Here is a 55,700-nt window from a genome sequence, read left to right on the forward strand (position 1 = left end):
GGCTTTGGCCTCACGCTTGGCTATCGAAGGGTTCTTCCCCTCTTCGAGCTGCCGGTGAGCCTCTAGGGCCTTTTCTCGGGCCTCGGCGAGCGACACGACCGGATAGGCACCTAGCGTGAACTTCACCTGCTTGCCTTCGAAGCGACACCGAAAGAGCCAGCGTTTACCACCGGCAATCGTCACTTCGAGGAATAAGGCCCCACCATCGGAAAGCTGGTAGGGCTTGTCTTTGGGCTTAGCCTGGCGAACCGCCAGATCGGATAACGGCATGCTTGTGTACCAAGGTGTGTACCAAATTTTGGACCCATTCTAATTTGGTACACATTTTGGTACACAGAAACCGTGGATTTGGGCGCACATACCGGGACGTGCCAGGACAAGAAAAAACCCGCAAAGCTAGTAGCTATGCGGGTTTTTGGATGTCTTAGGATGCTCTAAGACTAATATGTGGTGCCCGGGGTCGGAATCGAACCGACACGCCTTGCGGCGGGGGATTTTGAGTCCCCTGCGTCTACCAGTTTCACCACCCGGGCTGAGTGAGGCGCGGATTATGCCGAGCCGAGCTCGGGTGGTCAATCACCTTGTTTGAGCTGTAAGGCACGTTCATACAGCGCATTGCGGTTGCCGCCGGTGATTTCGGCCGCCAGCTTGACGGCCTGCTTGACCGGCAGCTCGCGCACCAGCGGGGCCAGCACCGCATCGTGGCTGCTCGCTTCGTCCTGGGTCTGGGTCGGGGCGGCTTCCACCAGCACCACCAGCTCGCCGCGCTGCTGATTGCTGTCGGCCGCCACCCATTCGGCCAGCTCGCCCAGAGGGCCACGGCGTATGGTTTCGAAGGTCTTGGTCAGCTCGCGGCATACCACGGCAATGCGTTCGGGGCCAAATACGCTGGCCATATCGGCGATGCTGTCGGCGATGCGGTGCGGCGCTTCGAAAAAGGCAATCGTATGCGGCAGCTGCTTGAGTGCCTCCAGCTCCTTGCAGCGCGCGGTGGACTTGGGCTCCAGGAAGCCGTGGAACTGAAAGCGCGGCGAATTCATACCGGCTGCGGCCAGCGCAGCCAGCACGGCCGAGGCGCCCGGCACCGGCACGACGCGAAAGCCAGCCGCATGCACAGCCTGCACAAGACGCGCGCCGGGGTCGCTGACGGCCGGGGTGCCGGCGTCCGATACCTGGGCCACGGCCTCGCCAGCGCGCAGGCGTTCGATCAGCTTCTCGGCCGCTTCACGCTCGTTATGCTCGCGCAGCGACAGCATGCGGGTGTCGATGCCGAAGTGTTTAAGCAGCTGGCCGGTCACCCGCGTGTCCTCGGCGGCAATCACATCGGCCTGGGCCAGGACGGCGCGCGCGCGCGGGGTCAGGTCGGCCAAATTCCCGATGGGCGTGGCCACCACATATAATGCGGGTCGATCTATCAACCACGGCTCGCCATGCACGGTTTTATTCCTTCTCGTTGGACTGCTGTTTTTACGGCGGCGCTACTCTACCTTGGCCTGCCAGGTGCGGCCAGCGCCGAAGAGGCCGTCGAAGCTCTGCCCGAGGCGCATATCGCCTTGATCCTGCCCAGCAAGGCCAAGGCGATTGCCGGCCCGTCCGAGGCCGTGTGGCACGGTGCGCAAGCAGCCGAGCTGCGCCTGGGCGATGAGCTTACGCCCAAACTGCGCCTCTACCCCACGACCGAGCGCGATGAAGATGCGCTGCTGGCCTACCAGCAGGCGCTGAAGAATGGCGCGGTCGGCGTGATCGGCCCGCTGACCCGTGGGGGCATTGCCAAGCTGGTGGAATTCGGGTCGCCCGAGGTGCCGGTGCTGGCGCTGAACAGCCTGGATGGTCTCGGTCAGCGCAATAATCTGTACGGCCTGGGGCTGTCGATCGAGGCCGAGGTACGCCAGGTGGTGCGGCTGATGCGCACCGAGGGCGTGCGCAAACCGCTGGTGATCGAGAGCGATGGCGCGCTGACCAAGCGCATGCGCGAAGCCTTTAACGCCGAGTGGACGCGCAATGGCGATGCGCTGCCCATGGAGCTGAAGTTTGCCGATGCCAAGGATGGCCTGGCCAAGCTGAAGACCAGCGTGGACGCGCTGGCGCCCGATGCGATCTTCTTGGCGGCCGACCAGAAGAAGGCGCGCCTGATCCGCCCCTATCTGGGTGCGGACCGGCCCGTGTATGCCACCTCACAGGTATGGAGCGGCAAGTTCGGCCGGGTATCGGTGCTGAACAACGATCTGGCCGGCGTGCGCTTTGTCGATATGCCCTGGCTGCTTGATCCCTATCAGCACGATATCGCCAGCTTCAAGCGCAATGACAAACCCCTATCGCCCGACCTCGAGCGCCTGTATGCACTGGGGCTCGATGCCTACCGACTAAGCCTGATGCTGCTGGTGGCCGCACCCGGCGCCAGCATCGAGCTCGAGGGCGTCAGCGGCACCTTGCGTCTGGGTGAGGACGGCCAGTTCCAGCGCGATCTGCTGCGCGGCGATATCGGCGGCCAGCCGCGCACGCCCAAGCCGGAACCCGAACCGCTGCCGGCAGCCGATCCGGCCGGGCTGACGGTGACCACCCAGCCCGTTTCCTGAGCATGTCCCAGCACAAGGGTGCGGCGGCCGAACAGCAGGCGGCAGACTTCCTGGTTCAGCAAGGCGTCAGGATTCTTGCGCGAAACTGGCACTGCCGGCGCGGTGAAATCGACCTGATCGTCGATGACGCCGGCACTCTGGTGTTCGTGGAAGTCCGCAGCCGCGCCGCATCGCGTTTTGGCGATGCCGCCGCCAGCATTACCGCCAGCAAGCAGGCCAAGCTGGTGGCTGCTGCCCAGCACTACCTCGCCACATTGTCGCGCACCCCGCCCTGCCGCTTCGACGCGGTCTTGCTGGACGGGGCGGCGCCACCACGTTGGCTGAAGAACATCATCGAGAGTTGAGAACCGTTTCATGGATTTGATTGCCCGTATCAACCAGCACTTTCTGGACAGCATGCAGGCCCAGGAAGCTGCACGCGAACTGCTGGCCGCCCCGACTGCTGTGGCGGCCGAGCGGGTGGTGGCCGCCCTGATGGGCGACCACAAGATGCTGGCCTGCGGCAATGGCGCATCCGCTGCCGACGCCCAGCATTTCGCTGCCCGCATGGTCAGCCGTTTTGAGAAGGAGCGCCCCGGCCTGCCGGCCATTGCCCTGACTACCGATACCTCGGTGCTGAGCGCGATTGCCGACGACTACGATTTCGACCTGGTGTTTTCCAAGCAGGTGCGCGCGATTGGCCAGCCCGGCGATGTGCTGCTCGCCTTCTCGCCACTGGGCAATTCGGCCAATGTGATCGAGGCGATTTACGCCGCGCATGAAAGGCAGATGACGGTGATTGCGCTGACCGGCGCCGATGGCGGCAAGATCACTGAACTGCTGAGCGGCGACGATATCCAGCTGAATGTGCCGGCCACCCGCGCCGCGCGGATTCAGGAAGTCCACCTGCTGTTGATCCACAGCCTTTGCGATGCAATTGACTGCATCTTGTTAGACGGAGAGTGAGCCCATGTTCAAACGCCTGACCCATCTTAGCCTTGCCCTGATCGCCGCCAGCCAGCTGAGCGCCTGTTTCCCGCTGGTTGTGGCCGGCGTTGGCACCGGCGTGGCGGTAACCCAGGACAGGCGCAATTCGGCTGTGGTCTGGAATGACCAGCAGATCGAAACCGCCATCGCCAAGGAGGTGGACAATAAGTTCGGCGCGCACACCCATGTGAACATCACCGGCTACAACAAGGCGGTACTGCTAACCGGCGAGGTGCCGGATGCGGCCACCAAGGCCGCGGTCGAGGAACTGGCCCGCGCCGCCAAGGATGTGCGCCAGGTGCATAACGAACTGGCCATCATGCTGCCTTCCAGCACCGGCGCACGGGTCAGCGATAGCGGCCTGACCGCACGCGTGAAGGCGCGCATGGTGGAGGCGAACAAGTTCTCGCCCCTGCATGTGAAGGTGGTGTCGGAACGCAAGCAGGTCTATCTGCTGGGCCTGGTTACCCGCCAGGAAGGCAAGGATGCGGCCGAGATCGCCAGTCAGACCCAGGGTGCCGAAAAGGTGGTCGTGCTGTTCGAATACCTGGACTAAGTCGCGCCCTGCCCTGCTGGCCCCGCCCCACAACCCGCCCGCCAGGCGGGTTGTGCTTTTCTGAAGCAGGTAAACGCCAACCCTTCAGGCCGCGCGCAGCTTGCGCTGGGCCAGCATACCCACTTCCACCGCCACGATGGCCTTGGCCTGGTTCATATCATCGACATAGCCGATGCCGTACAGGCAGCAGGCCAGCTGGTTGACCAGCGGGGTGGGCAGCGGGATATCGCCGGCCAGCACCGCCTCGATCCAGCGCGCGGTGGCACTGGCATCCAGGCCGGCCGGCAGAGTGGGCGAAGGCGAGAAGGAACTGTTCTCGGCGCGGAACAGCATCTGCTGCTCACCATCGCAGACCAGGTCGATTTCCGGCCGGTGGCGCGGATCGGCAAACGGTTCGCCCTCCGTGCCCATCAGCAGCATGGCGCGGCGGCGGCGTTGCAGGCAGATCTGGCGGAAATGCTCGAGCCGGTCTGCATGGGTGGCACCGATCACGGTCAGCGTGCGCGCGTCGTCAAAAGGCTGCAGCAACTTGGCCACTTGGTGACCGAGATGGCGCACACCCAGCCGCGCACGCAGGGCCAACAGGCCGGCTAGACCGGGCGAGAAGGCACCCACGGGCAGAAAGGCCAGGCCATCGCGCGCCAGGGCCGCCTCGGCGCGTGCCAGGCTGGCGGTGGGCATGATGCCGAGTTCGCGCAGAATCATCGCGCTGGCCACCCGGCCATGGCCGTCCAGCTCGCCGTGGATCAGCACCGGAATATTGAAGCGGCGCAGCAGCAGCGCTAACAAGGGAGTCAGATTGGGGAAGTGGCGTGCGCCGCCGTAGGAAGGCAGCACCACAGCCGGCTGCGCGCCGCCCGCCAGCCGCAGGGTGCGGCTGGCCAGTGCCTCGGTCGCACCGTCCAGCTCGGCACTGCATTCGCCCTTCACGCGCAGGGCCAGCAGCAAGGCCCCCAGCTCCAGATCAGGAATACCGCCGTCCAGCATGGCGGCGAACAGCTCGCGCGCCTCGTCCTGGCTCAGATGGCGCGGATCGCTCGTGGCGATGGCCTTCAGCAGCCTTGTGTAACTCATGCCCAATCTCCTTGGTGTGGGTGGCGCGCAGATTGAGCAACGGCCGTGCCACAGCCAGCAAAGCCCGGCCGGCCGCCCTGTCCGATCCCGAAGCGGCTACGCCAGCAACGTGGCGCACCAGTTCGGCACAGCCGACCGCACAAGCTCAGGGCAGATAATCGACCAGCAGGCCGCTCGCGCGGCGCAGGCGTTGCGACAGGAGGCGGGCAATACGGCGCAGCAGCTTGAGGCCGATGACCGGCCTCTCGCGGCACAGGCGCTCGAAGGCATCGCGCGACAGCACGGCAATACTGCAGTCCTCGGCCGCGCTGAGCGTGGCCGAGCGCGGCTCGCCATCCAGCATGGCCATTTCGCCAAATACCTTGCCAGCCGCCATGCGGTATAGCGGCTTGCCGGCCGCATCCTCATTGCGCTTGGACACGATCAGCCGCCCTTCCAGCAGCATGCCCATATAGGCAGCCGGCTCGCCCTCGCGGAACAGCACATCGCCGCGGCCGAGCCGGTAGCCCCGCAGCAGCTCAAGCAGATAGGCGATCTCGTCGCCGTCTAGCTCGCTCAGCGCCTCGCTGGCCTCCAGCTGGCGGCGCAGCGCAGGCAGCCGGGCCAGCTCGAGCTGGGCGTATTTAAGTGACTGCAAGCTGGCATCGGGCAAAGGCATGGCGAACCTCGGGCTGTCGATGCTCTAATTGTAGGCAGCCAAAACTGGAGCCGGCCTTGTTCATTGATACCCACTGCCACCTGGATGCCCCCGAGTTCGACGCCGACCGCGCCGAGGTGGTCGCGCGTGCGCAGGCCCAGGGCGTGGCGCAGATCGTGGTACCCGGTATCAGCCTGCCCACCCTGGCCGGTACGCTAGCCATGCGCAGCCAATATGGCTGCCCGGTCGCACTGGGCCTGCACCCGATCTACGAGCGCACCCATCGCGACGAGCACCTGCTGGCGCTGCGAGAGGCGATTGCGCGCGAGCAGCCGGTGGCGGTGGGCGAAATCGGCCTCGACTTCTTCGTGCCTGGCCTTGATGCCCAGCGCCAGACCGAGCTGTTCGCCGCCCAGCTCAAGCTCGCGCGCGACTTTGATCTGCCCGTGCTGCTGCATGTGCGTAAATCGCAGGATCAGGTGCTCAAGCAGCTGCGTCGCTTTGGCGTGCGGCGCGGCATCGCGCATGCCTTCAATGGCAGCCCGCAACAGGCGGATGCCTATATCGCGCTTGGCTTCAAGCTGGGTTTTGGCGGCAATCTGACCTTCGAACGCGCGCTGAATATCCGCCGCCTGGCCGTCGATCTGCCGCTGGACAGCATCGTGCTGGAAACCGATGCGCCCGATATCTCGCCCGGCTGGGCCTATAAGCAGCGCAATGAACCGGCTTACCTCGCCGGCATCGCCGCCGAGCTGGCCGCGTTGCGCGGTATCTCCGTTACCGAGCTGGCCGTGCAGACCACGGCCAATGCACGCGCGGTACTGGGCTTAGCCGGCCCGACCTGAGCACGCACCGGTCATGCAAAAAGGGCGAGTCCAAGGACTCGCCCTTTTCCTTCAGCCCGTACTGCGGCTTACTGGATCACGCCATTGGGCAGGTTCGGGTATTCCTGCTTGATGGCGAAACGCTGGCTGCCCACCGTGACAATGTAGTTGGACGGCCCGCTGATTGGCAGGTAGTAGTTGAGGGTGATGTCGATGGACTGACCCGGCGCCAGGCTCTGCCATGCTGGCAGCTTGAACTGGGCGGTATGGAAGTCGCCCTTGAAGCCACCCACATTCGGCCCAGTATGCTCGGATGCCACCACCTTGAGCCCGGCACCCGATTGATCGGCCATATTGCTTGGCGCCGCCACCGGATACTGGAACTCGATCTGGGTGCCACCCGGGATGGTCGCGCTCGACTTATTGCTGATCTTCAGCTTGGGATTGATCGGGTAGTTCTGATCCCCAAGCTTGAAGTCCACCAGCTCGAACTGCAGGTCGATGGCCTGGCTGGGCATTGCCTGTTTGGCGCGTTTATTCCCATAGGCACTGGCCGACTTGAAGGCATTGTGCAGCGTGGTGGTCAGCGTCTGGCCGATGAAGTACTCGCCCTTGGCGCTGTCAAACGCATAGTCGCCCGCCAGCTCCCAGAACATCGCCCCACCTATGCCCTTGTCGACAATCCACTGTGCCTTGCGGGCAATCGACTGCTCGTCCTCGGTGGACAGGAAGACCTGCTTCTGGGCATTCCACAGCCACGGCGCCACCAGGGTGGCATCGTAATAGCGGCTGTAGCTGCCGGTCTGATCGGCGGCAGTCAGGCCATACTGGCCCAGATAACTGGCCTTGATGCCCTTCTCCAGGTTCTTGGCATGCCACATCGGATTGGAACCGGCGCCCATCTCGCGGCCCTGCTCGTCCTTGTCGTGCCAGAGATTATCAATGCCGGTGGCGCCGGTACCGCACTCGGTCAGGCCGGGACCGCACTGGCTGGACTTGGCCGAGGTACCCCACAGCCCGTTCGTGCCACCCGTCACACCCTTCCAGCCACGCGTGTAGTAAGGCACGCCCACATTGATACGCCCGGCCGGCAGTGCGCCACGCAGATAGTGGTAGGCCCAATCGGTGTTCAGATAGCCGATGCCGCCGTACTGGGCCGCGCCATACACGCCCCATTTGGCCAGCTCCGCATCCTTGCCGTCATCGAACAGTGCGGCATTCGGACCGACGAACTCGTTCCAGGCGCCGTGCAGGTCGTAGCTCATCACATTGACGAAGTCGAGGTATTGCACGGCCTGGAAGCTCTCCATGCCACGCAGTAGATAGCCGGATGAGGGCGAGGCAATCGTCAGCTGGTAGTACTTGCCATCAGCCACCGCTGCTTCGTCCAGCTTCTTGCGCAAGACCTTCATCAGCTCGCGGTAGGACGCCTGCAAGCCTTTCAAGCGCGGCTCGGAAACGCCCCAGTCGAGCGGATTGCCGGCCTTGGCCATGGTGGTCGGGTACTCGTAGTCGAGGTCGGCCCCATCGAAGTTGTACTTGCGCAGGAAGGCCACCACCGAATCGGCAAAGGTATTGATGCCAGCGGTGTTAATGCTGCCATCGGCATTGGTGGTCATCGTGTAGAAGCCACCCGAGGCCACGCGCTTGCCATCGGCACCGAAGAAGCCACCGGTCTCGGCCCAGCCGCCAATCGACACCAGGGTCTTCACACCCGGATGCAGCTTCTTGTACTTATTGAGCAGGTTCAGATGGCCCTTGTACGGCAGGCTGGCATCCATCTCGGCTCCGGCCACACCCGGCCATTCCATGCCGGTCGCCTCATTGCCAGCCACGCCCTCGTTCACCGATACCCTGTGGCTGGCATCGATATGCGCAAACGCGTAATTGATATGGGTGAGCTTGTCCCAGGGGATGTCCTTGGCCAGATAGCTGGGCTGGCCGTTCTTGCCGGTACGCCAGCTGGTGAAGTAGCCGATGATGCGGCGCTGATTGCCATTGGCCAGCAGCTCGCGCCCTTGCGCGTCATAAGCCAGGCAGTACGGCACATCGAGCTGCGCGACCTTGACCAGACCATCCGGGCGGCAGGCTTCATTGCCTGTGGGTGTTGGTGTTGGTGTTGGTGTTGGTGTTGGTGTTGGTGTTGGTGTTGGTGTTGGCGTTGGTGTTGGTGTTGGTGTTGGCGTTGGCGTTGGAGTTGGCGTTGGCGTTGGCGTTGGCGTTGGCGTCGGCGTCGGCGTCGGCGTCGGCGTCGGCGTGGTCGAGCATGCACCAATGTCCTTCCACGGCTGGCCTTCACCGGCATTGCTGGACGGCACATTGCCCTGGGTCCACCACTTGGCCTCGTAGTTGCGCCCCTCGTACGTCACCTTCTGCCCGCCCGTGTAAGCGGTCGCGCTGGCCCAGCTCACATAGCACAGGGTAGGTGTCGGTGTCGGTGTTGGCGTGGGTGTTGGCGTGGGTGTTGGCGAGGGTGTTGGTGTTGGCGTCGGAGTAGGTGTCGGCGTTGGAGTGGGTGTCGGGGTAGGCGTCGGCGTGGGGGTGCCCGTGCTGCTGCACGCACCCTGGTTGGACCACAAGGTAGGCGAGGCGGCCGGGTTCCAGTTCGCCCCCACATAGGCAGTATGGGTGACCAGCGCCTTGTAATTCGCGCTCTGGTAGGACGCGAGGCTATTGGCCGCGTAGCTATTGCCTTCGGCCCAGGCCACGGCGCAATCGGCAGCCAGCGCGCTGGGCGCATACAGCAGGCCGGCGGTGGCCAGGCTGATCGAGACGGTGCGCAGCGCGAAACGCCGGACCGGTGTGCAGCGGGTATGCATGGAAAGACTCTCCGTCTGACAGTGGAAATAAAGTGGACTTAAATATCCACACCATCGGCCTAGCCACCTCAGTCAGGCGGGGAAGAAAACAGCGCTCACAACCGCGATATCGACAGCAGGAACCAGCTAGGAGGTGGAGAGCATGCTAGTCAGGCGCAGCGTGCAGCGTCAATTGATTCAATAAAATCAATATCTTATTTTCCGACAGATTTCTGTAGTCGAAACAGCACTGACTACAGGTGTTGCATGGCAACATTCGCCAGGCCAGACAAGACCACAAGCTGACAAGAAGCTTTCTTGGCAGACCAGTGGTATTAGATCGACGTAGTTAGCACAGCAGTGCAGTGCCAGAATCCACATGAAGAGCAGATGACAAATTCATGTATTCCATAGGCATTTCTGCTGGTAAGCCGAAAGGGCAAGCTGTGCTGGCCAGCAAGTTGTCTTGTCGACTCACGGCCTGCATGGACCAGGGAAAATGCTGGCCTGCACAAGGTGATGCCCAAACCAAGCGCCAAGACACCCCAGAACGGGCCTGGCTCAGGTAGTCGCGCCAATATGACATTGAGCTACTACCTGTTTTTGCAGTGGAATCGGGCAGAAATGGCGATGGTTATCTGTTGAATTTGCAACAGCGCGCTGCGCAATCTGCGGCGAGATCAGCAGCCCAGCGCCCCGATGAGGCGAGAAAAAGCCGGCCTGAGGCCGGCTGGATCGGGGTAAAGCAGGCAGGCTAGGCCCTAGGCTTGATCCGCCGCCAGCGCATCGTCGTGCAGAGCAGCCAGGCAGACACTGCGCACGGTGTCGCGCAGCCAGCGGTGCGCGGGGTCGGCCTGCTGGCGTGGGTGCCAGAGCAGGGACACGGTGATCTCGGGCATGGCAAATGGCAGCGCGAAGCTGAACAGGCCCTCGCGCAAGCGCCCGGTGTGGCGCGCCGGTACGCTGGCCACCAGATCGGTGCTACGCGCCAGCGCCAGGGCGGCGGAAAAACCGCCCACCAGGGTGACGATATTGCGCTGCAGGCCCAGCGCCGCTAGCGACTCGTCCAGCGGCCCGCTGGCCAGCCCGCGCCGCGAGACGCTGACATGGCGTGCAGCCGCATAGCGCGCGGCACTCAACTCACCCTGCGCGAGTGGATGCGCGCTATGCACCACGCCCACGAAATGGTCGCGCATCAAGGCCTGCACGCGCAGCTCGGGCCCGGCCGATTCGCCCACTACGCCGGTTTCCAGGTCCACACTGCCATCGCGCAGCCAGCGGCTGTCCTTATCGAGCTTGGGCAGGAAGTAGAGGCGCACACCGGGCGCCTGGGCGGCGATATGTGCGATCAGGGCTGGCGCGAAGTTCTCCACGAAGCCATCGCTGCAGCGCAGGGTGAAGGTGCGCTGCAGCTCGGCCAGATCGGGCGCCTGCTCCGGGCGCAGCACGGCTTGCGCATCCAGCACCAGTTGGCTGACCTGCTCGCGCAGCGCCAATGCACGCGGCGTGGGCACCAGGCCGCGGCCGGCACGCACCAGCAGCGGGTCGCCCATGGTTTCGCGCAGGCGCGCCAGAGCGCGGCTCATGGCCGAGGTGCTTAGCCGCAGCCGCTTGGCCGCGCGCGCCACGCTGCCCTCGGCCAGCAGCACATCCAGGGTCAGCAGTAGGTTCAGATCAGGTGTACTCATGCCGGGACGATAGCTTAGAACACGCATGCATGGCGTTTCATGCAGCAATAAAGTGCAAATGCTGCGCCTTCCGCCCTATCAGGTGGCGGCATAGGCTGGGTGCCGATATCTGCCCCGCGAAAAGGAAGCGCCCATGCCCCCCTCACCACCCCCCAGCACCACCGCCCAGGTACAGCCGGCGCCTACCAAGTCCGGCATGGCCTTGCTCAGCCTGGCGCTGGCCGTGCTGCTGTCCTCGCTCGGCACCAGCATCGCCCATGTCGGCCTGCCCACCCTGCTCATGGTCTTCAAGGCCAGCTTCGCTGAGGTGCAATGGGTGGTACTCGCCTATCTGCTGGCTGTCACCAGCCTGATTGTCGGCGCGGGCTGGCTGGGTGATCGGCTCGGGCGGCGGCGCCTGATGCTGGCCGGCCTCGCCCTGTTCACCCTGGCTTCGGCAGCCTGCGCGGCCGCCCCCAGCCTAGGATGGCTGATTGCCGCACGCGCCGTGCAGGGCAGCGCGGCTGCCGTACTGCTCGCGCTCAGCATGGCCCTGGTCGGCGATAGTGTGACCAAGGCCAGGCAGGGCAGCGCGATGGGCCTGCTCGGCTCGGTTTCCGCCCTGGGTACGGCGCTCGGCCCATCGCTGGGCGGCGTGCTGATTGCCCAGCTGGGCTGGCCGGCGCTGTTCCTGCTCAATCTGCCACTCGGTGTCTTGGCCCTGCTGCTCGCCTACCAGGCGCTGCCGCCCGACCCAGTGCCGGCCGCCGCGCCCGCCCGCTTCGACTATGCGGGCCTGCTATGGCTAAGCGCCACCTTGGCCGCCTATGCCTTGGGCATGAGCTGGGGTGGCAGCCAGTTCGGCCTGTGCAATCTGGCTTTGCTGCTACTCGGCGCACTCGGCTTGCTGGCCTTGCTGCGTGTGGAGGCGCGTGCCGCCGCGCCGCTGCTTGCGCTCGATAGCCTGCGCGAACCGGGCCTGGCTAGCGGCCTGGCCACCAGCCTGCTAGTCGCCAGCGTGTTGATGAGTACCCTGGTGGTCGGGCCGTTTTACCTGAGCCATACGCTGGGCCTTGATGCCGGCCAGCTTGGCCTCGCCATGGCGCTCGGCCCAGCGGGCGCCGCCCTGGCGGGCTTCCCGGCCGGCCGGCTAGTGGATCGCCTGGGGGCAGCGCGCCTCAGCCGTCTTGGCCTGCTCGGCATCGGCGCCGGCTGCGTACTGCTCAGCCTATTGCCCAGTGCGCTGGGTTTGCCCGCCTATCTGGCGCCGCTGCTGCTGATCACCGTCAGCTATGCGCTGTTTCAGGCCGCCAACAATACCCGCGTGATGGCTGGCGTGAGTGCCGCCCAGCGCGGCAAGACGGCCGGCATGCTCAATCTGGCCCGCAACCTGGGCCTGATCAGCGGCACCGCGCTGATGGGCACGGTGTTCGTACGCGCCCTGCCCGGCGCCGATCTCGCCAGCGCCACGCCCACCGAGGTTGCCGCGGCCATGCAGCTGAGTTTTGTGCTGGCTAGCGTTTTGATAGCGCTGGCCTGGTGGATGGACAGCATGGGGCGCCGGCAGCAGACGCGGCCGAGTGCGCGGGCGGATGCAACGCCGTAGACGCAGCACGCGGCTCAACTGGCCTTAAGCCGCGGCGCTCGGCGCCTGGCTGTCAGGATAGGGGCGCGCGCTGGGTCGGAACGCATAGCCAGGGCCGGGCACCCAGTACGCAAACGGACCGCCGTCGTGCGTGATGTGCAGTGTGCCGCCCAGACTGGCCTCCACCTGCTGCGCCAGGGTCTCAAGATCGGCAATCTGGCTGAATACAGCCTGCTGGCGCACGGTGGCGCGGTGATAGCTAAGGACATTGGCCTGGACGACGGCCTCGAAGCGCTGCGGCGCGACCTTGCCCATGCGCCACAATTGAAGGTGCAGATCATCTCCGTAACTGAGCACCTTCCAGGCCAGCTCATCGATCATCAGAAACTGCAGGGTATCGGCAGGTGCGGCGCAGTCCACTTGCTTGCTCCGATGAAAATTACTGTGTGTATTGAGCTGAAAAAGCAGCAGGGTGCAGGTCATGATCGGGGACGTAGGCTGGGTTGAGGGTAGGCCGCAAGCTGCATAGCAACGCGGCTGGGCAGGCTTCTACCATGCAGGCGCTGCGCCCGGCATCCTCAACTTGGGTGAGTCGTGCCGCTCAGCGCGACGCAGGGCCAAACGGCTCGGTGGCCGTGCCTTGATGAAAGCGCAGCAACCAACCGGCCGCGCCGCGCTGCCAAAGCGAGCTGCGGTTGGTATGCCGGCTCAGCATGCCGTCAGCATCAAGATGGGCGGAGCGATAGGTGAGCAGGGCGATATCCTCGGCCAGCTGCGCCAGCACGAAGTCCTGCGTCCAGATGTGCGGCTGCGCCTCCGCGCCGGCCTCGGCCAGCCAGGCACAAATGCTTGCGCGGTCATAGCAGCGCCCCGAGCGGCCGAATTCGCGGAAATCCGCATGCAGCAAGGCCGCCATACTGGCGGGATCGCTACGCCGCTGCGGCTGCTGCAGGGCCAGTTCCAGTTCACGCAGCGTGTCGAGCAAGGGGTGAGTGTGCATAGCGTGGGCTCCAGATCACATCGCGTAAGGCGCGCTCAGCCGCTCGTTCGGCGCGCAATCGAGCACGGCCATCATCTCGCCGTCCGCATCGATACCGAGCTCGCGAAAGCCGAAGCTGGCATAAAAGCGCTGTGCGGCGGTGTTGTCTGGCCAGTAGGAAATCAGGATACGCACCACATCGGCATGACCACGGATCTCAGCCAGCAGACAGTGCAGCGCCTGACGCCCATAGCCCTTGCCCTGCTGCTCGGCGGCAATCATGAAGCGCCAGATCGCATACTCACCCTGCTCGGCCGAGGGCTCGGGACAGACATACATCATGAAGCCCACCGGCTGCGCATCGGCATACACGGCACGGGTAATCAGGCAGGGGTTGAAGCTGGCCTCGGCAATCGAATAGCTATTGCTGGCCAGGAAGTTGCGCTGCTGCGCATGCACGCGCAGATCGGCAATCGCCTCGAAATTGTCGCGGGTGATGGGGCGAAGGGTAATACGCATAAGCACCTTGGAGGGGGAACGGCCTGAGCAGGCGCACCAGAGCAGAACAGGCAAATGTCCATATAAAACAACCCATTTGCGCCATTTCATCAACAATACTGCTCAGGAACGTTTTCTCGACTGACGGCGTGTAGGCAAAGTTGTAAGCAATAGATGAGCGCCAACTACGAGCAAGGGCAAACCCAATATCAGCATAACGATAGGCGCCGCCCACATTTCGCCAAACAGATTGACGCGAATATGCTCAGGAGCCCGGCCCGGCTGCTGTTGAAAGAGAATTTCCACCGTGTATTGTTTGGACAGACTTGAGCTCGCAGAGCTTGCCTCCAGCACTTTGCCATTTATATCCTTGAATTCAATCATGTATGAGCAATCCTGCTTACGGCACGATTCACCCACGATATTGCCGTTTACCCGGTGGCCAGTTAATAAGAGGCCGGCATGAATACAGAACATATACAGGCTGCCGATAACCAATAACAAACCGACACCCAACCAGAATGAACAAATCCCAACGGCCAATTTATCCGCCCGCCTCGTATATTTTCGGATATTCATTGCTTTGCGCTGAATGGACAGCACCGCCTTATCGAACATTACCACTCCATTTTTAATGCATGCTTGCAAATAGGAAAGTAGTCTCAACCCAATTCACATCGATACAATCCTGCTTGAATCTATAAATCCGGATAAGGTCATCCATCTTAGCGGCTTTGACTGCTGATTCGTATCGCCAAACAATGCGGGGTGGCAGCGTGCCAGCACTACACCCCATGGTAAGTGCTGTAGAAACTCGAGAAATCGTTGTCCCAGCGGAAGTTGGTGAAGGATAGGGTGATGCTCACATCGAGCGCTTCTACATAGTGCCAGCAGCCCACGGGCAGGAAGAGGATTTCGCCTGGGGCCAGCACCACGTCCAGCCATTGCGCATGCGCGGCCTTGGGGAAGCGTTGCAGGTCGAGCGCGCTGGCGTCGAGCTGGCTGTAGCAGTGCAGATCGTTATACAGCTGACCAAGTTCCACAGCCGGCACCAGGCGCACCAATTTGCGGCCGCGCAGCTGGGCCATGAAGTTATTGGTCAGATCGTGGTGCAGCGGGGTCTTGGTGCCGGCCGGACCAAACCAGAGAAAGCCCTGCCCGGTCTGGCCGTCCAGATAGTCTGCCAAGGGGCCGATGTCGTCCCATAGCTCGTGCAGCGCCTGGCGGTTCTGCGAGCTATTGTTGGCGGTCATATAGAAGTCATTGCTCTGCGGCTGGGCCTCGATCAGCGCCAGATAATCGCCAAAGCGCATCGTGCGGCGCAGCTGCGGCTGGTTGACCTCGTAATTGGCATCCTGGCTGCGCCCGAACTGCACCTCCACCTCGCGCTCGGCCCAGCGGCGCAGATAGTCGTTATGCCAGCCGTGCAGGGCCGGCCAGTCGTCCAGCATGCCGGTCAGGATCACTGGGCGGTTCAGGGCGTAATACTCGCGGAAGAACAGCTCGCCGCTCAGCTGGTGGCGGCGCGGCACCTCGGCCATGCGCGGGTCGAGCCGGTTCAGCTTGCGGTAGATATCGAGCGGCCAGGCCTGCTTCTTCAGCCGACTTTGCAGGCGCGCGGCACCGGCCAGATAGGGGCTTTGCTGGGCAGCGGCCAGCTCGCGCTGCGCCTCGTCCGCCGCAATGCCATTGGCCAGCATGGCCTGCAGGATGCTGTGCGGGTCGCCGTCCAGCAAGAGGTTCTCGGCAATCCAGCGGCGCCACTCATGGTCGATCTGCTGCGTCTGCATGCTGCCCTCCTCCAGGCTCATTGTTGCGATATCAGGCGCCGTAACGGCGCTCACGCATCCACTTGGTCATGATCCATTTCTCGCCCGCTTCCACCGGCGCGCCCCCATGCAGGCTCAGCGGGTCGAGCTGACCCTGGCCGTTCGCATAGCGGAAGTAGACCGCACTGCCCTGACGCGGGCTCACGCTCAGCCCGGCATCGGGGAAGATGGTCGCGCCGCCCTCGGCCACCGTATTCAGGTAAATGACCAGGGTGGCCACGCGCTGGCCGCCCTGGGCGATGTGCTTGGCGCTGCCCGGATCATCGGGTGGGAAATAGTCGAAATGCGGCCGATACTCGCCCCCCACGCCATAGCGCAGAATCTGCAGGCCCTCGCCGTTTTCCAGCGGCCAGCCCATCAGGCGGGCGATGCGGGCATCGAGGCGGGCAATGAACTCGTCCTCGCACAGGGCAAAGAAGGTGCCCTCGCTGCTGCGCTGGGCAATCACCTGCTCGGCGCCGCTGCTTGGGTCCACCGTGGTGGAGCGGCGCAGCTTGGCCTGCGAGCGGGCGATCACCTCGGCGCACTCCTCGGTGCTCAGCACATCGTCCAGCACCAGCACCTGCGGCTGCTCGCAGCGCATGGCCACCGTGGCCACGCGGTCGCCGCCATCCAGCCGGTTGCCGAGCGGCATCGGCCAGGCATCGTAGACATAGCTGCCCTTGGTCTGGGCGGCGGGGGGGGCCACCACGGCCGACTGGCCGGCACGGAACAGCCGTACCAGCGCGCCGGCTTCCAGCGCATCGAAACCGGCCTGCACCATGGCGCTGACCATGGATTCGCTCGAGCAGCCGCGCTGCTGGTTTTCCGTCAGCCAGGCCTGCCATTCGGCCGTCAGTTCGGGCATTGCTGTCTCCTAGAAGGCAAGGTTGCAAAAGTGGCCGCAGCCTGCCGGCTTACGGCGCCGTTTTCAAGCCGCAGCCGCGCCTCAGCGCCCCAGACCACGGCTACTGGGCCAGGCGGCAAAGCGCCAGGCCTGGTAGGTGCGCTGGTCAGCAAAGCCGCGATAAGGCGGGCGAAAGCCGGCCTGCTTAAGCGGGCGCGCCAGCGACTTGCTGTACACACCGAGAAAGCCGCCGCCCGGCGCATCGATATAGGCCCAGTCCAGCCCCGTGATCGGGTCGCGATAGGCGCGACGCAGATGGCGGCGTAGCACCGTGCCGCGCTCGTCCTGCACCAGCTCGGCCAGGCTTTTTGGGTAGCGCGGCTGGCCTTCCTGGGTGGCGGCTACATAGGAAGCCACCGCGCGGCGTATCTCATCGCCCTGCTGCAATAGCACCGCCTCGCGCGCGCGGCGCTGCTGGCTGGACCACACCTCGCCCACCTTGGCCAGATAGATGCCCAGCAGCAGCACGGCCAGCAGCGCAAACGCATAGCCATAGCCACGCTGGCCGGCCAAGCCAGGCGGGCACGCCCTGGGCCTACCACTGCGCATAGTCACTGCCATCGCTGCCCTGCCCGGCCGCGCCGCTGTGCACATCAAACACGCCGGCCTGGTTGGCCGGCGCCTGAATACGCCAGCTATCGCGCCGCCCGGTGATCGGGTCGAGCGGCACCTCGCGCAGATATTGCTGGCTGGCCAGCTCGTCCAGGCTGGACGGGTAGCGGCCCAGATCGCCGTGGAACTTGTCGATGGCATCGCGCATGGCCAGCAGATTGTGGCGCAGCACGGTTTCATGGGCGCGCTCGGTCTGCTTGAAATAGCGCGGCACCACCAGGGTGAGCAGGGCCGCCATGATGGCCAGCACCACCAGGAGCTCGATCAGGGTGAAGCCGGCCCAGCGGGCGCGGCGCTTACCAGTCGCGATAGGGCTGACCATTGCTGCCCACTCCCTCACTGAGCGAATACACATCGAACACATCGGCACCCTCGCGCGGTTCCTGCGGCGGGCTGGCATAGCTGCGCCGGCCCCAGGTATCGGCCGCGCTACGGGCCGGGCAGTCGCACAGCGGGTCGCGCGGAATGCGGCGCAGGAAATAGATGCGCGCACCGAGCGGGTCCTTGAGGTCTTTCTCGCCATCCACCAGGGCGGCCAGCGTGGGCGGATAGCCACTATCACCAAGGCGACGCGCGATGCGTCCCTCGTCCACCGCCTGCTTATACGCATCGATGCCCTGGCGCAGCTGGACTAGCGCCTGCTGCAGCGCGCGCTCGCGTTCGCGCTGCTTGCTCAGCTGGGTCAGCGGCAGCGCCACCGTGGCCAGGATGGCCAAGAGGGTCAGGCTGACCATCAGCTCGATTAGGGTGAAACCGCGTGCCGGGCGCGTCGACATCCTGCCCTCCCGTCTAGCCGCGCCGCCCGGCGCCAATTGGGGTATCGACGGGCGCCGGGCTGGCGGGCTGCGGCGCCGCCTCGGCACCGGGCAGCTGCGGGGCGATCTGGATGCCGGGGCGCAGGCGCAGCGGCTCGCTGCCCATGCGGCTTTCGCTGCCGCTGTCGAACTGGGTGATATAGGGCGCCGGCACGGGCAGATTGCGCACGATGCGCGGCGTGACCAGCAGGATCACCTCGGTACGCTCAGCGCTATTGCGCCGGCTGCCGAACAGGCGGTCGAGTATCGGCAATTCACCCAGGCCGGGCAGCGCATTGCGCTGGTCCTGCTCGGTCTGGCTGATCAAGCCGGCCAGCATCTGGGTCTCGCCATCGCGCAGGGTCAGCGTGGTCTCGGCATGCCGGCTGCCGACCTTGTAGGCAACCAGGCCAGTCTTGGTCTGGATCTGGTCGACGATATTCGACACCTCGAGGCTGAGCTTGACCGCCACCTCCTCGTCCGGATTCACATTCGGCTCCACATTCAGCGACAGGCCCACATCGAGCAGCGAGATCGACTCACTAACCACCCCATTCGCATTCACCGTGGTGACGATGGGCACCCGGTCGCCGATATGGATCTTGGCCTTCTCGCGGTTGCGCACGCGGATCTGCGGATTGGCCAGCACCTGGGTATTGCCCTTGCGGTGCAGCAGGTTCAGCACCGCGGTCGGGCTGCCAAAGCCAAACTGGACATTATTCTTGTTGAGGTTTTCCAGCTCGGACAGCTTGATCACGCCGGGTGTGCCGTCGCCCGTGCCGGGGCGCGAATAGGGCAAGGAACCGGTCACCGACACGCCCACGCTGTCCGGATAGCGTATGCCCAGGTCGAGCAGATCGTTGCGGTTCACCTCCAGCACTTCCAGCGCCAGCACCACCTCGGACTGCGGCAGGTCCTGGGCGCTGACCAGGCGTTCGGCCACCTCTATCACCTCGGGCGTGTCGCGCATGATCAGCAGGCTGAGCCGCTCGTCGATATAGGCGTCACGCGTCTTCACCATCTGCTTGAGCATGGCCAGCACCTGCTTGGGGTCGGCATTGGCCAGGTAGAACACCCGCATCACCAGGTCCTGGTAGTCGCGGTCCTTCTCCACCCGCTTCGGATAGATCAACAGGCTGTTCTCGGACAGCACCTTGCGTTCCAGCTGGTTGGTGGTGAGGATCAGGTTCAGCACATCCTCCACCGTGCCGTCCTGCACATACAGCGTGGTGCGCAGCCCCTGAGGCACATCGCGGTCGAACACGAAGTTGATCTTGCCGATGCGCGAGATCAGGTCGAACACGCTGGCAATCGGCTGGTCACGAAACTGCAGCGAGATCGGCGCCTTGAGCGCCTTCGCCAGGCGCGGGCGCAGGCTGGCTTCGCGTGCCTTGCGGTTCTCCAGCTCGTCGCGCAGGCGCAGCGCCTGGGCCTGGCGCGGCTGCTCGGCCAGCACCTGGCGCACGATGCCGAGCGCCTCCTCCGGCTTGCTCACTTTCTGCTGATAGGCATAGGCGAGCATGGCATCGATGCGCCGTGCGTTTTCCAGCAGCTTGAGGCCGGCCAGCGCACGCTGATTATTCGCCTCCCACAGCAGCATGGCCTGAAAACCCGCCGTGGCCCCCACATAGTCACCACGTTGGCGCGCCGCCTCGGCATCGCGGTACAGCTCGGCCAGGCGCAGATCGAGCTGGCGACGCGCGGCGGCCTTCAGCGCCACATTGCCCGGGTCCTGCTGGCTCTGTTCCTGCAGATGACGCAGGCCGGCATCCACCTCGCCGCGCGCAATCATCGCCTCGCCCTCGCGCAGCGCGCGCTGGCTGGCGCAGCCCAGCAGGGCCAGGCTGGCGGCCAGGGCAATCAGGACTTGCGGTTTCTGCCAGAACACAAAAGCTCCTTACCAGGAAAGGGTTTGCCGCGTATTGAGCGGCAGATAGGTGAATACCAGCCGGCCCGGCTCGATGGCCTCCAGCCGGTAACGCTCGCCCAGCAGCCCGCCCGGATGCACATGGCCGAATACCTGGCAGCGCTCGCACACCACCAGCTGCACGCCGCCCATGCCCAAGGCCAGATAGCGGCCGCTCGCGTCCTGCCAGACCATGTCCACGCTGAAGGGCAAGGGCGGCGCCACCGCGGCCGGCGGCGCGCTGGGCGGTGGGGGCGGCGGCAACCAGCTTTGGCTGGCAAACAGATCGACCTCGGCCGATGCATGGGCAGCGCTGGCCCGCTTGGCCGTGGGCGCAGACGATGGCTCGGGCAGCGGCGCGGCGGCGGCAAGGCTGGCATCTACGCGGCGCGGCCGCTCGCTCGGCGGCGCGGCGGCCGGCTCCTCCTCCAGAGCCAGGTAGAGGCTCAGGCCTACCGTGAGCAAAAGGGCGATGCGCAGCAAGGGGCTCATGCTCAGGGCACCAGCAAAATACTGAAGCGCACCAGCGCGGTCGGCGCCGCTGCCTCGATCTGTGCACGGCTCAGGTGCAGGCTTTCGATGCGTACGCCAGGTAAGGCGGCCAGCTCGGCCAGAAAGCGGCGCAGCGCGGGGTAAGGCTGTTGCAGGCTGAGCTGGCTGCTCACGCGCAGCAGCGCGCCATCGGCCTCGGCCACCTGCAGGAAGTCGCGCGGACCATCCTGCGGTGCATAGCGTGCCGCCAGCTGTTCGATCTGCCCGAGCAGACCGGGCAGCGCCTGGCGGCTCAGCAGCGCGGGTGCTGCCTCCACCACGCGCTGCGCGCCCGGCTCGGCCAGCCGCGCCAGCTCGCGCTTGAGCGCGCGTTCGGCCTGCTGCAGGCGCTGCGCCTCGGCCGCCTGCGCCGCGTGCAGGGTCTGCAGGCGCGTGGCCTGCCAGCCCGCGGCAGCCAGCAAGACCAGCACAGCTACCAGGCCTGGCCAGCCGGCCAGGGCGACCAATTCGCCCAAGTAGAAGGCCAGGCGCGGCGGCAGACGGCTCATGGCGCGGCCTCCCAGCGCATCTCCAGCGTGGCCTGAATCGGCTTCGGGCTGACGCTCGCATCCTGCTTGGATGCATAGCTGAGCAGCTTGGGCTGCACGAAGCGCGCATCGCTAGCCAGCGCGGCCAGCAGCGCCAGCACATCATCGAGGCTGCGCGCCTCCAGGCTCAGTGCGAGCTGATTGCCTTCCAGACTCAGGTCGAGCTTGAGCAGCGCAAGGCGCGGCTGCCAATGGCTTTCCAGCGCGGCCAACACCGGGCTCAGCGCCAGCGCCTGCTTGGCCTGGGCGGCCAGCAGGCGTGGATCGCGCGGCGCGGGCTGGGCGGCGGCCTGCTGGCGCGCCAGGCGCTGCTGTAGTGCGGCCAGGCGTGCCGCCTCGGTCTGCAAGGCCCTGCCCTGCTCGGCCGCCAGCTGCCAACGCGCGATCTGATCGAGCAGCACGGCAGCCGCCAGCGCGCACAGCAGCAGGCCCAGCCAGGGGCTGCGCCGGCCAGTGGCCTGAAAATCCAGCCGGCTGAGCGGCAGACGACGTCGGCTCAGCATAGGGGCTCCCGCTCGGCCAGCCGCGGCTGGCTATCGCCCAGATAGTGCAGCTGTCCCTGCGGCAGCACGCTGTGGCGCAATTCGGCCGGGCCGAGCAGATAGACCTGCTGCGGCACAGCCAGGCCCAGCAGGCTGGCTGCCTGCTGCAGCAAGCCGGCAAGATCGGCGCTGCGATTGAGCACCAGCACGCCGGCCCAGCGTGCCTCAGCAAAGAAGGCCAGGGTCAGCAAGCCGTCTTCGGCCAGCAGCAGCGCTAAGTCGGTCTGCGGCCAGTGAGCGCGGTAGTGCAGCAATACCCGGCTCAAACTGGGTTCAATGCGCCCCACCCGCCGCCCGCTGCGCGCCACGGTGCCGAGCAGCTCGGCGTGCAGCGCCTCATCCATCGCGCAAGCGAGGCGCGGCTGGCCATAACCGGCCGGCATCACACGCAGGCGCCAGCCCTCGGTGGGCAGGCCGAACTGGCTGCGCAGCATGGCGCGCGCGTACTGCTCCCACTCCTGCGCGCGGCTCAGCCCATCCTGCCAGGGCAGTACGCCATACCGCACCCAGGGGCTGCCCAGCTGCAGGTGGACGCGTGGCTTGAACAGCGCGCGGTTTGGCTGGCCCAGCAAGCTGGCCAGGCCAGCGGCCGGGCCGATGCCCCCGCCCAAGCGCTGCTCAGCGCTAGCGCGCAGGCGTTGCGGCGCCCAGCGGCGTGTCTCAGCCAGCAGCAGGCGATCGCGCCCCAGCCAGACGCAGTGCTCAGTCCACGAAAGTGACACGATTGACTTCCTGTAAGCTGGTCTGGCCGCGCGCCACCTGGGCCAGGGCCACCTGGCGCAGCGAGACAAAACCGCTGGCCTCGGCCAGCGCCTTCAGTTCCACCGCCGGCGCGTGGGCGACAATCGCGCGCTTGAGCGCATCGTTCAGGCGCAGCACTTCGGCAATCGCCTGCCGGCCGGCATAGCCGGTGTGGCGGCAGGCCGGGCAACCGCGCGCAGCCCGGAAGCGGTAATGCGCGACCTCGGCCGGCACGAGGCCCGAGCGCTGCAGGAGTTCGTCATCTGCTTGTTCAGGCGCGGCGCACTGCGTGCACAGCTGGCGCAACAGGCGCTGCGCGACCACGCCGTTCAGCGCGTCCACAAAGCTGCTGGCCTGCACGCCCATATGCATGAAGCGGTCGATGACCGAGAACACCCCGTTCGCATGCACGGAAGACAGCACCAGATGGCCGGTCAGCGCGGCCTGTACAGCGATCTGGGCGGTTTCCGGGTCGCGTATCTCGCCCACCAGGATGGTGTCCGGGTCGTGGCGCAGAATCGAACGCAGACCGCGCGCGAAGCTCAGTCCCTTGCGCTCATTGACCGGGATTTGCAGGATGCCGGGCAGCTGGTATTCAACCGGGTCCTCGATGGTGATGATCTTTTCCTCGCCGCTATTCACTTCCGACAAGGTGGCGTACAGCGTGGTGGACTTGCCCGAGCCAGTCGGCCCGGTCACCAGCAGCATGCCGTAGGGTTCGCGCGCCAGCTGGCGGATAGCCAGGCGTGCGCGCTCATCCAGCCCCAGCGCATCGAGGCTCAGCTGCTGCCAGGCCTCATCGGCACCGCGCTGGTCGAGGATGCGCAGCACCGCGTCCTCACCATGGATGGACGGCATGATGGACACGCGGAAATCCACATCGCGGCCGCGCATCTGCACGCCAAAGCGGCCATCCTGCGGCACGCGTTTCTCGGCGATATCCAGCTCGGCCAGCACCTTCAGGCGTGACAGCACCTGCTCGGCCACCGGCACGCCAGCCACACTGGCCATGGCCAGCAGCACGCCATCGATGCGGTACTTGATGGCAAGACCCGCCGGGGTGGATTCGAAATGGATATCGCTGGCGCGCGATTTGAGCGCGTCGTACAGGGTGGAATTGACCAGGCGCACCACCGGGCTGCTGTCCTGGGCAATACTGGCCAGCGAAATCTCGGTCAGCTCGGATAGCGGCTGCACACCGGCCTCATCGAGGCTCAGGTCGTCGATCGCGCGGTGGCTGGCCTCGCAAGCCTGCGCCCAGGCCTCGAAATCGGTCGGGTGGACGAAGACACAGTCAAAATCCAGCGCCAGCCTATGCTGGGCCCAGTTGCGTAGCGCGAGGCTGAACGGGTCGGCCAGCACCAGGGTCAAGCGCCCGGCCGGGTTGTCGAACAGCGCGCACTGGCGCGGGCTGGCTTCGTTGAAGGGCAGCAGGTCAAAGCGCGGTCGCCAGCTGGCCAGCGCGGCCGCATCCAGCGCGGCCAGGCCGGTGTAACCGGCCACTGCGGCGCAGTAACGGCCTTTATCCCAGCCGGCCTCGGCCAGCAGGCGGCGCGGCAGGGGCTCGCCCGGTGCCTGGCTGGCCAGTTGCTGGAGCTGGGCAAGCTTGAGTGCCGTCATTGCACGCTCTCAGCCAGCTCGAAGATCGGCATATACAAGAGGAAGACGATGCTGCCGATCAGGATGCCGATGCCCAGCATCAGCAGGGGTTCGAACAAGCGGGTGAACAGCTCGATGGCGCGGTCGAGTTCCTCGTCACAGAACTGGGCGGTGCGCTCGCACATAGTGGCCAGCTCGCCCGATTGCTCACCGACCCGCAGCAGGCGCTCCGCCACTGGCGTAGTCAAGCCATGGCGCGCCAGCACCTGTGAAAGCGGCTGGCCGGCGCGGATATCGACCAGGGCGAGGTCAAGCGCGGAGGCCAGCCCCTGGGGCAGCAGCTGGCGTGTCAGGCCCAGGGCCGGCACCACGGCCAGGCCACCGGCCAGCAACAGGCCGAGCGTGCGGTAGAAGCGCGTCAGCGCAAACAGCTGGCGCAGCTGGGCCAGGCGCGGCAGCCGCCACAGCAGCTGCAGGGCCGCGGCGCGCATGGCAGCGCTGCGCAACAGCAGCACTGCCCCGAAGCCCGTACCCAAGAGCCCAAGCCATAGCCAGCCACCCTGCGCCTGCACAAGCTCGCCCCACCACAGCATCAGTTGGGCGGCGGCCGGCAGCTCACGCATGCTCTGGTAAATCTGACTGAAGCGCGGAATCACATAGAAAAGCAGGAACAGCAGTACCAGGGCGCCGATGCTGATAATGACCGCCGGGTAGATCAGCGCGCTGAGCACCTTCTTGCGCACGGCCAGCAGGCGCGCTTCGTAATGGTGGTAGCGACGCACCGCATCGGCCAGATGGCCGGTCTGCTCGGCGGCAGCCACCGAGGCGGCAAACAGCGGCGGGAAGTGCGCAGGCTGCAGGGCCAGCGCTTTGGACAGTGGCAGGCCCTGGTAGAGGCTGTCGGCAATGCGGCCGAGCACGGCCTGGGTTTCGCCGGCGCGGCTCTTTTCGCGCAGGGTATCCACCGCCTCGGTCAGCGACAGGCCAGCATCCAGCAGGGCCACCAATTCCTGGGCAAACAGGCCGAGCGAAAAATCGCCACGGCTCAGCTGCCAGCCACCCACGGCGCGCAGGGCCAGCAGCTGCTGACCGCTGCCGGCCAGCTGCTCGCGCACTTGCTGCTCGCTGGCCGCTTCCAGCTCCAGCAGCGCAACCTGCCCGTGGGCCAGGACCTTGGCTTTGAAACGCATGAGGGTTTAGGGCAGCCAGTAATTGATATCGGCGTCTTCGCCGCTGCCGCCGGGGCGCCCATCCAGGCCCAGGCTGAGCAGATCGAACTCGCGCCGCTCGCCCGGCGTCTTGTACACATAGGGCCGCTCCCAGGGGTCGAGCGGCAGGTCCTTGGCCAGATAAGGGCCCTGCCAGCGCGCCGCCTCGGCGGGCTTTTCCTGCAGGGCCAATAGCCCTTGTTCATTGCTGGGCAGGCGGCCGGTATCGAGCCGGTATTGATCGAGCGCATCGGCAATCAGCTTGAGCTGGCCACGCGCGGTCTGCGCCTTGGCGCGGCTCACCTTGTCGAACAGGCGCGGGCCGACGAAACCGGCCAGCAGCGCGATGATCAACAGCACAACCAAGAGTTCCAGCAGGGTGAAGCCTGCGGAACGGAAACGGAGATGCTCGGGCATCGGTGTCTCTCACATACAGGGGCACAGGCCCCGTGCCAGGAAAAAGACCTCCCCCGGGCACGAGGGAGGTTTCAACCACAAGACGATGGACACAACTGGTCGGCACGACCCGCCCAAGCCAGCGCGGGCCGTACCGAACCAGGCTTACTTGACCTGGCTCATCTTGCTGATCAGCTCACCATCGGCCGTATCGCCATCCAGCGACCAGCTGAACATGCCGCCCAGGTTCTTGGCCTTCACGTAGTCGATCTTGGTCTGGATATTGGCCGGGGTGTCGTAGGACCAGAAGTTGTTGCCGTCGAACTTCCAGCTCTGCTTGGTCACCGGGTGGGTGTAGACCTGGCCTGGTGCGTTCTTCAGCACCTTATAGTCCTCGATGCCGGGCTCGTAAGTGCCGCGTGCCGGGCCGGTGGCAGCCTGGTAGAGACCGTTATTGGCATTCGTCACCCCGGTCCAGCCGCGACCGTAGAAGGGAATGCCGACCACGATCTTGCCGGCCGGGGTGCCCGAGGCGAGCAGGTTGTTCACCGCGCCTTCGATGTTGTAGCTGGCACCCAGCGTGGTGGTGGCGTTCGGGCTGGACGGATCGTTGCTCAGATGCGAGTGGAAGTCGGTCGGACCCTTGGCATCCCAGCCGCCATGGAAGTCGTAGGACATCACATTGATCCAGTCGAGGTACTTGCTGTACTCGGCCGGCTCGGTCATGTCGATCTTGTCCTTACCGGCACCGATGGCCACGGTCAGCTTGTAGCGCTTGCCGGTGGTGGCGGTCAGCGCATCGAGCTGGCTGCGGAATTCCTTGAGCAGCAAGGTGAAGTTCTGCTTATCGGCCGGGCTGACGGTGTTGTAGCCAAAGCCCTGCACGCCCGGGAATTCCCAGTCGATATCAATGCCGTCGAACACCCCGGCAGCCGCGGCCGTACCACCTGCGCCGTCATACACGGGCAGATTGCCCTTGATGTACAGGTCCACGCAGCTCTTCACCAACTGCTTGCGCAGCGGATCGGTCATCGAAGCAGCCGAGAACCACTTCGACCACGACCAGCCACCAAGCGAGATCATCGGGCTGATGGCCGGATGGCGGGCCTTCAGGCGCTTGATCTGGCCGAAGTTGCCGCGCAGCGGGCTGTCCCATTTATCGGCCACGCCATCCACCGAGGCATCGGCCGAGAAGGACTTGCTGTAGTCGGCAAACGGATCGCCGCCATCGCCATTACCCGATTCGGTGCGGTACTGGATATCGCATTCATAGCCACCATTCTTCTGGTAGATATTGCCGAAGGCGTAGTTGAGAAAGGTCAGCTTGCTGGCCGCGCCCGAGGTCTCGATCTGCTTGACCTGGTAGTTGCGCCCGTAGATGCCCCACTGGGTGAAGTAGGAACCGACCTGACGCGCGCCTGGGGTCGGGGTGGGCGTTGGCGTTGGCGTTGGCGTTGGCGTTGGCGTCGGCGTCGGCGTCGGGGTCGGGGTCGGGGTCGGCGTCGGGGTCGGCGTCGGTGTTGGCGTCGGTGTTGGCGTCGGTGTTGGCGTCGGTGTTGGAGTGGGTGTCGGCGTAGGCGTGGTCGAGCAGGCGCCAATGTCCTTCCACGGCTGGCCTTCGCCGGCATTGCTGGACGGCACATTGCCCTGGGTCCACCACTTGGCCTCGTAATTGCGTCCTTCGTACGTCACCTTCTGCCCGCCGGTATACGCGGTGCTGCTCACCCAGGCCAGGAAGCAGCTGCTGGGCGTTGGCGTGGGGGTTGGCGTCGGTGTCGGCGTGGGGGTAGGCGTGGGAGTCGGTGTTGGGGTAGGCGTCGGCGTGGGGGTGCCCGTGCTGCTGCATGCGCCCTGGTTGGACCACAGCGTGGGCGAGGCAGCCGGATTCCAGTTGGTGCCCACATAGGCCGTGTGGGTAACCAAGGCCTTGTAATTCGTGCTCTGGTAGGACGCGAGGCTATTGGCCGTGTAGGTATTGCCCTCGGCCCAGGCTGCGGCGCAATCGGCAGCCAGGGCGCTCGGCGCATACAGAAGGCCGGCAGTGGCGAGGCTGACAGTGATACTGCGCAGGGCGAAGCGCCGTGCGGCATTGCTCTTGCTGTACATACGGTGTCTCCATTCAAGGGGGATAGCGAGGTCACCGGATAGCTAGCCCGGCCACAACTCGGCTCCACCGCCCCTCGCCTACAGACCGTGGACCGTCAGCATCAAATACCGGTATTGCAGAATCATCATCAAGTGGTAACCATGTTGTATTAATTTGGCGCTATCAGCAATATATCCGCTGAAAAAATATTCAAATGTCATTTGAAATCACCATGAATAGTCGCAGTGGTTTCATCCAAGCCAATACATCGGCATGCAGCGGTGCCGCACTCCGGCTCGTTCTAGGCGTCATCAGCCGGTAATAATCGGGAAAGTGGTCTGTTGCGAGGGTGAAACAAGTGCGTAGTCGGCAGACTGGTCTTAGGACAATCACAACTGGTAAGGCACCAGTAAGATACCTATTCGCGATGCACTGAGAGGGTGGGCCGGGACGGCCGCGCTGCATCAGCCCAGCGGGTGTGCGATCCACTCCGCCGCGCCTGGTTGCTGATCGAGCAGGAGCGCCAGCCCGCGGCTGGCATGCCATCGCGCAGCGGCCAGATGGCTGATTAGGGTAGCGCTGGGCCTCGCCCAGCATACGGACAGCTAGTGCTGGCGCAAGGCGCACACCGGGCAGGCCGGGTCGCGCTTGAAACGCAGGCTGCGCCAGTCGTGACTGCGCAGGTCCAGAGTCAGTAGGCGCCCAAGCGGCACGCCGGGCAGGCCGATCAGCAGCTTGAGCGCCTCGGCCGCCTGCATCGCGCCGATGATGCCCACCAGCGGCGCAAATACGCCAAAGGTCGCGCAAGGCCCGTCACTGGCCTCGCCGTCCTCGCCAAACAGGCAGCGGTAGCAGGGGCTGTCCGCCACGCGCGGGTCGAAGACCGCGAACTGACCATCGAAACGCACCGCCGCACCCGACACCAGCGGCTTGCCCGCCATCATGCAGGCGCGGTTCACCGCATGGCGGGTGGGAAAGTTATCCGAGCAGTCGAGCACCACATCGGCCGCTTGCACCGCCGCCAGCAGCGCCTCGCCGGCCAGGCGCTCAGCCAGCGGCAGCACCTGCACCTCGGCATTGATACCCGCCAGCGTGCGCTGCGCGGACGCCACCTTGCTCAGGCCCAGACTGTCCTCGCGATGCACGATCTGGCGCTGCAGATTGGTCAGCTCCACCGTATCAGCATCGGCCAGCAGCAGCCGCCCCACGCCGGCCGAAGCCAGGTAAAGCGCGGCCGGCGAACCCAGGCCACCGAGGCCGACGATCAGCACGCTGGACTGGGCGAGCTTGCGCTGTCCCTCGATGCCCACCTCGTCGAGCAGGATATGTCGGCTGTAGCGCAGCAGTTCGGTATCAGAAAAATCGCGTTCGGCTTGGCTCATGGTGGACCTGCGAGATGGGTGTGCGAGGGGGACAGACGGCTGCGGATGATATGCCGCGCACGGCCGCCAGGCCAGACACAACAACGCCGCCAGTGTGGATGCTGGCGGCGTGGATGGAGAGACCGGCCCCGCTGAGCGCTTATACGCCGAGCTTCTTCATGGCCAGGCTAACCATGGCAGCCGCCTGCTGCAGATATTGCAGGTCGGGCTGACTCCATTCCTTGATCTGGGCGGTGTTTTCGCAGCAAACCAGACCAAGCGGCAGGCCGTCGATGTCGATGCCGACATCAAGCAGCGAGTAGATATTGAGCGGCTCGAAATAGCTTTCATTGAAACAGGCGGTGGCCGGGTGCTGGCGCGCATCGCTGGCCACCAGTACGCGCCCTTCGCGCATGGCGGCGAAGTAGTCGCCGAAATCATCCTCGTGCAGCACCATGCCGCTCGACCATTGCTGGTCGCCCGCGTCATACAGGCTTTCACACACCGCCTGGTCCTGCAGCGGACCGGCATAGAACCAGAAGCTGGCACGCGTGCAGCCTATCTCCTGCACCAGGGTGCGGCTGAGTAGCGCAAAGAACTTGCCCCGATCAAGCTTGCCCTCATTGAGCAGGCCATACAGATTCTTGAGCAGATTGGTATCGTGCATCGCGCGTCTCCTTGGCAGGGCAGCCACTCGCCCGTCTCGCCTTTATAGCCGGCCGGGCGCGCAAAAAACAGCAGGCCCGCATTGAGCGGGCCTGTGTTTACGATTGCGCGAGCGAACGTACTTACTTGCTGGCGTTCGAGCGCACCACTTGCTGCACCTTCAGCACATTGAGCGCCTGCTGCAGCTGGTAGTCCTTCTTCAGCGAGATCTCACCCGGCTTGAGCTCGTCCTCGTCCTGTTGCTCGTCTTTGGCCTTGTCCTTATCGCCAGCCTTGGACTTGCTCGGCTCGAGCTTGGCTTCCGGCTGCACACTGCCCGGCTTGCTATCCGGTTTGCCGCCTTCACCCTGCGGATTGCTCAGATGATGGTCGAGGTCCGCCTCACGCACCCGGAACGCGGCGTTGTTCACGCCATTCAGGGTGGCCTCTTCCACCTCGATATCCGGGGTGATGCCCTTGGCCTGGATGGAACGGCCCTTGGGGGTGAAGTAACGCGCGGTGGTCAGCTTGATGGCGGAATCCTTGCCTACCGGCAGGATGGTCTGCACCGAGCCCTTGCCAAAGGTCTGTACACCGACGATGACGGCGCGCTTATGGTCCTGCAGCGCGCCAGCCACGATTTCGGAGGCCGAGGCCGAGCCGGCATTCACCAGCACCACCATCGGCACATCCTTGATGCCGGCTGGCAGCTTGCCTTCGCGCGCGCCGAACTCGGGCGAGGCGGTCAGCTTGACCTTGGAGTCATTGGCGCGCCCCTCGGTGTACACCACCAGCGCATTATCGGGCAAGAACAGTGCGGACACGCCCACGGCCGAGCTCAGCACGCCGCCCGGATCGTTACGCAGATCGAGCACCAAGCCTTTCAGCGCACCCTTGTTTTCCTTGTTCAGCTGCTCGATGGCCTTGGCTACGTCCTCGGTCGAGCGCTCCTGGAACTGGGCCAGGCGCACATAGCCGTAACCCGATTCCAGCATGCGCGACTTCACGCTCTGCACCTTGATCACCGAACGGGTCAGCGTGAAGACCAGCGGCTTGGTTTCGCCCTTGCGCAGTACGGTCAGGGTGACCTTGGTATTGGGCTTGCCGCGCATCTTGGCCACCGCATCATTGAGCGACAGACCGCGCACCTGCGCGTCGTCGATCTTCATGATGTAGTCGCCGGCCTTCATGCCCGCCTTGAACGCCGGGGTATCCTCAATCGGCGAGATCACCCGCACCAGGCCATCTTCCAGATTCACTTCCAGCCCCAGGCCGCCGAACTCGCCCGAGGTGCTGACCTTCAGGTCCTTGAAGGCATCCGCATCCAGATAGGCCGAATGCGGATCAAGACCGGTCAACATGCCATTGATGGCCTCGTTGATCAGCTTCTTGTCTTCAACCGGCTCGACGTAATCCTGCTTGATGCGCCCATAAACCTCGGTGAAGGCACGCAGCTCATTGATCGGCAGCGGCGACAGGCTTTCCTTGTTGGCGAGGGCGCTCGCCCCAGCCGTCAACAGCACGCCAATGCCGGTACCGACGAGTAGCAAACTGAATTTCTGTACTTTGGCTTGCATTGCTGTCCTTTAACAACCTATCTGCTCCGACCGATCACCCGACCGGTCCGAATGCCGCTACTTCGCCCAAGCGAGCGGGTCTAGCGGCTTACCCATATGCCGTATTTCGAAGTATATGCCCGTTTGTTCGCTGCCACCGCTGTTGCCGCTGGTGGCCACGTCCTCACCGGCCTTCACCGTATCACCGACCTGCTTGACCAGCGATTCCGCCGCGCCATACAGACTCAGATAGCCGCCACCATGATCCACGATCAGCATATTGCCAAAGCCGCGCAGCCAATCGGCGAATACCACCCGACCACTGGCAACCGCCTTGACCGGCTGGCCGCCCGCGGTGCGGATGAACACGCCCTTCCAGTTGGTGCCTTCGCTGCGCGGGGTGCCGAACTTGCCACTCACCTCGCCGCGCGCCGGCAGGTGCAGGCGCCCCTTCAGCTCGGCGAAGCGGCGACCATCGGCACTGCTGTCCGGTAGCGCCTCATTGCGCTTGATCACCGGCTCGGCCTTGGGCGGTGCATCACCCGGCTTCTTGCCGGCCTTCGCTTCCTTGGCCTGGCGGGCGGCTTCGCGTGCCTCGGCCAGCTTCTGTGCCCTGGCCTGCTTTTCCCGCTCACGCGCTTCCTTGAGCTCGCGCTCGCGGATCATGCGATTGATCTTTTCCACCAACTGGGTCAGCCGCTTCTCATCGCGCTGCAGCTTGCTGATTTCCTTGCGCTGCTGGCCGATCTCGGTAGAGATCTTGCTCAGCACCTGCTGCTTCTCGGCCTGCTCCATGCGCAGCTTGTCTCGCGCCGCCTTGCGCTCGGCCGCGATGCGCGCCAGATCATCGTGCTTCTGGCGTATGACCTCGGCCAGGGCATTTAGTTTGTCCAGCTGCGCGCTCAACTCGCCCGACAGCTTGTGCTGTGCCTCGGCGATATAGCGGTAGTAGCGCAGATCGCGCGCCAGCTTGTTCGGGTCCTGACGGTTGAGCAAGAGGCGCAAGGCCTCGTGCTGGCCGTTGCGGTGCCGCGCTCGGATCAGCGCCTGCAGGCGCTCACGATTGGCTTCCAGGTTCTGGCGTGTCTTGCTGATATCGAGACTGATGCGCGCGAGCTCGGCCTGCGACAGCTGCTGCTGACGGTTGAGCTGAGCGACCGCGCGGTTGGCCTCGGAGATCGCCTGCTCGGACGATTTGAGCGCATCGGCCGCGTCGTGGCGGGTTGCCTCGTTGGCCTGCAGTTCCTGCTTGAGCGAATCGATCTTGCGGCGCAGGTCCTGCAGATCATCCTCCGGCTGGGCAGCCCAAGCCGCGCCGAGCAAGAGGCCGGCGGCGGCAAGCAGGGGAAGCAGGCGGCGCATCAAGCGAAGCGGATCAGCGAGTGGCCGGTCATTTCGGCCGGTTGGGGCAGGCCCATCATGGCCAGCAGGGTGGGGGCGATATCCTTGAGCGCGCCCTCAGCCTGCGGCGCCAGGCTAGCCTGGCGCCCCACATAGATAAAGGGCACCAGATCGGTGGTGTGCTGGGTATGAGCCTGGCCCGAACCCTTGTCCCACATCATTTCGCAATTGCCATGGTCGGCGGTGATCAGCACCTCGCCGCCAATCGCCTGCATGGCGGCGACCGCACGGCCCACGCAGGCATCCAGTGCCTCGATGGCGCGTACGGCGGCATCGAAATTGCCGGTATGGCCGACCATATCGCCATTGGCGTAGTTGCAGATGATGGCGGCGTACTGCTTGGACTCGATGGCCGCCACGATCTTGTCGGTCACCTCGACGGCGCTCATCTCGGGCTGCAAGTCATAGGTGGCCACCTTGGGCGAGGCAACCAGGATGCGGTCCTCGCCTGGGAATTCCTTCTCTTCGCCGCCCGAGAAGAAATAGGTGACATGCGGGTATTTCTCGGTCTCGGCAATGCGCAGCTGCTTGAGGCCCAGGCCGCCGATGTACTCGCCAAAGCTGTTCTGCACCTTGGGCTTGGTGTAAGCCACCGGGTAGGGATAGCTCTCGGCATAGCTGGTCAGCGTGGCGAACAGCGCGAGCTTAGGGCGGCGCGGACGGGCAAAGCCGTCGAAACCATCCTCGTTGATTGCCACGGTGATTTCACGCGCGCGGTCGGCACGGAAATTCATGAATACCACCGCGTCGCCGTCCTCGATACGGCGCACCACGCCATGAGGGCGGATGGCGGTGGCCAGCACGAATTCATCGTTCTCGCCACGCGCATAGGCGGCGGCCAGTGCAGCCTGGGCGGTCGGCGCCACATGCTCGGCCTCGCCATCCACGATCAGACGGTAGGCGGGCTCGACCCGCTCCCAGCGCTTGTCGCGGTCCATCACATAGTAGCGACCAACCACCGAGACGATCTGTGCACCGGGGTTGGCATCACAAACCGCCTGCAGGCGGGCCAGATACAGCTCGGCGCTGCGTGGCGGGGTATCGCGCCCATCCAGGAAGGCATGCACGGCAATCTGCTGCACGCCGGCTTCATGCGCGGCGCGGATCAGCTCGTGAATATGGGCTTCGTGCGCATGCACGCCACCGTCTGACACGAGGCCGAGGATGTGCAAGGTCTTGCCGCTGCCCGCGGCGCTGTCGATAGCCTGCTTGAGCACCGGGTTCTGGCCCAGGCTATGGTCGGCCACATCGCAATCAACCCGACTGATGTCTTGCTGCAACACTCGACCGGCACCGATATTCAGGTGACCGACTTCAGAATTCCCGAATTGCCCAGCAGGCAAACCCACATACTGTTCCGAGGCATTGATGGTGGTATGGGGAAATTCCGCCATCAAACGGTCGATATTCGGCTTTCTCGCATGTAGTATGGCGTTGTCATCGCCTTCCAAGCGATGGCCGTAGCCGTCAAGAATCAGCAGCAAAACAGGGGTCACAGCGTTCATAGGGGCGGGCATGTTCTGGTTGAAGGCGAAAGCATTTTACCCCGACATCGGCGGTTGCGCGGGCTTTGGGCCACGTTTAACATGCCGCCACCTGCGCAGTGCATGTATGCTGCACCACTACTCCAAATAAAATAACTTAGCCATGGCATACCATTTAATCGAGGACGACGAACAGATCGAACAGGCGTCACGCGCAATGAAGGCGATGTCTCATCCGCTGCGCTTGAAGATCCTGTGTGTTCTGGGGGATAAGGAAGTCAGCGTGCAGGATATTGTCGATGCGGTAGGCACTTCGCAGAGCAATATCTCCCAACACCTGGCCATCATGCGTGAGAAGGGGGTTCTGCGTACGCGCAAGGATGCCAATCGCGTGTATTACCGGGTGGGCGATCCGCGCACACTGGAAGTGGTCAGCATGATGCGCGATGTGTTCTGCGGCTTCGCCCGCTAAGCACGCCCGCCACACTGCAGCTTGATCGAAGCCGGCCCCGCGCCGGCTTTGCCGTATCTGAATCACAACATTCTTACCCATCCCCGGCATGGTCGGCCCAAGCATGGCCGCAGTCGCTAGACTGCACGCTTCGCCACCGGAGACCGCCATGCCCAGCCGTATCGCCCTCTCGCTCGCGCTTTGCCTTGCCGCCATCAGCAGCCAGGCCGCCGACCGCATCACCGACCAGCCCTTCGCCACCCGTTCCGAAGTGATCGCCCCCAAGGCCATGGCCGCCACCAGCCAGCCTTTGGCCACCCAGATCGCGCTCGATATCCTGCGCCAGGGTGGCACAGCGGTGGATGCGGCGATTGCGGCGAATGCCGCCCTCGGTTTGATGGAGCCGGTCGGTTCAGGCATCGGTGGCGATCTGTTCGCCCTGGTCTGGGATGCCAAGACCCAGCAACTGTATGGCCTGAATGCCAGCGGACGTTCACCGCGCAGCCTGAGCCTCGCCACCTTGAAGGCCGAGCTGGCCAAGCAGCAGCTGAACGAGATCCCGCCCTTCGGCCCGCTGCCGGTCAGCGTGCCCGGTGCGGTAGATGGCTGGTTTGAACTGCACCAGCGCTTTGGCAAATTGACTATGGGCAAGATTCTCGCACCCAGCATTGCCTACGCGCGCGACGGCTTTCCGGTCAGCGAGGTGATCAGCTTTTACTGGCAGCGCAATGTGCGTTCACTGCTCAAATACCCAGGCATACGCGAGCAGTTCACCCGCGATGGCGTGGGCCCCGCCAAGGGTCAGCTGTGGACCAATCCGAACCTGGCGCGCACCTATGAAGCACTGGCCAAGGGCGGGCGCGATGTCTTCTACCGCGGCGAGATCGCGCGCAAGATTGCCGCCTATATGGCGCGCCATGGTGGCTATCTAAGTTACGAGGATCTGGCCGCGCACAAGAGCGAATGGGTTAGCCCGCTCAAGGTCAATTACCGTGGTTACGATGTGTGGGAACTGCCGCCGAACAGCCAGGGCATGGCCGCGCTGCAGGCGCTCAATATCCTCGAAGGCTTCGACCTGAAGGGCGCCGGCTTTGGCAGCCCGCAGCATGTGCACTGGTTCGTGGAAGCCACCAAGCTGGCCTTCGCCGACCGCGCCAAGTTCTACGCCGACCCGGATTTCTTCCAGGCCCCGATCACCACCCTGCTCAGCGACGAGTACGCAGCCGAGCGGCGCAAGCTGATCGGCACCGAGCGTGCCCTGCAGAAGGTGGAGGCCGGCAATATCGCCCTGAAGACCAGCGACACCATTTACCTAACCACCGCCGATGCGCAAGGCAATATGGTCTCGCTGATCCAGAGCAATTACCGCGGCATGGGCAGCGGCATGGCGCCCGAGGACCTCGGCTTCATCCTGCAGGACCGCGGCCAGCTATTTGCGCTAGAAGACGGCCACGCCAATGTCTATGCACCGGGCAAGCGCCCGTTCCAGACCATCATCCCGGCCTTTATCAGCAAGGATGGCAAGCCCTGGGTCAGTTTCGGGGTGATGGGTGGCGATATGCAGCCGCAAGGCCATGTGCAGATCGTGCTGAACCTGATCGACTTCGGCATGAATCTGCAGGAAGCTGGCGACGCGCCACGTATTTACTGGGACAGCCCGCAGCAACCGACTGGCGGCACCCTGCTGGACGGCGGCACGGTGGCGCTGGAAACCGGCTTTCCTTACCGCACCATCCAGCAGCTTTTGCAGATGCGCCACACGGTCAAGTACGACCTCGGTGGCTATGGCGGCTACCAGGCCATCATGCGCCTGCCCAATGGCACCTGGGCCGGGGCGAGCGAATCGCGCAAGGACGGCCAGGCGGCAGGTTTCTGAACGCGGACGTCGCCGGTCGGCAAGCTGCGTGCCGGCCGCTCACGTAGAATCCGCGCTCCGCTTCTTTCGCCGCTCGCTGGGGTGTGTTCGTGAACGTCAATGTCTTGCTCCTGCTCCTGGTCACCGTTGTCTGGGGCACTACCTTCCCGCTGCTCAAGTCGGCCTCCAGCACCTTAAGCGGCCTCGAGATCACCGCCCTGCGCTTTGCGGTAGCCGGCATCGCCATGCTGCCCTTTGCACTGAAGGCCACGCGTGCGACCTGGCGTGATGGCGCCGTGCTTGGCGCGCTGGCGCTATTGTCCTATGTCGCACAGGCGGTCGGGCTCGAATACATCTCCTCGAACCGCTCCGCCTTTCTGACCAGCTTGAATGTGCTGATGGTGCCCTTCCTTGGCCTCCTGTTCGGCGGACGCCTCTCGGCGCTGATGGTTGGCGCGGCCACGCTGGCCTGTGCCGGTATCGGCCTGATGTCCTGGGATGGCGGCGCCCATCTGCTCGGCGATGCGATCACCATCGCCTGCGCGCTGGCTTATGCGCTGTATGTGATCGTGCTCTCGCAACGAGCCGGCCGCCACGAGGCGCGCCAGCTGGCTGCCACCCAGATCGTGCTGATGGCGCTGTTTGCCCTGCTGTGGATGCTGGTGGCCGATGCGCGCAACGACAGCCTGGCCAGCCTGGGTACGCGCGCCCTGCCCCATCTGGATACCGTGCTCTATCTGGGCCTGGTGGCGAGCGCTGGCATGCTGTTCCTGCAGGCCGTCGCGCAGCGCCATGTGTCGGCCGACAAGGCCGCCATCATCTATGCGATGGAGCCGGTATTCGCCGCCCTGTTCGGCTGGCTGTGGCTGGCGGAAATCCTCACCCTGCAGGCGGCCATCGGTGGCGCGCTGGTGGTGCTGGCGGTCATCCTCAGCGAGCTTAAACCGGCTGTCGCACAAAGCACCGGCTAGTCGGCAGTGGATGGCGCCGCGGCAAAGCGCCAGCTATGACGACAGTATCGTCTGCCGTCGGATAGCCATCATGCAGCGCGCCCTGCTTGACCGCCTGAAACCCCTGTTGGCGCTGTGTTTACTGGCCGGCTTGTGCGCCTGCGCGAGCCAGTCCGGGCCTAGCCGGCAAGCGCTGGCCGACCTGCTGCAGGACAGCGCCTTCCGTCCCGCCAGCGTCCCCAGCGCCAATGAGATCTTCGCGGCCGACGCCCATATGCAGCGTTTCCTCAGCGAACAGGTGCGCCCCGGCATCCGCCATCTGGGCGCCAGCCGCGCGCTGATCGAAGGGCTGCGGCGCGGCAGCGGCGTACGCATCGACTACGACGCGAGCGAAACCCGTAGCGCAGCCGATACGCTGCGCCAGGGCGCCGGCAACTGCCTGTCCCTGGTACTGATGACCGCGGCGCTGGCCAAGCAGCTGAACCTGCCAGTCAGCTACCAGGAAGTGAGTCTGAGCAATGCCTGGAGCCGCAACCGCGATACCTATATCCGCCTCGGCCACGTCAATATCACCATCGGCTACCGCGATCTGCACGGCACGGCGCGCTATGTGAGCGACCCGGCCTGGACCATCGACTTCCTGCCAGCCACCAATCGGCAGCAGCGCGTGAGCACCGAGATAACCGAGGCACGTGTGCTGGCCATGTTCCTGAACAACCGCGCCGCCGAACTCATGCAGGCCGGCGAGCTGGATGCGGCCTACTGGCATGCGCGCAGCGCGGTGCTGACCGACACGGCCTTCCTCGGCGCCCTGAACACCCTGGGCATCATCTACCACCGCCATGGTCAGCAGGCAGCGGCCGAGCAGGTATTCCGCAGCCTCGTGGCCCAGCCGGGCGACCAGGCGCTCGCGCTGTCCAATCTGGTTCTGGTGCTCGACGCCCAGGGCAAGACCGAGCAGGCCCGCGCGGCCGAGGCCCAGCTGGCCAGGCTGGATACCGAAAAGCCCTTCCGCGATCTGCTGCTGGGCCTGGCCGCACTCGAGCAAGGCCAGTACGCGCTGGCCCTGCGCCATTTCGAACGCGAGTTACGCCGCGACCCCGACTACCACGAGACCCATTTCGGCCTGGCCGTCGCCCACTACCAGCTCGGCAATCTGGCCGCGGCCGAACGCCATCTGCGCCAGGCGCAAGGCAGCGCCGAGACCAGCCAGGACCGCATACGCTATGCCGCCAAGCTGGGCCGCCTGCACGAACAGCAGGCGGGTGGCTAAGCCTAGGCAGCAGCAAAAAGGGCAGCCCAGAGGCTGCCCTTTTCTGAGGCGACGACGTGTTCAAGCCAGCTGGGAAAAATCCAGCGCCACCGCGGTGGCTTCGGCAATCTGGGCCTCGCTCACGCCCGGAGCCAGCTCCTTCACCACCAGGCCCTGCGGCCCCACTTCCAGCACACCCAGATCGGTGATGATCAGATTGACCACGCCAAGACCGGTCAAGGGCAGCGTGCACTGCGGCAGGATCTTGGCATCGACGCTGCCGTCCTTCTTTTTCGCTACATGCTCCATCAGCACGATCACGCGGCCCACGCCCGCCACCAGGTCCATGGCACCACCCATGCCCTTCACCATCTTGCCCGGAATCATCCAGTTGGCCAGATCGCCCTTCTCACTAACCTGCATGGCGCCGAGGATGGCCAGGTTGATCTTGCCGCCCCGTATCATGCCGAAGCTGTCGGCCGAGCTGAAAATGGCCGAGCCGGGCAAGGCGGTAATCGTCTGCTTGCCGGCATTGATCATGTCCGGATCGACCTCGTCCTCGCTCGGAAAAGGGCCGATACCCAGCAGGCCGTTTTCCGACTGCAGCCACACCTCTATGCCGGGCGGCACATGGTTAGCCACCAGGGTGGGCAGGCCAATCCCGAGGTTCACATAAAAGCCGTCGCGCAATTCCTTGGCCGCGCGGGCAGCCATCTCATCTCTATTCCAAGCCATTGCTCTCACTCCATGATCTACACACCGGCGCGTGCGAAGCGGCCCAAACAGCCCATCCTCATCCGCGCCGCAAGGCCACCTTCTCCTCACAGGAGAAGGCCTGCGACTAAGCGTTCGGGTTTTCTTTCGTGGTGCGCTTCTCGATGCGTTTTTCAGGGTGCGGATTGAGCACGATGCGCTGCACATAGATGCCTGGGGTGTGGATCTCATCGGGGTCGAAGCTGCCGGTTTCGACGATCTCCTCCACCTCCACCACGGTAACCTTACCGGCCATGGCCACATTCGGATTGAAGTTGCGTGCGGTGCGCCGGTAGATCAGGTTGCCGGCCTTGTCGGCCTTCCAGGCCTTGACCAGCGAGATATCGGCGGTCAGCGCGTGTTCAAGCACATACATGCGCCCATTGATCTCGCGCGTCTCCTTGCCCTCGGCCACCACAGTGCCGTAGCCGGTAGCGGTGAAGAAGGCCGGAATGCCGCAGCCGCCGGCGCGCAGCTTTTCCGCCAGCGTACCCTGCGGGGTGAACTCGAGCTCGAGTTCGCCAGCTAGGTACTGGCGCTCGAACTCCTTGTTCTCGCCCACATAGGACGACACCATCTTGCGGATCTGGCGCGTCTCCAACAGCTGGCCAAGGCCAAAGCCATCCACACCGGCGTTATTGGAGATGGCAGTCAGATTGCGCTTGCCGCTGTCGCGCAGCGCGGCAATCAGCGCCTCGGGGATGCCGCATAGGCCGAAGCCGCCCACGGCAATGGTCTGGCCATCGGCGACCAGATCGGCAAGCGCCGCGGCAGCGCTGGGGTAGAGCTTATTCATGGCATTTCCTGTCTTGATACAAAACTGAGCACCGGCGGCCGGTGTGTCTATTGCGCCACCCAGCCACCATCCATATTCCAGGCCGCGCCCCGAATCTGGCTGGCCGCCTCGCTGCACAGAAACACCGCCAGCTGACCGAGCTGCTGCGGGGTGACGAACTCGTGCGAGGGCTGCTTCTCGGCCAGCAGCTCGCGCTGGGCCTCGAGCAGGCTGCAGCCTTCCGCGGCGGCACGCGCGGCGATCTGCGCCTCGACCAAGGGCGTGCGCACCCAGCCCGGGCAGATCGCATTGCAGGTCACCCCGGTTTCCGCCAGCTCCAGCGCGCTTACCTTGGTCAGCCCGACCAGGCCATGCTTGGCCGCCACATAGGCCGACTTCTGGCGCGACGCCACCAGGCCGTGTACCGAGGCGATATTGATGATGCGCCCCCAGTTGCGCGCCCGCATGGCCGGAATGGCCAGCCGGCTGGTGTGAAAACTGGCGGACAGATTGATGGCAATCACCGCGTCCCAGCGCTCGGGCGGGAAGTCCTCCACATTCGCCACATGCTGGATGCCGGCGTTATTGACCAGGATGTCCACGGCGCCAAAGGTCTGCGCGGCAAAAGCCATCAGCGCGGCGATGTCGTCCGGCTTGCTCATATCGGCCGGGTGATAGGCGACGCGCACGCCGAGCGCCTCGATCTGTGCACTGGCCGCCTGGGCGTCGCCAAAGCCATTCAGCACGATGTCGGCGCCCTGTGCGGCCAGTTCCAGCGCAATGCCGAGTCCAATGCCGCTGGTGGAGCCGGTGACCAGCGCGGTCTTGCCCTTCAGGGTCTGCATGTCAATCCTCCGTCCGCTGCGCGGCGCAGCGTGTTGTGGGAGTACGCGCACGCCGTCCGGCGCCAGTAGGCAGCCGTGGACGTGCACACATCATGGCCAAGCGTATAGGGTCAATCCTAGATGCCACTGCGCGCGCTCGCCGGCACGGGACCTGATGTCCAGTCCGCGGCCGCACAGGGGCTTACCACGATTGTCTCCAGTATCGGTTCGGCCGCTTCGAAGGGCGACCGACCAGCTCTCGGGGGAGCCGGGGCGCATTCAGCAGCAAGCGTGCCACGCGGACTCAGACCAGAAAAAATCCATACAAAACAAGCGGCTTCCGCCACACCGGCACAGCAGCGTACGGCAAGGGGCACGCGCGGCGCGCGCAGCTGTCCGCAGCGGCGGACAAGGCCCGCCCCCGCACCAGCGAGCTCTGTATTGCGGCCCGGAATGCATGCACGTGCCTGCTCGCCTGGCCAATCAAGGCGCCGCAAAGGCCTGGTCAAGCATCGCGGCGCGAGCGTATCTTGCCCAGCTTCGCTATCCTGCGTTTTTCGCTTCTTGATGAAACTGTTCACCATGGCCGCCGCCACGCTGCTTTCCCTGTCCGCCGCCGCGCTCGATGCGCCCGTCGCCCCCATCCAGCCCAAGACCCTGCGCCTGCATGGCGACACGCGTGTCGACAACTACTTCTGGCTGCGCGAGAAGGACAAGCCGGAGACACTCGCCTATCTACAGGCGGAAAACGCCCATGCCGAGGCGCTGACGCGCGCCAGCAAGCCGCTGGAGGAACGCCTGTTCCAGGAGATGAAGGCGCGCATCAAGGAAGATGACAGCTCGGTGCCCTATCGGCTCGATGGCTTTTACTACTACTCGCGCTTCGAAGCCGGCAAGCAGTACCCGCTGCTGTGCCGCAAGCCTATCCAGGCCGATGGCAGTTGGCAGAACGCGCCAGAACAAATATTGCTGGACGTGAATTCGCTCGCGCAGGGCAAGTCGTTTATGGAGGTGGGCGAGTTCGAGGTCAGCCCGGATGGGCAGTGGCTGGCCTTCACTACCGACAGCACCGGCTTTCGCCAATACCGGCTGCAGATCAAGGACCTGCGCAGTGGCAAGCTGCTGCCCTTCAAGCGCGAGCGGGTCACCTCGGTAGCCTGGGCGCTCGATAACCGTACGCTGTTCTATTCCACCGAGGACAAGCAGACCAAGCGCAGCAACCAACTGTGGCGCCACCAGCTGGGCGATAAACAGGACCAGCTCGTGCACGAGGAAAAGGACGAGCGCTTTGGTCTGGATGTCTACCTGACCCGCAGCAATGGCTATCTGATCGAACAGGTGAGCAGCCACACCAGCAGCGAGATCCGCTATCTGAAGGCTGATGCGCCCAAGGGGCGCTGGCGCGTGCTAGCCAAGCGGCGCGCCAATATCGAATACAACGTCGATCACCGCGACGATGCGTTCTATATCCGCATCAACGACACCGGGCGCAATTTCCGCCTGGTGAAGGCACCAGTCAGCCAGCCCGGGCGTGAACACTGGCAGGAAGTGCTGGCCGAACGCGCGGACGTGATGCTGGAAGGCATCGACCTGTTCAAGCACTTTCTGGTGCGCCATGAACGCCAGAACGGCCTGAACCAGCTGGTGATCACCGATCTACGCAGCGACAGCAGCCATGCGATGGCCTTCGACGAGCCGGCTTACAGCCTAGGTGTCGAGGCGAATGCCGAGTGGGACAGCCAGGTATACCGCTATAGCTACGAGTCGATGAGCACGCCGAGCACGGTGTACGACTACGATATGGCCAGCCGCCAGCAGACCCTGCTCAAGCGCCGCCCGGTGCTGGGCGATTTCGACCCGGCCAATTATGTCAGCGAGCGCATCTGGGCCACGGCGCCCGATGGCGTGCAGGTGCCGATCTCGCTCGTCTACCGCAAGGGCACGCCGCGCGATGGCAGCGCGCCGCTATGGCTCGATGCCTATGGCGCCTACGGCATTCCCAGCGATGTATATTTCTCCTCTGCGCGGCTCTCGCTGCTCGACCGCGGCATCATCGTGGCCGAGGCGCATATCCGCGGCGGTGGCGACCTGGGCAAGGCCTGGCACGACGCGGGCAAGATGGCGCAGAAGATGAATACCTTCACCGACTTCATCGCCTGTGCCGAGCACCTGATCGCCACCCAGTACACACGCGCCGACCGCCTGGTCATCGAGGGTGGCAGCGCCGGCGGCCTCTTGATGGGCGCGGTCAGCAATCTGCGTCCCGACCTGTTCAAGGTGGTGGTCTCGCACGTGCCCTTTGTGGATGTGCTGAGCACCATGCTGGACGCCAGCCTGCCGCTGACGGTGGGCGAGTACGAGGAGTGGGGCAATCCGAACAAGCGCAGTGAATACGGCTGGATGCGTGCCTATTCGCCCTACGACAATCTGCGCGCCCAGGCCTACCCGACCATGCTGGTGAAGACCTCGCTGCACGACAGCCAGGTCATGTACTGGGAGCCGGCCAAATACGTGGCCAAGCTGCGCACGCTGAAGACCGACAGTAATCCGCTCTTGCTGGTCACCAATATGGGCGCCGGCCACGGCGGGGCGAGCGGGCGTTTCGACCGCCTGCAGGAAGTGGCTTTCGATTTTGCCTTCGTGCTTAACCAGCTCGGCATTACGCGCTAATCCACGCATAGCCGACACAGGGCGACCCTTGGGTCGCCCTTTTTCATGCCGGCCATCCGAAGTAGCGAACTTTCTCCGCCCGGCGGTCAGCCACACGGGGCCGACTTGGCTACAAAGCCAGCATGGCCCGCCCTCCCAGGCGCGGGCAGGAGCCCCGCCATGCCGCAATACCTGATCTCGATGCGCGCCATCGACCGCAAGACGCGCCGCTTTATCGCCGAACCGGGCGAGGCGCTGTATCTGGAAGTACCCGATGGTCAGCTGCCCGACCCCAGCCACAAGCTACCCACGGCACGCTGGCTGACCCGCGTGCGTGATCTGGCCGATGGGCAGGCTGACGGGGTGATGTCGGATGGCGGCGATATCCTGGTGTTCATCCATGGCTATAACAACTCGCACGATGAAATCATGCAGCGCCATCGCCTACTGCAGCTGCAGCTCAAGGCAGCCGGTTGGCAGGGCATCGTGCTGTCCTTCGACTGGCCGTGCGAAAACCAGCTGCTCAATTACTGGGAAGACCGCTCGGATGCGGTGGCCACCGCCAAGGTACTGATCGAGGATGGCCTACGCCTGCTGGGCGAAGTGGCCGGGCGCGAATGCCAGACCAATATCCATCTGCTCGGCCATTCGACCGGCGCCTTCGTGATCATGAAGGCCTTCGAGAAGGCCACCGACTACCGCGAGCTCTACCAGAGCAACTGGCGCATCGGCCAGGTGGCGTTTATCGGCGGCGATGTATCGGCCGCCAGCCTTGACGCCGACTCGGCCTGGAGCCGCAATCTGTTCGAACGCATCATGCGCCTGACTAATTACCAGAATGCCTACGATATGGTGCTCGGCGTCTCCAATGCCAAACGTCTAGGCGCCGCCCCGCGCGCCGGGCGCGTGGGCCTCAGCAACCGCGCGCATGCCAAGGCCATCAATGTCGATTGCAGCGATTACTTCCGCAACCTCGACCCGGACAAGCAGCAGGACAAGGTGGGCTGGTGGCCGCACTCCTGGCATATCGGCAACCCGGTGTTTGCGCTCGACCTGGCCATGACGCTGGAAGGCCGCTACGACCGCCACTACCTGCCCACGCGCGAGCAGGTCAATGGCGAGCTGCGCCTCAAACCGGGCGAGCGCCCCAAGTTCGAGCGCAAATGGCTGAAGCGCGACCGCTGAGCCAGCTGGCCGGTGTATATAAGCGTTTCCACATGCGGTAATCTGACGGACAAGCCCGTACCGGATGTCCCTCATGTTTGCGCCTTACCGCCCTACCAGCCTGATCGCCACACTGTTTGTGCTAAGCCTGCTACCCGCCCAGGCCACCAACAGCCTGAAGGTGCTGCTCGATACCAGTACCGAGATGCCGATGGCCGAGTTGCGTGGCAACCGGCTCACCGCCGGCCTGCATCATGATGTGGGCCAGGCGCTGGCCGCCGAGCTGGGGCGCACGGCGCAGTTCATCGTGCTGCCGCGCAAGCGGCTGGGCAGCGCGCTGGAAAGCGGCGAAGCCGACCTGATGTGCCATTACCTGCCCGACTGGCTGCCGGGCAAGCTAGGCTGGAGTACGCCCTTTCTGCCTAATGCCGAACTGCTGATCAGCGACCGGCGCGAACCGCGTCCGGCTGCGCTGACCGCGCTGGCGAATATCCCCATTGGCACCGTGCTCGGCTTTGCCTACCCCGAGCTCGACAAGGCACTGGGACGCGACTTCCGGCGTGAGGATGCGCCGAGTTCCGGCGCCAATCTACGCAAATTCGCCGCCGGGCGCGTCCAGCACGCGGTGGTCAACCAGCTGTTCCTGGCCTATCAGCAGCGTCAGGGCCACTTCAAGGCCGCGCTGCATCCCGCCTTGATCATCCGCCCCTACCAGGCCCAATGTGCGGTATCACCTAAGGGCAGCGTGAGCCTCGCCGAGGTCAATCGCGCCATTGCCGCCCTGCAGGCCAGGGATGCGATCACGCCCCTGTTTGCGCGTTACCGTTAAGGCTGCGGCACGTACGCAACACGCACTAAATCACTGATTGCCTTATTTTTTTCGCTGCACCACACTGCAATGGTGCAGCGCACAAAGACGCTATTCAAGGAGACGACACAGCACCTGACTTAACAGGAGTCGCTGATGACACGTTCCGATCTCTTTCCCTCTGTGCTGCAGGCTAGCCATCTGCCCGCCATGCAGGCCCATCTGCTGCGCTTGTCCGATACCGATCGCGTGCAGCGCTTTGCCCAACCGGCCAGCGACGAGGTGATCCTCGCCTATCTGCGCAGGCTGAACTTTCAACGCGATGCCCATTATGGCGTATGGGAAAACGCCGGCCTGCTGCCCCAGCTGGTCGGCCTTACCCATCTGGCCGTGGACCCCAAGCTCGGCCTGGCCGAGATCGGCGTCAGCGTGGATGCCGGCTACCGGCGCCAGGGCCTGGCCGGCCAGATGCTGGAGCGGGCAATTCTGCATGCGCGCAATCTCGGCATCGTCGAGGTCGTCATGTACTTTCTGCCTTACAACACCGAGCTGGTGGAGCTGGCGCGCCGCCTGGGCATGCGTCTGAGCGTGGGCCATGGCGATGGCATCGCCCGCCTGCAGCCGGGCGAGGCGAATCTGGACAGCCTGAGCCGCGAATGGCTGGCCGATTGGCAGGACAGCACCCAGCGCAGCCTGCACAACTGGGCGGGCGAGGTGCGCAATGCCAGCAGCTCGCTCAGCCAGTTGCTGCACAAGGGTACAGATCAGCGCGATTAGGGCCTGTTCACCCTAAGCCAGCGGGTGGTAGTCGAGCACCAGCACATCGGCCAGCTGGGCTTTCAGGCGTACCACCAGCGCCTGGTGCTCGGGGTGGGGCAGATAGGCATCGCGCGCGGCGGCATCCACAAAGCTCAGCAAAAAGCAGTGGCTGAAGCCCTTGTCCAGGCCTTCGCTGCTGTTGTTGTGCCCCCACTCCAGCGCGCTGATGCCGGGAATCTTGCTGGGCAGGGCCGCGAAATCGGCCAGCAGAGCGTTCAGGACATCGGGCGCGGTGTCGGCGCGGAATTGCAGCAGGACCGGGTGGCGTAGCAGCATGATGGGGCTCGTCTCAGGATAAAGTAGCAATTCTATCCACCCGGCCCGGCGCTGCCCTAGGCGGCTGGCCACTTCTGCATGGAATGGATTGCATCGATGACGCCTGCCCCCGCGCCAGCGCGGGTCAACTGCCTGCGCTGCCAGCACCACTACATCAGCTGGGACCCGAACTTCCCCTATGGCTGCCGCCAGCTGGGTTTCAAGAGCCGGCGCATGCCCTGTCTGGAAGTACTGGCCGCCTCGGGCCAGCCCTGCAATTACTACAGCCCGCGCGCGCCGCGCAGTGCGGACGACAAAACTGATTAGGGCTGCTTGATACCGAGCGCCGCACACATCTGAGCCAGCCGCTGCGTCGGGCTGCCGCTGACGATGCAGAATGCCGCGCCACTTGCCTGCAAGGCAGCCTGATAGCGCGCAAACAGGGCCGGGCGATCGTGCGGGTTTTCGCGCAGCGGGTCGGGCTGCCAGACAATATCGGGTGTGGGCAGAATATGCAGCGCATAGTCGTGGGCCGGCCAGGCGGCCTCGATCTCGACCGGGCACAGGCCAAAGCGCACCTCGGCCCAGATCTTGCACACCAGTGCATTGGTATCACACACCAGCCAATCGCCCTGATCCGCCCCCTGCCACAGGGCCGGCTCCGCTTCGCCGGCGCGCTGGCCCTGGGCAATGGCGATCACATCGTCCAGCCCGTAGTGCGTATCACCCTTAGCGGCAAAATAGTGGCGCGCATACTCGGGCAGCCAGGGTGCATGCAAGACGTTGGCCAGCTCGCGCGCCAAGGTAGTCTTGCCCGATGACTCGGCGCCGACGATGGCCAGCTTACGCATGCGCGCCCCCGAGCAGGCGGCGGCGCCAATCCCACCAGCCATAGGCGGCCAGCAGCGCGAGCAGCACATACAGCGCCGCGGTGATATGCAGCTGCTTATGCCAGTAAATACCGGCGGCGAGGAGGTCGAGCCCTATCCACACCGGCCAGTTTTCCAGCTTGCGGCGCGCCTGCAACCACTGCGCGAGCACGCCGAACACGAAGACGGTGGAATCGAGCCAGGGCAGATCGGTAGGCAGGAACTGCAGCTGCAGCTTGGCCACCAGCACGGTGCCCAGCACGCCCAGCCCCCACAAGACGGCATGATCGCGCCAGTGCATAAGGCTGATGGGCAACGCGCGCTGCGTGGCGCCGCGCCGCCATTGCAGCAGGCCGTAGACCGCCAGCAGTACATACAGGCCGTTCAGTGCGGCCTCGCCAAACAGCTGGAACTGCGCGAACAGCGCCATATACAGCAGGCCACCCGCCATCTGCAGCGGCCAGGTCAGCCAATGGTTGCGCGCCGCGAGCCAGATGGCCGCGATGGTCAGCGCAAAGCCGGCCAGCTCGGCCAGGCTCAATGCGCTCAGTTGGGACAGCAGGGCTTGCATGGGTGATGGGTGTTGAGCTCGAAGGCGCGCAGTATACGCCGCCCGCCGCCACGCCAAGCGGCGTGCCAAGCCGGCGCCCAGCGCTTAAAATTCCCGCCCCTTACCCACCGGCGCCCACAGCCCATGTCCGCACGCTTTTATCGCCATCTGGATGGCGGCTACTACCGCTTTGTGTCCGATGCCATGTCGGCCGACACCGACAGCCCGGTCATCATTTATGAGCATCTCTGGCCGTTCGAGCCCGGTCTGTGGGTGCGCGCACGCGCCGACTTCCTGGCCCGCTTCAGCCCGGTGGAGGCGGCCGAGGTGGACGCCGCCTGTGCAGGGGAGCGCAGCGTGGCCCAGGCTGCCGTCAATGCGGCCAAGGCACGCCGCCGGGCGGCCAAGCCGGCATGAGCCGTGCGCTGTGCCCGGCGGTCTGCCAGGCGCTGGCCACCAGCGATCCGAGCGACAAGGCTGCCCTGGCCGATGCGCTGTGGGCCGCCTGGCAGGCGGGTGAGCTGAATCCCGCACAGGGCTGGCACAACCTGCCCGCGCAGCCGGGCCGGCCGGCACGCCCTGCCCTGCTGCCCCCCGCCCAGGTGCCGCAGCGCAAGTTGGGCAGCCTGGAAGGGCGCGCTGCGCTGCTGCATGCGATCTGCCATATCGAATTCAATGCGATCAATCTGGCGCTCGATGCCGCGGCGCGCTTTGCAGGCCTGCCGACCGACTACTACGGCGACTGGCTACGCGTGGCGGCCGAGGAAGCCGGCCATTTCCGCCTCTTGCGCACGCACCTGGCCAGCCTCGGCTACCAGTACGGTGACTTCCCGGCCCATAACAGCCTGTGGGAAATGGCCGAGCGCACCCAGGGCGACGTGCTGGCGCGCATGGCCCTGGTACCGCGCCTCTTGGAAGCGCGCGGGCTGGATGTGACGCCAGGCATGCAGGCCCGCCTGCTGGCTGCGGGCGACCCAGAGGCGGTGGCGATACTGGACATCATCTTCCGCGATGAGGTCGGCCATGTGGCGGTCGGCAATCGCTGGTTCCGCCATCTGTGCGCCGAGCGTGGCCTCGACCCCGTGCTCACCTTCCGCCAGCTGCTGCCGCACTTCAAGGCACCGCGCCAGATTGGCACCCTGAATGAAGAAGCCCGCCGGAGGGCGGGCTTTCAGGATGCCGAGCTGGATGCGCTGCGCGACTACGCCGCGAACGGCTAGGCCGCGCAGGCAGGTTTACAGCTTCTGGCCGGCGTGAATGGCCACGGCGGTATTGGGTGCCAGATTCAGCATGGCCGTGCCATCGGCCGCCACGGTCACCACATTGCCATCGCACACCGTGCCGTTCTTCAGGCCCGTGGTCACATCGCAGTAATTGCCCGCCGCCATGCCGGTCTGGAAGCTGCGCTGCACATTGCTGCCCTCGCGATTGATGGCCACAAAGCCCTGACCGCCGCGCGAGAAGGCAATCGCATTTGCGCCGTTATCCCACCAGTTGGTGATGGCGGTGCCGGCCACCTGCTTGCGGAAGGCGACCATATTGGCGATGGCGGCGTCGCGGTGCTCGCAGATCCAACTGCCTACGCCAGGCGTGGCGGGCCAGCTGGCCGCGCAGTTGCTCGAGGCTGCCGTGGCGGGCGGGCCGGCATCCTTGCCCGCCGTATTGGCGCGGTCGAAGCCGTAGCTGGACATGATGGACGGATAGCCATAGGGCTGGGCCAGCATCCAGATATTGGCCAGGCGGTGCACCACACCATCGGTGTAGCGAATGCCGCTACCGTCTTCGCGCTGGGTGTCGTGGTTTTCCAGGAAGACCACCGCCTTATCACTCGGCATCAGATTCCAAGCCGCTACGGAGAACTGGCTGCCGGAGAGACCATTCGGATTGAGCTGGGCCAGGTACTGGTTGCCGCCCACCTGCTGGAATTTGTGCGAGGTGAAGCGGAAGGTGAACTCGGTGATATCAGCCGCCCCGCCGCTGCTATAGCCCAGGCCATAGTAGTCGCGCGGCTGCACCGCCTCGCCGCCCGCGCCGATCACTTCGGCGAACACATAGGGCCGCGCGCGGCCCTTAGCCAGCGCATCGTTGTTCACCAGCTTGAGGATCTCGTCCAGATCCACGGGCTGGATATGCTTGGTCGCATCAATGCGGAAACCGGCCACGCCCAGGTCCGCCAGGCTGATCAGGTAGTTGGCGATCTTCTGCCGCACCGTGGTGCTCTCGGTTTTCAGGTCCGCCAGGCCAACCAGCTCGCAGTCCTGCACATTGGCCGCATTGCCGTAGTTATTGATGCTGCAGGCGGTATGGAAATCGCCGCTCGCATACAGGCCCGGGTAGTTGTACTTGGTGTAGGTGGTGCCACCGGTTCCCGTGCCGGCCGAGGAAGCCGACATATGGTTGATTACCGCATCGGCATACACATCCACGCCGGCGGCCTTGCAGCGGTTGACCATATTGATGAACTGGGCGCGCGTGCCCGAGCGGCTCTCCAGCGCATAGCTGACCGGCTGGTAACGCGTCCACCACTGGGCACCGGCAATATGTTCCTGCGGCGGGGAAATCTGCACCGCCTTATAGCCCTTGGGGCCGAGCACGTTCTCGCACTCATTGGCCACATCGGCCCACTTCCATTCGAACAGATGCACAAACACATCACCGGCGGCGGTACGGCCGCTTGGGGTATAGGTCTGCGCCAGTGTCGGACGGTCGCTGGGTGGTGTGGGGGTCGGGGTTTCGCCACCACCGCCTCCGCCGCCACAGGCGGCCAGGCTCAGGGATAGCACGGTGGCCAGGACCGTGCGCTGGGGGGTCTTCAACATCTTCACTCCGCTATTTTTATGGGTAGGTTCGCGGGCGATGATGGGCACAGGCTGCCCTGTAGTCAAACCAGCCCAGTTACCAAAGCGCTTAGCGTGCGCGCGGGCCGACAGACGCGTGCTACCGGTTCACGCAGCGCACTGACACGCGCCTCACTCCGGCCTTGCCGCATCGCGCGCGGCGCGTAGCTGTAGCTCATACAGATAGCGCGAGGCCAGGTGGTCGGCCGGCGGCTCGCTGTACTGGCCGCTACGCATGCTGGCCTTCAGCGCCGCATCCTGCGGGGCGATCAGCACCAGCGCCTGTTTGGCCCGTGTGGCCGCCACATAGAACAGGCGCCGCTCGGTCAGGCTGTGCCGCGCGCTATCGAGCCAGCTGCCATGCTGGCGGCGCGGCAGCTTGTCGCGACTCAGGCCAGGCAGGATCACCACCGCCCATTCATGCCCCTTGGCCTGCGCATAGCTGAGCAATTGCGCACCCTGCCGATTGGCCCAACGCGCGCTCTTGCTATTCAGGTCCTCCAGGGCCCTCAAGGTCTGGGCGATGGTCCAGCCCTGGCGGGCAAAGAAGTGCAGCGTCTCGCGCAGGGCATGGCGCAGCTCGGCCAGCTTTTCGCGGTCGATCAGCATGCGCGCCAACTCGTTCTCCACATCAAACAGCTGCAACAGGCGTTGCAGGCTGGCCGCCGCTGGCGCGTCGTCGGGCAGTGCCAATAGCTCGGCGCGATGCGCAATCAGCCGCTCGGCGCGTCGCGCGGCCTGGGCGGAGTTCGGATAGGTGGCGCGCAGCTTTTCCGCCGCGCGCAGCAGGTAGTCGAAGTCGGCCAGGATGGCCGGCTGCTCGGCCAGCTGCTGCACGCCCTGCTGCAGCCAGTCGGCGCGGCCGCTCTGCGGGTCCACGGCGCGCGCCAGACCCGGCGCCAGCAGGCCCAACGCTGCCTCTAGCAGAAAGGCGCGCCGCGCCTGCGGCAGCTTGTCCAGACGCTTGCCGCCCATGGCCAGCAGACCGAGCAGGCCGGCTTCCTCGCGGCGCTGGCCAAACGGCGGGGTATCGACGAACTGGTAAGGAATGCCAGCCTCGATCAGTGCGTATTCGGTGGCAATCGCATCGGCCGGGGCGCGGAACAGCACCGCGTAATCGCTCAACAGCCGGTCTTCCTCCTGCGCCTTGCGCAGCAGCTCGACCACCGCGCCCGGCTCGTCCTCGCGGTACACGCGCACGATGCGCGTGGGCTGGCGGCTTAGCGACTGGCAGGCCACGCGCGGCTGCGGCCGCGCGCGCTGCATGAACTGGTTCATGGCCTGGGCCAGTTCCTTGCCAAAGCGGAAGGAGCCGGACAGCTGGCCTTCCTGCAGATCATGGAAGCAGGCGGCGAACTGCTCGCGCATCAGGCTGGGGTCGGCGCCCTGCTGGGCATGAATGCACTGGCTCTCATCCCCGACCGCCACCATCACCGCCTTACGCCCCAGCACCGCGCGCAGCAGCTGCAGCTGAGCCAGGCTCAAGTCATTGATCTCGTCCAGCACCGCGAAGTCATACCGCCCGGCCAGATCACGGCGCGCCTCGGGTTCGCGCGCCAGCAATTGCAGCGGTTCGTGAATCAAATCGGCAAAGGTGTAGAAACCGTACTGGCGGCGCCGGCGCTCGAACTCGATATACAGCGCCAGCGTGCGCTCCTCCACGCCCAGCCGTTCAGCCGCCCACTCATCGTGCCAGTCATCGCTGCTGAAGTCGGCGAACTTGCGCTCGGCCTTGATGCGGTCGAACAGATGCAGCAGGTCGTCGCAGCTCTGATTGGTCGGGTCGATAGCCTCAAGATCGCTGCGCGTTTCCGCCAGGCTGGCCATGGTCGCGTACAGATGCTCGCGCAACGTATCCGCATCGTCCGGGTCGGCCGGGTTCAGCAGCTTGGGCTGGCGCAGCAGCCAGCCGGTTTCCACCAGCTTCTTGCAGGCGGCAAAGCCGACCGCATGCACGGTGTGCACGCGCAGCTCGCGCGCGCCACCGGCCTGCAGCAGCTGCTCAAGGCGGCGCTTGCCGGTGTGGCTGAAACTCGCGCACAGCATGCGCTCGGGCGCCGCGCCTTCCTTCAAGCGCGCCAGCAGCCAGTGGGCCAGCGCCGTGCTCTTGCCGCTGCCCGCGGTGGCAAACACCAGCTGATTGCGCCGACCCTGCGCCACGATGGCGGCCTGTTCGGCGGTAAGTTGCTTGGCATCAATCAGCATGGCGGGGTCTTTGGTAAGGAGGGCAAAACGGAAAGCAGCGGGCCACGCCAGCATAGCCTGCTAGATGACAGACCAGCCATAGGGCGGGGGCGGCGATCATGCGCAGTGCGCGCGCTGCCGTCAAACCCGCTGATAGATGGGGTGGCTCCGGTATAATCGCCCTTCCCCCGATTGCACCGGAATACCGCCATGACCGTCATCCGCCAGCAGGATTTCATCGACAGCATTGCCGACAGCCTGCAGTACATCTCCTACTACCACCCCAAGGACTACATCGACGCACTGGGCGCCGCCTACGAGGCTGAAGAAAGCCCGGCCGCCAAGGACGCGATCGCGCAGATCCTGACCAATAGCCGCATGTGCGCCGAGGGTCATCGCCCGATCTGCCAGGACACCGGCATCGTGTGCGCCTTTGTCACCATCGGCATGAATGTACAGTGGGCCGACGCCACCATGAGCGTCGAGGACATGGTCAATGAAGGTATCCGCCGTGCCTATCTGCACCCGGACAACAAGCTGCGCGCCTCGGTACTGGCCGACCCGGCCGGCAAGCGCAGCAACACCAAGGACAACACCCCGGGCGTGACCCATATCGAGCTGGTGCCGGGCGACAAGATCGATGTGCATATCGCCGCCAAGGGCGGTGGTTCGGAGAACAAGTCCAAGTTCGCCATGCTCAATCCGTCCGACAGCATTGTGGACTGGGTGCTGAAGACTGTGCCGCTGATGGGCGCCGGCTGGTGCCCGCCCGGCATGCTCGGCATCGGCATCGGCGGCACCGCCGAGAAGGCCATGCTGCTGGCCAAGCGTTCCTTGATGGACCCGATCGATATCCAGGACCTGATCAAGCGCGGCCCGCAAACCCGCGCCGAAGAACTGCGTATCGAGCTGTACGAGAAGGTCAACGCGCTCGGCATCGGCGCCCAGGGCCTGGGCGGCCTTGCCACCGTGCTGGACGTGAAGATCAACGATTACCCGACCCACGCCGCCAGCCTGCCGATCGCCATGATCCCCAACTGCGCCGCCACCCGCCATGTGCACTTCGAACTCGATGGCAGCGGCCCGGCCCAGCTGGAAGCACCGAAGCTGGAAGACTGGCCAGCCGTGACCTGGAGCCCCTCGGCCAATGCGCGCCGCGTGGACCTGAACACGGTCACGCCGGCAGACGTGGCCAGCTGGCAGCCAGGCGAAACCCTGCTGCTGAACGGCAAACTGCTCACCGGCCGCGACGCCGCGCACAAGCGCATGGTCGATATGCTGAACAAGGGCGAGCCGCTGCCAGTCGACTTCAAGGGCCGCTTCATTTACTACGTCGGTCCGGTCGACCCGGTGCGCGACGAAGTGGTCGGCCCGGCCGGCCCCACCACCGCCACCCGCATGGACAAGTTCACCGAGCAGGTGCTGGCCGCCACTGGCCTCCTCGGCATGGTGGGCAAAGCCGAGCGTGGCCCGGCAGGCCTTGATGCGATCAAGAAGCACAAATCGGTCTACCTGATGGCCGTGGGCGGCGCCGCCTACCTGGTATCGAAGGCTATCAAGGCCTCGCGCGTGGTCGGTTTTGCTGACCTCGGCATGGAAGCGATCTATGAGTTCGATGTGGTCGATATGCCGGTCACGGTGGCGGTCGATTCGAACGGCACCTCGGTGCACAAGACCGGCCCCTTGGAATGGCAGGCCAAGATCGGCAAGATCCCGGTCGCCTCGGCCTAAAGCCGCTGCACAAAGCCCCGTCCGCGGGGCTTTGTTATTTCCCTACCCGCTCAGGTCTGTCCATGTCCCACCCGCTGCTCGCCGAACTCGCCACCCTCCTGCCCGCCAACGCTTTGGTCACCGCCGCCGACAAGCTGGCACCGCGCCTTCTGGACCAGCGCAAGCGCATGCAGGGCCAGACCCTGGGCCTGGCCCTGCCCAGCAGCACGGCCGAGGTGGTGCAGATCGTGCAGGCCTGCCGGCGCCATGGCGTGGTCATCGTGCCGCAGGGGGGCAATACCGGCCTGGTCGGCGGAGCCACGCCCATGCAGGCCAATAGCCTGATCGTGGGCAGCGACAAGCTCAATCGCATCCGCGCGCTCGACCCGGCTGGCTATACGCTCACCGCCGAAGCCGGCTGCATCCTGGACGATATCCGCACAGCGGCCGAGAGTGCAGACAGGCTGTTCCCGCTCTGGCTCGGTTCATCGGGCAGCGCACGCCTCGGTGGCCTTGTCGGCACCAATGCCGGCGGCCTGCAGGTGCAGCGCTATGGCAATACGCGCGAGCTGGTACTCGGCATCGAGGCCGTGCTGGCCGATGGGCGCATCTACCAGGGCCTGCATACGCTGCGCAAACGCAATGCCGGCTACGACCTCAAGCAACTATTCATTGGCGCCGAGGGCACGCTGGGTTTTGTCACCGCCGCC

The 55,700-nt window shown here is 64.8% G+C and carries 56 protein-coding genes and 1 tRNA gene (1 of these 57 running past the window's edge); 19 read left to right on the forward strand and 38 right to left on the reverse strand.

From position 1 onward, the window contains the following. The 3 genes from BT173_RS17975 to rsmI form a co-directional block, all read right to left on the reverse strand. The coding region (locus BT173_RS17975) for an Arm DNA-binding domain-containing protein (RefSeq protein ID WP_139256221.1) at positions 1–270 on the reverse strand (270 nt) is incomplete at its 3' end. Between the two features lie 178 nt (positions 271–448). Then, a tRNA-Leu gene (locus tag BT173_RS17980) sits at positions 449–533 on the reverse strand. A gap of 39 nt (positions 534–572) precedes the next feature. After that, the gene (gene rsmI, locus BT173_RS17985; RefSeq protein ID WP_245794203.1) at positions 573–1,391 is read right to left on the reverse strand and encodes a 16S rRNA (cytidine(1402)-2'-O)-methyltransferase; all 819 of its coding nucleotides are present in this window, start codon (positions 1,389–1,391) and stop codon (positions 573–575) included. A gap of 39 nt (positions 1,392–1,430) precedes the next feature. On the opposite strand from rsmI, the gene BT173_RS17990 reads away from it, so the two are divergent. The 4 genes from BT173_RS17990 to BT173_RS18005 are packed head-to-tail and all read left to right on the forward strand — an operon-like array spanning position 1,431 to position 4,098. Continuing rightward, positions 1,431–2,576: a penicillin-binding protein activator gene (locus BT173_RS17990; protein WP_072430067.1), complete on the forward strand. Its 1,146-nt coding sequence runs from the start codon at positions 1,431–1,433 to the stop codon at positions 2,574–2,576. Positions 2,577–2,578: 2 nt separating this feature from the next. Then, entirely contained in the window at positions 2,579–2,920 is a 342-nt protein-coding gene (locus BT173_RS17995) for a YraN family protein (protein WP_072430068.1), read from the forward strand. Positions 2,921–2,930: 10 nt separating this feature from the next. Continuing rightward, a complete protein-coding gene (locus BT173_RS18000) occupies positions 2,931–3,521 on the forward strand; it encodes a phosphoheptose isomerase (RefSeq protein ID WP_072430069.1) in 591 nt (196 codons plus the stop codon). 4 nt (positions 3,522–3,525) lie between these two features. Continuing rightward, positions 3,526–4,098, forward strand: a complete 573-nt coding sequence (locus BT173_RS18005) for a BON domain-containing protein (protein ID WP_072430070.1) — start codon at positions 3,526–3,528, stop codon at positions 4,096–4,098. 84 nt (positions 4,099–4,182) lie between these two features. Here the strand turns inward: BT173_RS18005 and ybiB are convergent, their stop codons facing one another. Both ybiB and BT173_RS18015 read right to left on the reverse strand, forming a co-directional pair. Continuing rightward, positions 4,183–5,172, reverse strand: a complete 990-nt coding sequence (ybiB, locus tag BT173_RS18010; protein WP_072430071.1) for a DNA-binding protein YbiB — start codon at positions 5,170–5,172, stop codon at positions 4,183–4,185. A gap of 145 nt (positions 5,173–5,317) precedes the next feature. Then, on the reverse strand, positions 5,318–5,830 hold the full coding sequence (locus tag BT173_RS18015) for a Crp/Fnr family transcriptional regulator (RefSeq protein ID WP_072430072.1): 513 nt from the start codon (positions 5,828–5,830) through the stop codon (positions 5,318–5,320). Between the two features lie 56 nt (positions 5,831–5,886). On the opposite strand from BT173_RS18015, the gene BT173_RS18020 reads away from it, so the two are divergent. Then, entirely contained in the window at positions 5,887–6,654 is a 768-nt protein-coding gene (locus BT173_RS18020; protein ID WP_072430073.1) for a TatD family hydrolase, read from the forward strand. Positions 6,655–6,722: 68 nt separating this feature from the next. Here the strand turns inward: BT173_RS18020 and BT173_RS18025 are convergent, their stop codons facing one another. Continuing rightward, positions 6,723–9,452 (reverse strand): chitinase C-terminal domain-containing protein, encoded by a 2,730-nt coding sequence (locus BT173_RS18025; protein ID WP_139256222.1) that lies wholly within the window; start codon positions 9,450–9,452, stop codon positions 6,723–6,725. 740 nt (positions 9,453–10,192) lie between these two features. Beyond that, a complete protein-coding gene (locus tag BT173_RS18040; protein WP_308417595.1) occupies positions 10,193–11,146 on the reverse strand; it encodes a LysR family transcriptional regulator in 954 nt (317 codons plus the stop codon). Positions 11,147–11,252: 106 nt separating this feature from the next. Between BT173_RS18040 and BT173_RS18045 the strand changes: the two genes are divergently transcribed. Then, positions 11,253–12,704, forward strand: coding sequence for an MFS transporter (locus BT173_RS18045; RefSeq protein ID WP_072430075.1), 1,452 nt, complete (start codon positions 11,253–11,255; stop codon positions 12,702–12,704). Between the two features lie 24 nt (positions 12,705–12,728). Here the strand turns inward: BT173_RS18045 and BT173_RS18050 are convergent, their stop codons facing one another. The 23 genes from BT173_RS18050 to gpmI form a co-directional block, all read right to left on the reverse strand. Then, positions 12,729–13,064 carry a hypothetical protein gene (locus BT173_RS18050; protein WP_139256223.1) on the reverse strand — a complete coding sequence of 112 codons (336 nt, stop codon included), beginning with the start codon at positions 13,062–13,064 and terminating at the stop codon, positions 12,729–12,731. Positions 13,065–13,284: 220 nt separating this feature from the next. Beyond that, positions 13,285–13,683 (reverse strand): nuclear transport factor 2 family protein, encoded by a 399-nt coding sequence (locus tag BT173_RS18055; protein ID WP_072430077.1) that lies wholly within the window; start codon positions 13,681–13,683, stop codon positions 13,285–13,287. Between the two features lie 15 nt (positions 13,684–13,698). Next, the gene (locus BT173_RS18060; RefSeq protein ID WP_072430078.1) at positions 13,699–14,181 is read right to left on the reverse strand and encodes a GNAT family N-acetyltransferase; all 483 of its coding nucleotides are present in this window, start codon (positions 14,179–14,181) and stop codon (positions 13,699–13,701) included. Positions 14,182–14,283: 102 nt separating this feature from the next. Further along, the gene (locus BT173_RS18065) at positions 14,284–14,778 is read right to left on the reverse strand and encodes a hypothetical protein (RefSeq protein ID WP_072430079.1); all 495 of its coding nucleotides are present in this window, start codon (positions 14,776–14,778) and stop codon (positions 14,284–14,286) included. 167 nt (positions 14,779–14,945) lie between these two features. Beyond that, positions 14,946–15,950 (reverse strand): cupin-like domain-containing protein, encoded by a 1,005-nt coding sequence (locus BT173_RS18070; RefSeq protein ID WP_072430128.1) that lies wholly within the window; start codon positions 15,948–15,950, stop codon positions 14,946–14,948. A 31-nt stretch (positions 15,951–15,981) separates the two neighbouring features. Beyond that, positions 15,982–16,836 (reverse strand): 2OG-Fe(II) oxygenase, encoded by an 855-nt coding sequence (locus tag BT173_RS18075; protein WP_072430080.1) that lies wholly within the window; start codon positions 16,834–16,836, stop codon positions 15,982–15,984. A gap of 81 nt (positions 16,837–16,917) precedes the next feature. Then, positions 16,918–17,388, reverse strand: coding sequence for a type II secretion system protein (locus BT173_RS18080; RefSeq protein ID WP_217651510.1), 471 nt, complete (start codon positions 17,386–17,388; stop codon positions 16,918–16,920). 22 nt (positions 17,389–17,410) lie between these two features. Further along, positions 17,411–17,809 carry a type II secretion system protein gene (locus tag BT173_RS18085; RefSeq protein WP_072430082.1) on the reverse strand — a complete coding sequence of 133 codons (399 nt, stop codon included), beginning with the start codon at positions 17,807–17,809 and terminating at the stop codon, positions 17,411–17,413. After that, positions 17,784–18,263 (reverse strand): type II secretion system protein, encoded by a 480-nt coding sequence (locus tag BT173_RS18090; protein WP_072430083.1) that lies wholly within the window; start codon positions 18,261–18,263, stop codon positions 17,784–17,786. The genes BT173_RS18085 and BT173_RS18090 overlap by 26 nt, the downstream gene beginning before the upstream one ends. Before the next feature lie 13 nt (positions 18,264–18,276). Then, positions 18,277–20,169 (reverse strand): secretin GspD/PilQ domain-containing protein, encoded by a 1,893-nt coding sequence (locus BT173_RS18095; protein WP_072430084.1) that lies wholly within the window; start codon positions 20,167–20,169, stop codon positions 18,277–18,279. A 9-nt stretch (positions 20,170–20,178) separates the two neighbouring features. Further along, positions 20,179–20,679 (reverse strand): hypothetical protein, encoded by a 501-nt coding sequence (locus BT173_RS18100; RefSeq protein ID WP_072430085.1) that lies wholly within the window; start codon positions 20,677–20,679, stop codon positions 20,179–20,181. Between the two features lie 2 nt (positions 20,680–20,681). Continuing rightward, a complete protein-coding gene (locus tag BT173_RS18105) occupies positions 20,682–21,227 on the reverse strand; it encodes a hypothetical protein (RefSeq protein WP_072430086.1) in 546 nt (181 codons plus the stop codon). After that, entirely contained in the window at positions 21,224–21,769 is a 546-nt protein-coding gene (locus BT173_RS18110; protein WP_072430087.1) for a hypothetical protein, read from the reverse strand. Before BT173_RS18110 ends, BT173_RS18105 begins: the two co-directional genes overlap by 4 nt. After that, complete coding sequence (locus BT173_RS18115) at positions 21,763–22,530, reverse strand: hypothetical protein (protein ID WP_072430088.1); 768 nt, start codon at positions 22,528–22,530, stop codon at positions 21,763–21,765. Before BT173_RS18115 ends, BT173_RS18110 begins: the two co-directional genes overlap by 7 nt. After that, the gene (locus BT173_RS18120) at positions 22,511–24,169 is read right to left on the reverse strand and encodes a GspE/PulE family protein (protein ID WP_072430089.1); all 1,659 of its coding nucleotides are present in this window, start codon (positions 24,167–24,169) and stop codon (positions 22,511–22,513) included. Before BT173_RS18120 ends, BT173_RS18115 begins: the two co-directional genes overlap by 20 nt. Then, the gene (locus BT173_RS18125; RefSeq protein ID WP_072430090.1) at positions 24,166–25,338 is read right to left on the reverse strand and encodes a type II secretion system F family protein; all 1,173 of its coding nucleotides are present in this window, start codon (positions 25,336–25,338) and stop codon (positions 24,166–24,168) included. Before BT173_RS18125 ends, BT173_RS18120 begins: the two co-directional genes overlap by 4 nt. Positions 25,339–25,344: 6 nt before the next feature. Next, on the reverse strand, positions 25,345–25,773 hold the full coding sequence (gspG, locus tag BT173_RS18130; protein ID WP_072430091.1) for a type II secretion system major pseudopilin GspG: 429 nt from the start codon (positions 25,771–25,773) through the stop codon (positions 25,345–25,347). A gap of 144 nt (positions 25,774–25,917) precedes the next feature. Next, positions 25,918–27,858, reverse strand: coding sequence for a glycosyl hydrolase family 18 protein (locus BT173_RS18135; protein WP_072430092.1), 1,941 nt, complete (start codon positions 27,856–27,858; stop codon positions 25,918–25,920). A gap of 585 nt (positions 27,859–28,443) precedes the next feature. Next, positions 28,444–29,220: a HesA/MoeB/ThiF family protein gene (locus BT173_RS18140; protein ID WP_072430093.1), complete on the reverse strand. Its 777-nt coding sequence runs from the start codon at positions 29,218–29,220 to the stop codon at positions 28,444–28,446. A 139-nt stretch (positions 29,221–29,359) separates the two neighbouring features. After that, positions 29,360–29,866: a GAF domain-containing protein gene (locus BT173_RS18145; protein ID WP_072430094.1), complete on the reverse strand. Its 507-nt coding sequence runs from the start codon at positions 29,864–29,866 to the stop codon at positions 29,360–29,362. A gap of 121 nt (positions 29,867–29,987) precedes the next feature. Next, positions 29,988–31,421 carry a S41 family peptidase gene (locus BT173_RS18150; RefSeq protein ID WP_072430095.1) on the reverse strand — a complete coding sequence of 478 codons (1,434 nt, stop codon included), beginning with the start codon at positions 31,419–31,421 and terminating at the stop codon, positions 29,988–29,990. A gap of 57 nt (positions 31,422–31,478) precedes the next feature. After that, positions 31,479–32,762: a murein hydrolase activator EnvC family protein gene (locus BT173_RS18155; RefSeq protein WP_072430096.1), complete on the reverse strand. Its 1,284-nt coding sequence runs from the start codon at positions 32,760–32,762 to the stop codon at positions 31,479–31,481. Then, entirely contained in the window at positions 32,762–34,306 is a 1,545-nt protein-coding gene (gene gpmI / locus BT173_RS18160) for a 2,3-bisphosphoglycerate-independent phosphoglycerate mutase (protein ID WP_072430097.1), read from the reverse strand. The genes BT173_RS18155 and gpmI overlap by 1 nt, the downstream gene beginning before the upstream one ends. 142 nt (positions 34,307–34,448) lie before the next feature. On the opposite strand from gpmI, the gene BT173_RS18165 reads away from it, so the two are divergent. The 4 genes from BT173_RS18165 (at position 34,449) to BT173_RS18180 (ending at position 38,814) form a co-directional block, all read left to right on the forward strand. Then, positions 34,449–34,757, forward strand: coding sequence for an ArsR/SmtB family transcription factor (locus BT173_RS18165; RefSeq protein WP_072430098.1), 309 nt, complete (start codon positions 34,449–34,451; stop codon positions 34,755–34,757). Positions 34,758–34,905: 148 nt separating this feature from the next. Then, positions 34,906–36,612 (forward strand): gamma-glutamyltransferase, encoded by a 1,707-nt coding sequence (gene ggt, locus BT173_RS18170; RefSeq protein WP_072430099.1) that lies wholly within the window; start codon positions 34,906–34,908, stop codon positions 36,610–36,612. Positions 36,613–36,701: 89 nt separating this feature from the next. Next, positions 36,702–37,562 (forward strand): DMT family transporter, encoded by an 861-nt coding sequence (locus BT173_RS18175; RefSeq protein ID WP_175545638.1) that lies wholly within the window; start codon positions 36,702–36,704, stop codon positions 37,560–37,562. A 70-nt stretch (positions 37,563–37,632) separates the two neighbouring features. Then, on the forward strand, positions 37,633–38,814 hold the full coding sequence (locus tag BT173_RS18180; protein WP_175545639.1) for a tetratricopeptide repeat protein: 1,182 nt from the start codon (positions 37,633–37,635) through the stop codon (positions 38,812–38,814). A gap of 60 nt (positions 38,815–38,874) precedes the next feature. Here the strand turns inward: BT173_RS18180 and BT173_RS18185 are convergent, their stop codons facing one another. The 3 genes from BT173_RS18185 to BT173_RS18195 all read right to left on the reverse strand — a co-directional run bounded on the left by BT173_RS18185 (position 38,875) and on the right by BT173_RS18195 (position 41,166). Then, complete coding sequence (locus BT173_RS18185) at positions 38,875–39,528, reverse strand: 3-oxoacid CoA-transferase subunit B (protein ID WP_072430101.1); 654 nt, start codon at positions 39,526–39,528, stop codon at positions 38,875–38,877. A 106-nt stretch (positions 39,529–39,634) separates the two neighbouring features. Beyond that, a complete protein-coding gene (locus BT173_RS18190; protein WP_072430102.1) occupies positions 39,635–40,342 on the reverse strand; it encodes a CoA transferase subunit A in 708 nt (235 codons plus the stop codon). Positions 40,343–40,389: 47 nt separating this feature from the next. Continuing rightward, entirely contained in the window at positions 40,390–41,166 is a 777-nt protein-coding gene (locus tag BT173_RS18195) for a 3-hydroxybutyrate dehydrogenase (protein ID WP_072430103.1), read from the reverse strand. 546 nt (positions 41,167–41,712) lie between these two features. On the opposite strand from BT173_RS18195, the gene BT173_RS18200 reads away from it, so the two are divergent. The 4 genes from BT173_RS18200 (at position 41,713) to BT173_RS18215 (ending at position 46,543) form a co-directional block, all read left to right on the forward strand. Then, complete coding sequence (locus BT173_RS18200) at positions 41,713–43,815, forward strand: S9 family peptidase (protein ID WP_217651511.1); 2,103 nt, start codon at positions 41,713–41,715, stop codon at positions 43,813–43,815. Positions 43,816–43,974: 159 nt separating this feature from the next. Beyond that, positions 43,975–44,979 (forward strand): alpha/beta hydrolase, encoded by a 1,005-nt coding sequence (locus BT173_RS18205; RefSeq protein ID WP_072430105.1) that lies wholly within the window; start codon positions 43,975–43,977, stop codon positions 44,977–44,979. Positions 44,980–45,052: 73 nt separating this feature from the next. Continuing rightward, positions 45,053–45,787, forward strand: a complete 735-nt coding sequence (locus BT173_RS18210; RefSeq protein ID WP_072430106.1) for a substrate-binding periplasmic protein — start codon at positions 45,053–45,055, stop codon at positions 45,785–45,787. Positions 45,788–45,922: 135 nt separating this feature from the next. Further along, complete coding sequence (locus tag BT173_RS18215) at positions 45,923–46,543, forward strand: GNAT family N-acetyltransferase (RefSeq protein WP_072430107.1); 621 nt, start codon at positions 45,923–45,925, stop codon at positions 46,541–46,543. A 12-nt stretch (positions 46,544–46,555) separates the two neighbouring features. Here the strand turns inward: BT173_RS18215 and BT173_RS18220 are convergent, their stop codons facing one another. After that, complete coding sequence (locus BT173_RS18220; protein ID WP_084658867.1) at positions 46,556–46,861, reverse strand: Dabb family protein; 306 nt, start codon at positions 46,859–46,861, stop codon at positions 46,556–46,558. A 96-nt stretch (positions 46,862–46,957) separates the two neighbouring features. On the opposite strand from BT173_RS18220, the gene BT173_RS18225 reads away from it, so the two are divergent. Continuing rightward, positions 46,958–47,167 (forward strand): hypothetical protein, encoded by a 210-nt coding sequence (locus BT173_RS18225; RefSeq protein WP_072430108.1) that lies wholly within the window; start codon positions 46,958–46,960, stop codon positions 47,165–47,167. Here BT173_RS18225 and BT173_RS18230 read toward each other — a convergent pair. Together BT173_RS18230 and pnuC are read right to left on the reverse strand one after the other, a co-directional pair. After that, positions 47,164–47,691, reverse strand: coding sequence for an AAA family ATPase (locus tag BT173_RS18230; RefSeq protein WP_072430109.1), 528 nt, complete (start codon positions 47,689–47,691; stop codon positions 47,164–47,166). The genes BT173_RS18225 and BT173_RS18230 overlap by 4 nt on opposite strands. Then, complete coding sequence (gene pnuC, locus BT173_RS18235; RefSeq protein ID WP_072430110.1) at positions 47,684–48,280, reverse strand: nicotinamide riboside transporter PnuC; 597 nt, start codon at positions 48,278–48,280, stop codon at positions 47,684–47,686. The genes BT173_RS18230 and pnuC overlap by 8 nt, the downstream gene beginning before the upstream one ends. Before the next feature lie 123 nt (positions 48,281–48,403). On the opposite strand from pnuC, the gene BT173_RS18240 reads away from it, so the two are divergent. Both BT173_RS18240 and BT173_RS18245 read left to right on the forward strand, forming a co-directional pair. After that, complete coding sequence (locus BT173_RS18240) at positions 48,404–48,676, forward strand: DUF1653 domain-containing protein (RefSeq protein ID WP_072430111.1); 273 nt, start codon at positions 48,404–48,406, stop codon at positions 48,674–48,676. Continuing rightward, positions 48,673–49,479 carry a ferritin-like domain-containing protein gene (locus tag BT173_RS18245; RefSeq protein ID WP_072430112.1) on the forward strand — a complete coding sequence of 269 codons (807 nt, stop codon included), beginning with the start codon at positions 48,673–48,675 and terminating at the stop codon, positions 49,477–49,479. Before BT173_RS18240 ends, BT173_RS18245 begins: the two co-directional genes overlap by 4 nt. A gap of 15 nt (positions 49,480–49,494) precedes the next feature. Here BT173_RS18245 and BT173_RS18250 read toward each other — a convergent pair whose 3' ends face one another. Further along, entirely contained in the window at positions 49,495–51,078 is a 1,584-nt protein-coding gene (locus BT173_RS18250) for an alpha-amylase (RefSeq protein ID WP_072430113.1), read from the reverse strand. 150 nt (positions 51,079–51,228) lie between these two features. Then, a complete protein-coding gene (locus BT173_RS18255) occupies positions 51,229–53,301 on the reverse strand; it encodes a UvrD-helicase domain-containing protein (protein WP_175545640.1) in 2,073 nt (690 codons plus the stop codon). Positions 53,302–53,490: 189 nt separating this feature from the next. On the opposite strand from BT173_RS18255, the gene BT173_RS18260 reads away from it, so the two are divergent. Continuing rightward, positions 53,491–55,011: a fumarate hydratase gene (locus BT173_RS18260; protein ID WP_072430115.1), complete on the forward strand. Its 1,521-nt coding sequence runs from the start codon at positions 53,491–53,493 to the stop codon at positions 55,009–55,011. Positions 55,012–55,073: 62 nt separating this feature from the next. Further along, on the forward strand, positions 55,074–55,700 hold the 5' portion of the coding sequence (locus tag BT173_RS18265) for an FAD-binding oxidoreductase (RefSeq protein WP_072430116.1). It continues 759 nt past the right edge of the window; 627 of the gene's 1,386 nt are visible here — the first part of the coding sequence; its start codon is at positions 55,074–55,076; its stop codon lies beyond the right edge, outside the window.

The organism is Chitinimonas taiwanensis DSM 18899, from assembly GCF_900119825.1.
GTDB classification, from domain to species: domain Bacteria; phylum Pseudomonadota; class Gammaproteobacteria; order Burkholderiales; family Chitinimonadaceae; genus Chitinimonas; species Chitinimonas taiwanensis.

What these genes read in the sequence shown, in the direction of transcription:
- BT173_RS17995 (WP_072430068.1), top strand. Translation starts at nt 2,579, where the DNA reads ATGTCCCAGCACAAGGGTGCGGCGGCCGAACAGCAGGCGGCAGACTTC.
- gspG (WP_072430091.1), bottom strand. Translation starts at nt 25,773, where the DNA reads ATGCCCGAGCATCTCCGTTTCCGTTCCGCAGGCTTCACCCTGCTGGAA.
- BT173_RS18135 (WP_072430092.1), bottom strand. Translation starts at nt 27,858, where the DNA reads ATGTACAGCAAGAGCAATGCCGCACGGCGCTTCGCCCTGCGCAGTATC.
- BT173_RS18050 (WP_139256223.1), bottom strand. Translation starts at nt 13,064, where the DNA reads ATGATCGATGAGCTGGCCTGGAAGGTGCTCAGTTACGGAGATGATCTG.
- BT173_RS18230 (WP_072430109.1), bottom strand. Translation starts at nt 47,691, where the DNA reads ATGCGTAAGCTGGCCATCGTCGGCGCCGAGTCATCGGGCAAGACTACC.
- BT173_RS18245 (WP_072430112.1), top strand. Translation starts at nt 48,673, where the DNA reads ATGAGCCGTGCGCTGTGCCCGGCGGTCTGCCAGGCGCTGGCCACCAGC.
- pnuC (WP_072430110.1), bottom strand. Translation starts at nt 48,280, where the DNA reads ATGCAAGCCCTGCTGTCCCAACTGAGCGCATTGAGCCTGGCCGAGCTG.
- BT173_RS18090 (WP_072430083.1), bottom strand. Translation starts at nt 18,263, where the DNA reads ATGTCGACGCGCCCGGCACGCGGTTTCACCCTAATCGAGCTGATGGTC.
- BT173_RS18040 (WP_308417595.1), bottom strand. Translation starts at nt 11,146, where the DNA reads ATGCGTGTTCTAAGCTATCGTCCCGGCATGAGTACACCTGATCTGAAC.
- BT173_RS18255 (WP_175545640.1), bottom strand. Translation starts at nt 53,301, where the DNA reads ATGCTGATTGATGCCAAGCAACTTACCGCCGAACAGGCCGCCATCGTG.
- BT173_RS18015 (WP_072430072.1), bottom strand. Translation starts at nt 5,830, where the DNA reads ATGCCTTTGCCCGATGCCAGCTTGCAGTCACTTAAATACGCCCAGCTC.
- BT173_RS18045 (WP_072430075.1), top strand. Translation starts at nt 11,253, where the DNA reads ATGCCCCCCTCACCACCCCCCAGCACCACCGCCCAGGTACAGCCGGCG.
- ggt (WP_072430099.1), top strand. Translation starts at nt 34,906, where the DNA reads ATGCCCAGCCGTATCGCCCTCTCGCTCGCGCTTTGCCTTGCCGCCATC.
- BT173_RS18225 (WP_072430108.1), top strand. Translation starts at nt 46,958, where the DNA reads ATGACGCCTGCCCCCGCGCCAGCGCGGGTCAACTGCCTGCGCTGCCAG.
- BT173_RS18140 (WP_072430093.1), bottom strand. Translation starts at nt 29,220, where the DNA reads ATGAGCCAAGCCGAACGCGATTTTTCTGATACCGAACTGCTGCGCTAC.
- BT173_RS18070 (WP_072430128.1), bottom strand. Translation starts at nt 15,950, where the DNA reads ATGCAGACGCAGCAGATCGACCATGAGTGGCGCCGCTGGATTGCCGAG.
- BT173_RS18240 (WP_072430111.1), top strand. Translation starts at nt 48,404, where the DNA reads ATGTCCGCACGCTTTTATCGCCATCTGGATGGCGGCTACTACCGCTTT.
- BT173_RS18055 (WP_072430077.1), bottom strand. Translation starts at nt 13,683, where the DNA reads ATGCACACTCACCCCTTGCTCGACACGCTGCGTGAACTGGAACTGGCC.
- gpmI (WP_072430097.1), bottom strand. Translation starts at nt 34,306, where the DNA reads ATGAACGCTGTGACCCCTGTTTTGCTGCTGATTCTTGACGGCTACGGC.
- BT173_RS18215 (WP_072430107.1), top strand. Translation starts at nt 45,923, where the DNA reads ATGACACGTTCCGATCTCTTTCCCTCTGTGCTGCAGGCTAGCCATCTG.
- BT173_RS18145 (WP_072430094.1), bottom strand. Translation starts at nt 29,866, where the DNA reads ATGCACGATACCAATCTGCTCAAGAATCTGTATGGCCTGCTCAATGAG.
- BT173_RS18000 (WP_072430069.1), top strand. Translation starts at nt 2,931, where the DNA reads ATGGATTTGATTGCCCGTATCAACCAGCACTTTCTGGACAGCATGCAG.
- BT173_RS18210 (WP_072430106.1), top strand. Translation starts at nt 45,053, where the DNA reads ATGTTTGCGCCTTACCGCCCTACCAGCCTGATCGCCACACTGTTTGTG.
- BT173_RS18085 (WP_072430082.1), bottom strand. Translation starts at nt 17,809, where the DNA reads ATGGTCAGCCCTATCGCGACTGGTAAGCGCCGCGCCCGCTGGGCCGGC.
- BT173_RS18180 (WP_175545639.1), top strand. Translation starts at nt 37,633, where the DNA reads ATGCAGCGCGCCCTGCTTGACCGCCTGAAACCCCTGTTGGCGCTGTGT.
- BT173_RS18185 (WP_072430101.1), bottom strand. Translation starts at nt 39,528, where the DNA reads ATGGCTTGGAATAGAGATGAGATGGCTGCCCGCGCGGCCAAGGAATTG.
- BT173_RS18250 (WP_072430113.1), bottom strand. Translation starts at nt 51,078, where the DNA reads ATGTTGAAGACCCCCCAGCGCACGGTCCTGGCCACCGTGCTATCCCTG.
- BT173_RS18260 (WP_072430115.1), top strand. Translation starts at nt 53,491, where the DNA reads ATGACCGTCATCCGCCAGCAGGATTTCATCGACAGCATTGCCGACAGC.
- BT173_RS18190 (WP_072430102.1), bottom strand. Translation starts at nt 40,342, where the DNA reads ATGAATAAGCTCTACCCCAGCGCTGCCGCGGCGCTTGCCGATCTGGTC.
- BT173_RS17990 (WP_072430067.1), top strand. Translation starts at nt 1,431, where the DNA reads ATGCACGGTTTTATTCCTTCTCGTTGGACTGCTGTTTTTACGGCGGCG.
- BT173_RS18110 (WP_072430087.1), bottom strand. Translation starts at nt 21,769, where the DNA reads ATGCTGAGCCGACGTCGTCTGCCGCTCAGCCGGCTGGATTTTCAGGCC.
- BT173_RS18150 (WP_072430095.1), bottom strand. Translation starts at nt 31,421, where the DNA reads ATGCAAGCCAAAGTACAGAAATTCAGTTTGCTACTCGTCGGTACCGGC.
- BT173_RS18005 (WP_072430070.1), top strand. Translation starts at nt 3,526, where the DNA reads ATGTTCAAACGCCTGACCCATCTTAGCCTTGCCCTGATCGCCGCCAGC.
- BT173_RS18200 (WP_217651511.1), top strand. Translation starts at nt 41,713, where the DNA reads ATGAAACTGTTCACCATGGCCGCCGCCACGCTGCTTTCCCTGTCCGCC.
- BT173_RS18195 (WP_072430103.1), bottom strand. Translation starts at nt 41,166, where the DNA reads ATGCAGACCCTGAAGGGCAAGACCGCGCTGGTCACCGGCTCCACCAGC.
- BT173_RS18105 (WP_072430086.1), bottom strand. Translation starts at nt 21,227, where the DNA reads ATGAGCCGTCTGCCGCCGCGCCTGGCCTTCTACTTGGGCGAATTGGTC.
- BT173_RS18065 (WP_072430079.1), bottom strand. Translation starts at nt 14,778, where the DNA reads ATGTTCGATAAGGCGGTGCTGTCCATTCAGCGCAAAGCAATGAATATC.
- BT173_RS18025 (WP_139256222.1), bottom strand. Translation starts at nt 9,452, where the DNA reads ATGCATACCCGCTGCACACCGGTCCGGCGTTTCGCGCTGCGCACCGTC.
- ybiB (WP_072430071.1), bottom strand. Translation starts at nt 5,172, where the DNA reads ATGAGTTACACAAGGCTGCTGAAGGCCATCGCCACGAGCGATCCGCGC.
- BT173_RS18075 (WP_072430080.1), bottom strand. Translation starts at nt 16,836, where the DNA reads ATGCCCGAACTGACGGCCGAATGGCAGGCCTGGCTGACGGAAAACCAG.
- BT173_RS18165 (WP_072430098.1), top strand. Translation starts at nt 34,449, where the DNA reads ATGGCATACCATTTAATCGAGGACGACGAACAGATCGAACAGGCGTCA.
- BT173_RS18155 (WP_072430096.1), bottom strand. Translation starts at nt 32,762, where the DNA reads ATGCGCCGCCTGCTTCCCCTGCTTGCCGCCGCCGGCCTCTTGCTCGGC.
- BT173_RS18220 (WP_084658867.1), bottom strand. Translation starts at nt 46,861, where the DNA reads ATGCTGCTACGCCACCCGGTCCTGCTGCAATTCCGCGCCGACACCGCG.
- BT173_RS18100 (WP_072430085.1), bottom strand. Translation starts at nt 20,679, where the DNA reads ATGAGCCCCTTGCTGCGCATCGCCCTTTTGCTCACGGTAGGCCTGAGC.
- BT173_RS18060 (WP_072430078.1), bottom strand. Translation starts at nt 14,181, where the DNA reads ATGCGTATTACCCTTCGCCCCATCACCCGCGACAATTTCGAGGCGATT.
- BT173_RS18205 (WP_072430105.1), top strand. Translation starts at nt 43,975, where the DNA reads ATGCCGCAATACCTGATCTCGATGCGCGCCATCGACCGCAAGACGCGC.
- BT173_RS18120 (WP_072430089.1), bottom strand. Translation starts at nt 24,169, where the DNA reads ATGACGGCACTCAAGCTTGCCCAGCTCCAGCAACTGGCCAGCCAGGCA.
- BT173_RS18125 (WP_072430090.1), bottom strand. Translation starts at nt 25,338, where the DNA reads ATGCGTTTCAAAGCCAAGGTCCTGGCCCACGGGCAGGTTGCGCTGCTG.